We start from the raw sequence: 57671 nt of genomic DNA on the forward strand, positions 1-57671 counted from the left end.
GAATTTATCCGCACAGTCAGGCTCAAGCGGGCTATCCAGATTATGACCCATGAAGATGTATCGATGAATGAGGTGGCCGATAGGATAGGCCTGCAAAGCAACTCAAATTTTTCGAGGGCATTTAAAAAAGAGTATGGTAAATCGCCCCTGCAGTTTAAGCAATCGTTAAAGAAGGTCTGAATATAACAGCATCCTAATATTAAAAAAATGAACAGAACGTCAACAAAAATGTATAATTTGCTATGTTCCTAAATCAATTTAGCATTAATTTGTGACGCTAATTAAAACCTATCAATGAACAATCCAATTAAAACCCTGATCAGTTTAACATTATTGATTTTTTTTACGGTGAACGCTGCAAACGCGCAAACCAAATCGGTGTACACCAAATACGTGAACACATTTATAGGCACCGCGCCGCTCAACGACCCTAAAATTCTTGGTTATAAGTTGCCCGATGGATGGCGCTCATGGGCCGGGCTTACCTTTCCAGGCAGCTCATTGCCAAATGCCATGGTACAATTAAGCCCGATTACAGCTTTTGGATCCGGCGCGGGTTATCAATATGAAGACTCGGTTATTTACGGCTTTACACACACTAATAAAGGCCACTGGAACCTGTGTAATATCCCTATCCTGCCGGTATCAAACCCACAGGGCAATAAATTCGGTTCCAGGTTTTCGCATAAAAGAGAAAGCTCGGCCCCTGGCTTTTACCAGGTATACCTTGACGATTATAACGTAAACGTGAACCTTACTTCAACCTTAAGGTGCGGCTATCATCAATATCAGTTTAAAAATAACAGCAACAGGCAAATCCTTTTTGATTTGGGTAAGGCAAACAGCAGGGTATCAACCTGGCGTATAGAGCAGGCGGGGCCTAATGCCGTACAAGGATTTCAGGGCGGCGAAAATGTTTATTTCTACGCTACGATAAACACCAAAATCAATAAACTGGAAAAAACAGAAGAAGGTCAGCGCAGTGGGTACGCCATGTTGTATTTGGCTGATGACGGCACAGGTCCCGTTGAATTGAAGATAGGGCTATCATTTGTAAGCGAAAAAAATGCAAAGGAAAACCTGGAGAAAGAGATCGGTAATAAAAGCTTCGATGCTATACGCGGGGAGGCATCTCAAACCTGGGAAAAACTGTTATCAACCATACAGGTAAAAGGCGGTACCGAAAAACAAAAACGCATGTTTTATTCATGCCTGTACCGCTCGTTCCTGTGGCCTGCCCTGCGCAGCGATGTAAACGGTGAATTTACCGATGCCAAAAGAAATGTGGTGAAAACCGGTAACAGGTATTATACAGAACCATCGCTATGGGATACCTACCGCAATAAAGATGTGTTGCTGGGTTTGATCACACCCGATGTTACCCTTGATGTTATCAAATCATTGAAAGATGTTGGCGATAAAACTGGTTTTATCCCTACTTTTTTTCATGGTGATCACGGGGCTTCATCTATTGCCGGGGCTTACCTGCGGGGAATTGATCAATTTGATGTTGAGGGCACCTACAAACTGTTGTTAAGGAATGCCAATGTTGAAGGCGGTCCGCGCCCTTTTATTACCGAGTACATTAAAAAAGGTTATATTTCTGATCCTGATATAGCCAAACCAGAAGTTGAGACCAAAGCCAAGGCCGGTGTTTCAAAAACGCTGGAATATTCGTACGATGATTATTCGGTAGCCCAGATAGCCAAAAAATTAGGCGACACAGCTAATTACCGGATCCTGATGGCGCGTTCAAAAAACTATAAAAACATGTTCGATCCGTCAACCCGGTTTATGCGCGGCAGATTGGAAAACGGTGAGTGGATCAAAAACTTCAACCCGCAACACCCGTACTATGAATACATGTACCGCGAGGCCAACGCCTGGCAGGTATCCTTTTTTGCGCCGCATGACATGCCGGGCCTGATAAAGCTTTATGGCGGACCAAAAGGCTTTGAATCAAAGCTCGACTCGCTATTTACCCTGCCCTGGAACCCTAATTATATTGCCCGTAACGTGGAAACCATGATAGGCCAGTATTGCCAGGGCAACCAACCGGATCATGAAGCACCCTTCGCTTATATTTTCATCAATAAACCAGAAAAATCTCAAAAAATAATCGACTATATTTTAAATAACCTGTATGGCATTGGCGATGAAGGCCTGGAGCTTAGTGGGATGGATGATGCGGGCGAAATGTCGTCATGGTATGTTTTCAGTGCGCTGGGCTTGTATCCGTTTTCGGCAACCGATCCAAAATACATTGTAACCGCGCCGCTTTTCGATGAAGTGAAATGGACAACAAGTAACGGCAAAACGTTAACAATCAGCAAGCCAGGCAAGGGTAGGGCCGTAACATCGATAAAAGTGAACGGAAAAGCTAACGATGGTTATTTTGTATCGCATGATCTGTTTAAAACCGGGGGGAGGATTAATATCGTTACTAAGTAATATGTGTTTTTAACCTGTAGTGAAGGGGGCTGTATCATAATAAGGTACAGCCCCTTGTGTTTTATGGATCAAATGATTAAAAAAAAACAAATAGCTATACGGCATGTTCTGATAACAGATCTCCGTCATATTCTGATCATTGGGTTTTAATTTAATTTTACTGCAGTATAAAACTCACATGATCATTTATCAATACTTTTCGTTTGACGCAGCACAATTTTACCGCATGTACTTATTTGCTAAACAGCTTGTTTTGGGTTAAGGGTCATATTTAAAGGTGACCCTCGTCACTATTTTCACTGGCAAAAACAGGCAGCTTTATGATATCAAATATTAACCACTTAAAACATGAAAACGCTGCTTGTTGCTACCGATTTTTCAGCCAATGCAAAGCATGCTGCTGAATATGGCTATAATCTGGCCAAACAGATAAAAGCTAATATCGTACTGTGTAACGCTGTTATTGTGCCCGCAGAAATGCCTCAATCGGGTGTTTTAGTATGGCCAATGGATGATATTGAACTGTTGTTAACAGGCAGTACCCTTGGGCTTGAAAAGCTGAGATCCCAACTGGAAAAAGCTGCCCGGTCCGATGAATTTAAGCCGGAAATTACGTTCATAAATGAATCGGGTACCGTAACCGATGTGGTGGAAAGTTATGCGGAAAGTAACCCCGTAGACTTTGTAGTGATGGGAAGCCATGGCGAAGGGATGAGCAGTTTTTTATTAAGCAACCAGTGCAAAAACATGATCGAAGCCACTACCAAACCTTTGATGCTCATTTCACCCGAAACTAAGTTTGTCCCCCTTAAAAAGATCGCATTCGCGACAGATTTTGCCCATCCCGAAAATGACCTGGAGAGTTTATTTCATTTAATACCCTTAGCCCAAATATTAGGTGCAGAGATTTTGCTTACCCATATTCATGACGTGGAAGTACCGGACGAATTGAAAAAGACTATTTCAAACTTCATGACCGAGGTCTCTAACAAAGCAAATTACCCGCTTATCTATTATCGCAGTGTAAGAAACGCCCGTGTGGAAACCGGTTTGACCTGGTTATGTGAGCACGGAAGGGTTGATATGCTGGTGATGATACACAGGCCCCACGATTTCATTTACCGGTTACTGAAAAGCAGCCACAGTGAAAAAATGGCCGGCCGGCTGGATATTCCTTTACTTATATTTCCATTTGCCAAATAAACCATTCCTGATCATTTATAAAAACATATATGCTGCCTAAAAAAATGAAGGCCGCGGTGATCCATGCATTTGGACAGCCGCTGCAAATTGAAGAAATGCCGGTGAAAGAACCGGGTGAAAACCAAATATTGGTAAAAGTGATGGCCTGCGGTGTATGCCATACCGATTTGCATGCCTGCCAGGGCGATTGGCCAGCCAAGCCTAAAATGCCGTTGATACCCGGGCATGAGGCTATTGGCTATGTGGCAGCGCTTGGTAAGGACGTTAAAAATGTTAGGGAAGGCGATATTGTAGGCGTGCCCTGGCTGTACAGTGCCTGCGGGGGCTGCGAATTTTGCATAACCGGCTGGGAAACGCTTTGTGATTCGCAGCAAAACGGAGGCTATAGCGTAGATGGCGGTTTTGCAGAATATGTGATTGCCGACCCACGGTATGTAGCCCATTTCCCGGCTACCATAAATTTTACCCAAATGGCAACTATTATCTGTGCAGGTGTCACGGTTTACAAAGGAATAAAAGAAACCGAAGTAAAACCGGGTGAGTGGATCGCTATATCGGGCATAGGCGGCTTAGGGCATCTTGCTGTTCAGTATGCTAAGGCCATGGGGCTGCATGTAGCCGCTATTGATATAGCCGATGATAAGCTACAGCTTGCCCGGAGTTTGGGTGCCGATTTAACGGTGAATGCGCTGAAACAGGACCCGGGAGAGTTTTTGAAAAAAGCAACTGGCGGTATGCATGGCGTATTGGTAACGGCGGTGTCACCTATAGCTTTTAAACAAGGTATATCCGCCTTAAGGAAGAAAGGAACCATTGCTTTAAACGGTTTGCCAAAAGGTAATTTCGATCTGCCCATTTTTGAATCGGTCATTAACCGGTACACTGTTCGCGGTTCTATCGTCGGTACCAGGAAAGATATGCAGGAAGCCATTGAATTTGCACTTGAGGGTAAAGTGAAAGCAACTGTTCATACGGCTGGTCTGGAGGATATCAACGGGATATTTGACAGGATGAAAGCAGGGGATATTGAAGGCAGAATGGTATTGGAAATCGTCAAACCCGGTTAAAGCGTACGAATTGATTGTCCATAATTTAATAAGTTCATAGCCTGGTATTTGGCACAAATTTTTTTGTATGAAAAATCTCTCAAAATTAAGCTGTTGCCTGTGTTTGATGTTTAGCTCATTCGCATTGGCGGCACGGTCTGTTCCATCTCATTTTATTGGTGTGGATACAGGTATGACTACCGTTATTCGGCAACAGCTTAGCAAGCAGCAAAAGAAACAACACTACCCGCTTTCGGTAGCGCGTTTTTACCGCCTGCTGGGATATAAACTGGCCTGGATTGCGCCTGATACAGTTAAAATGCATGCCGGTGACGCTATGATACTATTAGATTGTGTAAATCAATACGGCTTAAACCATACCGCTTATCATCCCGAAAAACTAACTTATACTCAATTAGAATTATTGACCAATTATCATACCCAGGTAAGTAACCTGCAAAAAGTACAATTTGATATGTGGTTAAGTGATGCCCTTATTACCTTTATCAATGACCTGCATTTCGGAAGACTCAATCCGGATTATTCGAGGCAGAAAATTGATGCCGGAGCGGGTGATTTTGATGCGGCTTCCGTACTTAAAGCTGCATTGCTAAGCCAGGATTTTACTAAGGCGATCACTGACGTGCAGCCGCAATCAAAGGCATACCGCGACTTTCGTCATCAGCTTTATTTACAAACCGGCTTATTTGTGGGCGATTGTTATGAGTTTCCGGAAGCAGGTATCCGCCTTATGGCTATAAATATGGAGCGCCTGCGCTGGTACAACATCCGCAGAAAAAACCAGGTTGAACTTAATATCCCATCACTCACTTTAACAATACACGGGCCGGATAGCAATTATTATCTAAGGATAAAAGCGGATCAGGCTTCTTTAGCAGCTCTTGTCAAGGGGGCTCATAATCGTTCTGTTCTGAATGTAAGTGTAAGGGGAGATAAAATCGTCTTTCTTCTATCTTCGGCTCCCAATAAAAATAAACAAGAATTACCGGTTAAGTTTTTAGGTAGCAATGATAACCGGACTTCACGCGCCGGTAATATAATTATATGGGGGAGCAGTAAATTAATAGCAAAATTATTTGCCGGGCAAACGAACAAACAAAAATTAATTCGGCAGAGGTTGAATATAACTTACCTTACCTGCTCGCTTAAGGATGACGAACTTATCAGGTATAACGATTTGTTTAAAATAGATAAAGGTTTGGAGAGTGCGTTATACTGAAGAACGCCAACAGGAGCCACAGGCTGCACTATTGCTTAAAAGATGATGACGCCATAAATGCTGAAGAGTTATATTTGCGGCAATGGAAATTTCAAAACTTGAGCAACTAACTAACCTGAGTAAAGGATATAAAGCTTTTCTGTACGATTGCGATGGCACCCTGGCAGATAATATGGGTGCACATAAAGAAACCTATATAAAAGTAGCTGCAAATAAAGGTCACGTAATTGAAGGTGATATTATAGACGAGCTGGCCGGATGGCCGGTGATCAATGTAATTGAAGAGATCAATAAAAAATACGGGACAGATTTTGACCCGCTGGAGTTTAAGGAACAGAAGTATAAATTATTCCTTGACGAATATATTGTGCATACATTGCCGATAGCCCATGTGGTTGATCATCTGCGGGCGCATGTTGGAAAAGTGAAGATCGGCGTGGTATCCGGCAGTGGCAGGGTTGCTGTAGAAAGAACCCTCCAGGTGCTGGGGATTGCGGATCTTGTTGAAGTAATGGTTTGCGCAGGCGAAACCGAGCGGGGCAAACCTTTTCCCGATCCTTTTTTAAAAGCCGCGGAATTATTGGGGGTTGCGCCCGGTGACTGCCTTGTATTTGAAGACGGAGAAGCAGGGACAATAGCTGCCACAGCCGCCGGCATGGCCTGGGTGCGCATCGATCAGTTATAATTTATCGGATTATTCCGGCTTTTCTTTGTTTTTGAAATGAGCACGGGCTTGTTTTAAGCCGGTAGCAATGGCTTCACCTTCGTTACCGGTCGTTTTTAACACCTCATTAGCTATCTCGGTTGCTTTGTCCCTTATTTTCTTGGGTTGATTTTTATATGATGGCGGGTAAGTGCCGTTATACCAAGGCATAATTCCTCCTTTTTTATCCTAACAATTGGCAGTCTCTTTTGTTAAGCAGTTATGAAAAATCCATTTAAAAAAGAAGATAACACAGGGTTAATTGTTGCTGTAGCGGCAGGCGCGGCATTGGCCGGCGTATTGGCTTACCTGTTTTTAACCGAAAGCGGCGGTGAAGTAATAAAGTCAGTGAAGCACAAGCTAAAAGATGAAGCTAAGGATCTGGCCTCCGGCATTGTTAGCGACAAAACCGGCGTAAAGAAAAAGACTGTAAAGAAAGTAGCCGACCATATAGTTTAGAATGCCGTCGAAATCGTAATCAAAAGTTTCTTATTTGGTCACACGACGAGTTCGGTGGATGAAGTAAAAAATATATTTTAGCGATGGTGAGCGGGGGCTGTGTTAGATTACAGTGAAAAGCCCGGAGCGTGCGCCGGGTTTGTACGCGGGCAAAGCGAGGACTTGTAACGGAAAGCCCGGGCCGCAGGCAACGCCCATATTTATAAATTGATCTAAGAATTTACTTGATAATCAATTCCTTACAGTTGTATTTATTAAGGACGAAGACAACCGACTTAAAGGAGCTCATCAATAGCCACAAAATCAATTTAAAGATATTAATAATAGCAAACTACACAGGGTGGCTCTGTGAGTAATGGATTGCTTCGTCGTTCCTTACAGCAATGACGACGTTCTTATTCGCTTCAACCAGCTTCTTTAGCAAGAAAAATTTACAGATTTATTTGCTTTAATCGTTTAAAGCGTTAGATTTGTTTACATATTCCAATTTAACCACGGTCTGTAACCTTTCATCGCTTGAAAAAAGTTGTCCTAAAAGATATTGCGCAACACGTTGGTGTATCCACCGCGCTGGTTTCGTATGTGCTTAACGGACAGGCCGAGGAAAAGCAGGTAAGCAAGGAAAACGCAGAAAAGATCAAGCTGGCGGCTATTGAGTTAAATTACCAGCCAAACCAGGTAGCCAAAAGTCTTAGGATGCGAAAGACCCACACTATTGGCCTGGTGGTGGCTGATATCAATTATCGTTTCAGTACCGGGATTACCCGGGCTATCGAGGCAGAGGCCAAGCGACTTAACTTCACCGTGATTTTCGGCAGTACCAATGAAAGCCCGGATAAATTTACCGAACTGACCAATGTATTGGTAAACCGGCAGGTAGATGGCCTGATCCTGGTCCCAGGCGAAAACTCGCAGGAGCAGATCCTACAATTGCAAAATTCAGGCGTTCCGTTTGTACTAATTGACCGTTATTTTCCGGAAATAGATACTAACTACGTTGCTTTAGATAATTATAAGGCTGCGTATGACGCGATAACTTACCTGGTTAAATCTGGTCATAAACAGATCAGCTTTATCAACCTTAAAACAAGCATGTTCCATTTGCAGGAGCGTGACCGGGGATATTTGGATGCTTTGAAAGATCATCACATCGAGAGCAGGCCCGAATGGCTGATCCATGTAAAGGGCAATGATTTGCCGAAAGAAATAGAGTCGGCTCTTAAACCTTTGCTTAGTTCAAATAATAAACCTGATGCCATTTTTTTGGCTACAGATCGCTTAACAATTGAAGCTTTAAAGCGATTAAACGCACTTGGGATCAAGGTGCCGGGTGATATATCGGTACTAAGTTTTGACGAGTCGGATGCTTTCGACCTGTTTTATTGCCCGGTTACGCACGGGCGCCAACCTTTGGAAGAAATGGGGGAGGCTGCAGTGAAGACACTGGTAAACCTGATCAATAACCAAAAGATAAAAAAGAAGCTGACGTTCCAGGCCGGGTTTGTCCCGGGAAAATCATGCCGGGAAAACTGAAGATTTTTTTTGACCGTTCACTTTAATCGATTAAAGCGAATTTGAACCAAAAATAAAACTGAGAAACTAAAAAGTGAAGCATATGAACAATTTTTGGCTCGTTACTTTAATCGATTAAAGTAAACCTTAAACCTGATAAATTTTATTTAAAAACTAACCAATTAACACATGAGCAATTTTACAATCTATCACTTTAATCGATTAAAGTGCATTCCACCTTAATCTAATCCCTATTGAATTGATTATCAAACCAACATTAAAACCAAATGAATTATGAAAAAAATTTTAACGATCATACTCATACTCATGCTCTGTTACGCGGCGCTGTATGGCCAGCAAAAAGTCGTAACAGGAACAGTAACCGAAAAAGAGCGGGGGGCACCCCTTGCCGGTGTTACTGTAAAATCAACTATCGCAAGTACAGTAACTGATGTTAATGGGAAATTCAGTCTTACTGCCAATGTAAACAGTAATATCATCTTCTCTTATGTAGGGATGCAGGCATTTAATTATACAGTTAAAGCTGGTAATGAACCTGTACTCATAGCTTTAGAATACCAATCCGGTAATCTTGATGAAGTGGTGGTAACCGGCTATCAAAGCCAGAAAAAGGCCGATTTAACGGGGGCCGTATCTGTTGTGAAAATGACCGATATTAAAGATATCCCGCAGGGTAATGCTACCAAAGCTTTACAAGGCCGGGTGCCGGGCGTTTATATAACAACAAATGGTTCACCTGAGGGAGGTGCCACTGTCCGGATCCGTGGTATCGGTACGTTGAACAATAACGATCCGCTATATGTAATCGACGGCGTACCAACCACCCGGGGATTAGAGGAGATCAACCAGGCAGATATTGAATCGTTGCAGGTATTGAAAGATGCATCATCGGCAACCATTTATGGTTCAAGGGCGGCAAACGGCGTTATAATCGTCACCACCAAACGCGGTAAAAAAGGTATCAGTCGTATTGATGTAAACGCGTCCTCTTCGCTCCAGTATTATAATTCAAAGCTTAAAGTGCTGAACACGCAACAGCATGGTGAAGCTTACTTTAAAGCATCGGTTAATGATGGTACGGATCCTAATAACAACCAGATCTACCAGTTTGACTGGAACAAGGATTTTAATAATCCTGTACTGAATAAAATTATCCTGCCCGAGTTTATTGATGGTGCCAAAACTATGAAACCTGCCGATACCAGGTGGTTTGATGAGATCGGTCAAACTTCATTACTACAGAACTATAATGTTTCGGTAAGTAATGGCGGTGAAAAAGGTAACAGCTTTCTTTCTGTTGGTTATTACGATAACAAAGGCATTGTTAAAGAAACCCATACCCGCAAAGCGACAATCAGGTTAAACACTGACTATAACTTTTTCAACGGCCGCTTAAAAATCGGCGAAAACCTCAACGTTTCCTTTATTAATGACAGGCTTATCGATGTAAACAGCGTTCTATTTACAGCCTTGGTTCAAAATCCTATTGTTCCTGTTTATACAGTTACCGGTGGATGGGGCGGCCCGGCTGCGGGTATGACCGACCGTCAAAACCCTGTGCGTTTGATCATGGATAACAAGCAAAATCAAAGTTATTTTGGTCGTATTACCGGTAATGTGTTTGCCGATCTGGCGATCATTCCAGGTTTGCACTTAAAAACTACCTACGGGGTTGACTATGATGGTCTTTATGAACGCACATTGCGCAAGTCATATGTATCGGGCTTTTTGGTCGATCCATCCAATCTGGCGGCTAATTCGCAAAATTTTGACGGCAACCTCATCTGGCAAAATACATTAACGTATGATCTTACCTTAAAAAAACACCAGATCAATGTGCTGGCCGGCCAGGAATCGATCCACTACATGAACCAGAATTTTTTTGGAAGCAGGCAAGGCTACGCTTTGGAGGATATCAATTACGCCTATCTTGATGCCGGTTCGTCAAATATCCTGAACGGCGGCAATGGCGGTGCTTATTCCCTGTTGTCTTTCTTCGGAAAAGTGAACTATACTTTTGATAACAAATACCTGGCATCCTTTACCATCAGGCGTGACGGCTCTTCACGCTTTGGCGCCAATAACCGTTATGGTACTTTCCCTTCAGCAACCGTTGCCTGGAGGCTGAGCCAGGAGGATTTCGTTAAGCAAATCCCGGCCATCTCCGATCTGAAACTGCGTTATGGCTACGGGCGTACCGGTAACCAAACTATAGGCAATTATGCTACCAACTCGTTATATGCAGCCATTTATGGTACCGATCCTACGTTTAATGCCGACAGGGGCACTGCTTATGATATAACCGGCGCTGGTACAGGCACCTTGCCGTCGGGCTTTGTGAAGATCCAGGAAGGTAATAACTCGCTGAAATGGGAGGGGACCAGGGAGTCGAACTTTGGTATTGATTTTGGATTATTTAACCAGAAGCTTTCCGGCTCAGTTGATTATTTCATCAAGAAAACTTCTGACATCCTCATCACTCCGGGTTATTTGGCTGTTATAGGCGAAGGCGGTACAACAACCTTTAACGGTGCATCAATGCAAAACAAGGGCATCGAGGCCTTGCTTACCTACGATGGGCAAATCAATAAAGAGCTGAATTTTACGGTGAGCGGTAACATCGCCACCTTCAGGAATAAGGTTACTTATATCCCTTCCGAAGTGATCACTGCTTATCCGGGCAATGGTACCACGCAAACCATTATCGGCCATTCTATCAATTCAATATATGGTTACGTTGCCGATGGTTTGTTTACCTCGCAGGACCAGGTAACTAATTCGGCGGCTCAACCCGGCAAGGGCATTGGCAGGATCAGGTATAAAGACCTGAACGGTGATGGTGTAATAAATAACAAGGATATGGATTATATCTCCAACGGTAACCCCAATTTTACCTATGGCCTGAATGTAAACCTATCCTACAAAAACTTTGATCTGGCATTGTTCTTCCAGGGGGTGCAGGGTATAAAGGTTTACAACTCTTATAAAAACTACACAGACTTTACTTCAATTTGGCCGGGTACCAACTGGGGGACAAGGACACTGAATGCATGGTCGCCAACTAACACCGGCTCAACGATACCTGCATTGACTTTGGTCGACAGGAATAATGAAGCCCGGACATCAACTTATTACCTGGAGAATGGCTCTTATATGAAGCTTCGGAATGCGCAAATAGGTTATAACCTGAAAGATGCCTTGCGGAAAATAAAAGTTCAGCGGGCAAGGATCTATGTGCAGGCTAATAACCTGTTCACGGTAAAAAGTAAATCATTTACTGCTACCGATCCGGAAAATCCGTCGGGCGCTTATCCAATCCCAACGATAACATCCATTGGCCTCGACCTGTCATTTTAACCCTAAAATTTTAATGAGATGAAAAAATATTTATTACTGATAATTTGCCTGATAGGAACGCTGGGTTCCTGTAAAAAGGCACTTGATGAGCAGCCGCAGGGCGTTATAGCCAGCAGTCAGCTCAATACACCCGAGAATATTGAAAAAATGGTGATCGCAGCTTATGCCGCCCTGGGCAATGAAAACCTGCATACCTCCAACAGCCTGTGGCCCTGGGGCAGTATGCGAAGCGGCGACGCCTACAAAGGAGGTGATGGTGTTGGAGATAACAGCGAATGGAACGATTATGAAACATTTGTAACCAATCAAAATACCAATGGCCTTACCGACCAAATGTGGGCGCAGATCTATAATAATATCGCCCGTGCTAATAATGCACTGCTGCGTCTGGACAATATCGCAGCATCTGATTTTCCGCTTAAAACAAGCAGGCAGGGCGAGATGCGGTTTTTGAGGGGCAATCATTATTTTATGGCGAAAATATTATGGAACCGGGTGCCGTATATTGACGAGAACGTACCCACTTCCGAATATATCAAGATCTCAAACACTGCCATGACCAGCGACCAGTTATGGGACAAGATAGCCGCAGATTTCAGATATGCCGCCAATGTTTTGCCCGCTAAACAGGCGGATGCAGGCAGACCTAATAAGTATACTGCATTAGCTTTTCTGGCCAAAACCCTGCTTTACCAGGCCTATAAACAGGATGATAATCATAACATGACAGGTATTGACCAGGCCAAACTAAACCAGGTTGTTGGCCTTTGCGACAGCGTGATCAACTTTAGTGGTTATGCCTTAGCCCCCGATTTTGGAGATAACTTTTTGGAAGCTACCGAGAACGGCCCCGAATCGGTATTTGCCATTCAGTATTCTAAAAATGATGGTACGCAGTTTGGCCGCATTGATATGGGCCATTCGCTTACCTACCCTATGAACCCTGAATATGGTTGTTGCTGGCAGCATATCCCCAGCCAGGACCTGGTAAACAACTTTAAAACCGATGCCAATGGCCTGCCCATGTTTACAGGCTATAACAATACAGATGCCACCAAAGTAGCCGATTTTTTAAACCAAACCTTCGACCCAAGGCTTGACCATACTGTCGGTATCCCTGGTCACCCGTTTAAATATGTACCCACTTTTGTTTATCAAACTTCATGGGCACGCGCACCTGCTATTTATGGTTATTTTACCAGTATGAAAGATGACGCCGCCGCCAACGATCCATCATTTCAAAAGATCCCGCCTTTTATGTCGAGCTCAAAAAACTGGGAGCTGATCCGTTTTGCTGATGTACTGCTTTGGAAAGCTGAAGCCCTTATTGAACTGAACAGGCCGAATGAAGCTTTGCCGCTCATCAATATGATAAGGCAGCGTGCCGGCAACAGTACGGCAAGGTTAAAACAGGCCGACGGCAGTTTTACATCCAATTACAAGGTAAGCTTATACCAGCCTGGTGTAAACTGTGTTTGGACGCAGGATTATGCACGCCAGGCTTTACGCCGCGAGCGCAGGCTGGAGTTTGCCATGGAGGGTAACCGTTTCTTTGACCTGGTTAGGTGGGGGATTGCCGATACTTACCTCAATAGTTATTTTACCAGTGAGTCAACTAAACGTACTTACCTGAAAACTGCTAAATTTACGAAAGGACGAGACGAGTATCTGCCGATCCCGCTCAACCAGATCAATTATAGCAAGGGCTTGTACAAACAAAACCCGGGATTCTAAAAACAAACAAAATGAAGTTAAAACCTAATGTGCTGCTCATCGCAGTTATTGCAGCTACCGGTGGCCTTTTATTCGGCTTTGATACCGGCGTTATTTCCGGGGCTTTGCCTTTTCTTAAACAATACTGGCAGCTTAGCGATGCCAGTATTGAATGGATCACTACCACAGTGCTTATCGGTGCCGTTGCGGGTGCTTTAACCAGCGGGAAACTATCTGATATTATTGGCCGCAAAAAAATGATCATTATTAACGCGGTTATTTTCACCGTTGGGGCGCTGGGGTGTGCTTACGCAGGTAGCATAACAATGCTGATGATCATGCGCGTTATTATTGGTTTTGCCATTGGTATCACCTCATACGTGGTACCGATGTATATTTCAGAGATTTCGCCGGCGAGGGTAAGGGGAGCACTGGTAACCCTCAATCAGCTGATGATCACTTTGGGCATCCTGCTTTCATATATTACCGATTACTGGCTATCCAATGATACCAACAACGAAAGCTGGCGCTGGATGTTCCTGGTTGGTTTTGTACCGGCAGCTGTGCTGCTTTTGGGCATGTTCTTTTTGCCCGAAACACCACGTTGGCTCATCAGTAAAAACCGTTGGGAGGAAGGAAAGAAAATAATCCTGAAACTGGAAGATCCCGATATGGTTGAAAGCACCCTGGTAGGCCTTCAGGAAGAGATCGCTATATCTGCAAAACATAAGGTTTCATCTGCAGAGATTCTGAAACCATGGCTGCGTGCACCGCTGATCATTACTATAGGGATCTTCTTTTTTCAGCAATTTTCCGGGGTTAATACCATCATCTATTATTCGCCAATCATTTTCAAAATAGCGGGGATTGTCAGCAATACGGCCAGTATTATTCCGGCTATCATTATTGGTGGAGTTAATGTGTTGGCTTGCTTGCTCTCGGTATTCCTGCTGGATAAAGTAGGGCGGCGAAAACTGTACTTCATAGGTATTTGGGGCATGATCCCTTCGCTGGCTTTGCTGGGAGCTTGTTTTCACTTCAAAGAAGCACTCGGTTCCAGCCTGCCGGTTTTTGCAGTGTTAAGCATTGTATGCTATATCATTTTTATAGCTATTAGTTTAGCCCCGTTGGGCTGGCTGCTTATTTCGGAAGTGTTCCCGCTCAGTGTTCGTGGTGTTGGTATGAGCATTGGCTCGCTGGCACACTGGGGGTTTAACGCTGTTATTGCCTTTACATTTCTTAAACTGGTTAATAACCTTGGTATCGACTATACTTTCTGGAGCTACGCCATTATTTGCATTATCGGTGCTATATGGGGGTATTATTACATCCCGGAAACCAAGGGGAAATCGCTGGAAGCTATTGAAACACACTGGCGCAACGGCGATGCGCCGAAAGACATTTGATCCATTTACATATTACTTATTTAACACTATATGAAAAAAATAACACTTGCCTGCTTACTATCTGTCATGGCATTTATGGCTAAAGCTCAATTGGGCGTTAAGTACGACCCAACTGTCCAGTCGACAAAGAGCATGCAATACTTCAAGCCCAAAGGAAACCTTTTTGTGGGCGATTGTATTCCGTTTTCGAAAGATGGAACCTATTATTATTACTGGCTGCTGGATTCGGCACATCATAAAAGCCTGAACGGATTGGGTGGGCACCAATGGGCGCTAAGTAAATCTACCGATCTGAAACATTGGGAGCAGTTTCCTTTGGTACTTAAAATTGATGAACCCTGGGAGAAATCCATCTGTACCGGATCTGTTGTATACCATAAAGGGAAATACTACGCGTTTTATGCTACCCGCTTACTTAATGATGGTAAAGTGAATGAGCAATTGAGCTATGCTATCAGCAACGATGGGGTGAACTTTGAAAAGCAAAAACCAAACCCTTTCTATACTTCGGCTCCGGGTTATAGCAAACGTGATTTCAGGGACCCTAAAGTTTTTGTAGATGAAAAAACAGGAGAGTTCCATTTGTTTGTATCCAGCTGGCAGGAAAATCCGGTGATGAAAAACAATGGAGGTGCACTGGTGCACCTGTCGTCAAAGGACCTGAAAACCTGGACAGTGCATGACCCGATTTTGACCGGGCAGCCATCTACACCCGAGTGCCCTGATTATTTCTTTTGGAAGGGATGGTATTATCTTGTTTACAGCGATAACAGTAACACATCTTACGTAAAATCCCGAAACGCTTACGGCCCATGGGAGGCCCCGCGTTACCAGGCCCTGAATGAAGATTGGTCGAACGTGGTTAAAACGGCCGAGTTTAAAAACGGAAGGAGGATTGCGGCAGCCTGGGTGCCAAACCGGTTTGAAAGTAAAGATGACAACCATGAAATTTTTGGCGGTAACTCATTATTCAGGGAAGTTTTTCAGGAAGCAGATGGTACCTTGGATACAGCTTTCCCGCAGGAGATGATCCCGGAAACTGGTGATGCGTTAAATACAAAGATCTCTACCGATCTGCAGTCTTCTCCAATTGGCAATAATGGTGTTGCCATTAATTCACCGGGAGGTGTGGGTTCGGCACATATCGAAAATATACCGCTTAATTGCCGCATTACTTTAGAGATTGAGCCGACTGCTGCCAATGAAGAATTTGGCATTTATCTGCGTTCGGGTGAGGGAGCTGCTGGCGGCTATAGGCTAAATTTTTCTGCAAGTAGTAAAACAGTGAGGTTAGGCAACACCACAATAGAGGGTGTTGATGGTTTGGATAAACCTTTTAAAGTAGATATCGTAATGAAAGACGGGATCATTGATGTAGATGTTAACCACAAACGCACCATTGTTAACCGTACTTATGAGCAAAACGGAAGTTTTGCCTGGTTTTATGCTAAACATGGCAAAGTGAATTTTAAATCGATCACGGTAAGCCCACTTAAAGAAAATTAATAAATATATGCTGTTAGGATTTGACATTGGAGGCACAAAATGCGCGGTAATATTAGGTAAGGTTGCTGCCGATGGAGATATCGCTATTGTGGACAAACAAGCTATGCCCACAAACAAGCCGGTTTACGAAATGATTGAACTGCTGTTTACCTCGGCAGAAGAGCTGCTATCGCAGCATAATGTACAGAAGCAACAACTGGATGGAATTGGAATCAGCTGCGGAGGGCCATTGAGCAGTAAAAAGGGACTCATCCTGTCCCCGCCTAATTTAATAGGCTGGGATGAGGTGCCTATTGTAAAAATGGCCGAAGAAAGGTTTAAAATAAAAACCTTACTGCAAAATGATGCTAATGCCTGTGCGGTAGCCGAGTGGAAATATGGCGCCGGTAAAGGCGTTGATAACCTCATCTTTTTAACCTTCGGGACCGGTATGGGAGCAGGGCTCATTCTTGACGGTCGCCTGTATTCGGGGCCGGGTGATCTGGCCGGTGAGGTTGGGCATATGCGGCTTGCAGATATGGGACCGGTTGGTTTCGGCAAAGCCGGTTCATTTGAAGGATATTGCAGCGGCGGCGGCATTGCCCAGTTAGGACAGATCAAAGCCCTGGAAAAATTACAGGTAGGCGAGCAGGTGGGTTTTTGTAGAAGCATAGACGAGCTACCGGCCATTACAGCCAAATCCATTGCGGATGCCGCCTTCAGTGGCGATCCCGTTGCTATTGAAGTATACAAAACCTGCGCCGAATACCTTGGCCGGGGGCTTGCCCTGCTAATAGATATCCTTAACCCGGAAATGATCATTCTTGGCAGCATATATGGACGGGCCCGCCAGCTCCTTGAGCCGGCGATGCTTGAGGTGATCAAAAGGGAAGCTTATAAAGAATCGGTGAGCACTTGCAGGATTGTACCTGCAGGCCTCTCCGAAAATATTGGAGATATTGCCGCGCTGTCATTAGCGCTGATCAGTAAAGCTTAATAACCTGTCACAATTCGCCTCGTTCTTTATATTATATATTAATTGGTTAATGTATTAATGAATTCAGCGAAACCCGCCGGGCGACGGCAGCTGAGTTCATATAAATGTTAAGCCACCTGGGGGATTTTAAGGAATCAATAAATGATCTAAAGCCTCTTCAAACGTGCTTAATTCTTTAATCCAATCCATATTAAAGTTTAACACAGCTACAGGCTTATGAAATAGCTGTTTGTAGTAACTGATGCCTTCCTGTAGCTGGGCTTTAAACTTATCTAATTGTTTCTTTTTCTTATCTGTAAGGTTTACTAAATGCGATTTGATGTCGGTTTGCAAATATTCGATGTAAAGATCAAGCTCTTTAATGAACATATGCGGCCGCTTTACTTTCTCCAGCAGGTTCAGCTTACCATAAATATGCTTTACCATTTCGTCAAGCGTATACAACCTGTTGAAATAGGCCAGGTTGGGGCCGGGACATACGGCTACGGCAGGTGTTTCCTTAGATTTCAGGATCTCGTATTTGATATAGGCCGATGTACATAAACCCTCGCAAAGGCAAATTTTCTCGGTTACTGTATCAATCTGCTGTTGCAACTCATCCTGTGGCAGGTTAAGCGATTGGAGTTGTTTGATCTTTAAGTTTTGATATTCCCTTGATGCAGTGCAGATGGGCTGGTCGGTAAATTCAGTATTGGTAACTAAATATTTTTTGGTGCAGGGACTACCGGGCCGGTTCATTTGCAGTCGTTTTAATCGCAGCTGTTCCATACTGTTGGGCCTGAAATTATTGAACAAAATCCCTAATGGCGAAGCCGCGCTTACATAAAAATCTTCGGTAGAAGAACCTGCAAGCTGCGTTAGAGTTTGCTCATCAACGTTGGTAGTTTCCGGAACTAACAAGAACGGGCTTCCCCAGCCGGTGGCATCAAGCTGGTAGTGTTCCATCAAAAAGTTATTTTCTTCGGCTGTGCCGATGCCGCCTTGTACAGTTAAACGTTGTTGGGGCACAACTGTATAGGCAATGTTTTTAGTTGTTAAGGCAGTTGTATATAATTGAAAAAGCTCGGCGGTCATTTCAGCCCGTTTCTCCTTAAACTCTTCCAGTATTGGCCCGAGCAAAAAGCCTTCGGTGGCAAAAGCATGTCCTCCGCAGTTTAATCCCGATTCAACCCTGAATTCTGACACCCACAATCCTTTTTTTGCCAGAAACTTGGCTTGTATAAATGCCGAACGAAAATCGCTTACCTTAAGAATGATCTGCTTGCTGAAATGACCTTCATCATCAGGTAAAAATTCATTGAAAGTTTCCAGGTAGCTATATAGCCTCGGGTTCATCCCGGCTGATAGTATAATTGATGAATGCAACGAACTGTTAACAAAGCCACGCAGTGCTGTGAGCGCGTCGGTATTTTCATCACCAAGATAGTTCCCATCGGCATCAAAATTCATCTTGTCTACCTTCGACATAATGTTTACGTCGATAGCGCCGATGCACATCTTTTTACGCAGAATATTTTGAAAGATCTGCTTGCGGTCGCCATCAGGATACTCCAGCATCAACTCATAACCTTGTTTAAGCTGTGATGAATCGGGCAAAAGTTCAAAGTACCGGGTAATGTCGGTACCTGGTTCAAATGCTTCATTTTTTAGTTGATCGAATTGCCGGCTTACCAACTCATTAACCAGGTTAAGGTATGCAGTGATCCGTTTGGCACGGGCATCGGGAGTTGATTTAGGTATCGGCGTGAATGGTTCATTGTTGCTTAATGTATGATACTCCCGCATCCTTTCAATCAGTTCATCATCTACTATCGAAATAACCGACGAGATGCCGTAACGTGCAACTTTTAATGGGGTATCAACAGAATATCCTAATCCTAATACCGGGATATGAAATGTATGGCTCATGCAGATTTTTTGTTTTGTTGGAACCTGTGTTCCGGTTCCCAAAACTATGTGGGGTGCAAGCTTCAAAAACTGACGGATATCACATTTTCGGCAATTGCTCGTCATTATTTATTCGGCATTTATAGGGCAGTTTTGAGCCTGAAAGCATACACAGCATGACCGGAAGCCCAACTATTGAAAAAATAAGCTGTTACCATTGCGGTGACGATTGTTTAACCAAAACCTATATACTGGACGATAAGCATTTTTGCTGCCACGGCTGTAAAAGTGTTTACCAGCTGCTGTCAGAAAGCCAGCTTTGCAACTATTACACTTATAATGATCATCCCGGCGCTACCCGTGCCCGGATCGACAGGCGTTTCGACTATCTGTCCGAACCATCTATAGTAAGCCAGCTTATCGACTATACCGATCAGCAGGTTACCATGGTTACTTTTTATATACCGCATATCCATTGCAGCTCATGCCTGTGGCTGCTGGAAAAGCTCAATAAAATCAATCCTGCCGTACATTATTGCCGGGTTGATTTTTTAAAAAAGCAGCTTAATATCCGCTTTGATCATCACCGGCAAAACCTGCAGCAACTGGTCGAGCTATTGTACGATATAGGCTATGAACCATTGATCAGCTTACAGGATGTTATTAAAGAACAAAATGCTGCCACTAAAGATCACCTGGTTCAAAAAATAGCGGTGGCCGGATTTTGCTTTGGCAATGTGATGCTGCTGAGCTTTCCAGAGTATTTTGGAATATCGGCGCATGAACAATCATTCAGGCATTTTTTTGGCTGGTTAAATGTGTTGTTTAGTTTGCCGGTGGTTTTTTACAGTGGCCGGGAATACTTTGTTTCGGCATGGCAAAACCTTCGCCGTAAATCGTTGAACATTGATTTTCCGCTGGCTTTGGGAATCGCGGTACTTTTTGTACGTACTGTTTTTGAAGTGATCACGCATACCGGGGCAGGCTTTGCCGATACACTCTGCGGGCTGGTGTTCTTCTTGCTGATAGGCAAATTTGTTCAAAAGAAAACCTATCATCATATCTCATTCGAGCGTGATTACCGTTCGTTTTTTCCGGTAGCGGTTAATACTATTGCCGATGAAAAGGAAAAACCTGTTCCGCTTTCAGATCTGCATACCGGGCATCGCATCCTGATCCGAAATAACGAGATCATCCCAGCCGACGCCATATTGTTGAAAGGACACGCACTTGTAGACTTCAGTTTTGTAACCGGTGAAGCCGTACCAATAAACAAAACCTGGGGCGAAATTATTTATGCAGGTGGCCGCCAAACCGGCGAAGCTATTGAGCTGGAAGTGGTAAAGCCTGTATCGCAAAGTTACCTCACCCAACTCTGGAACAACGAGGCCTTTAACCACAAGCAGGACAACCGGATGCAAACCTTTAACCAAAAGGTGAGCAAGTATTTTACCATTGTTTTATTGATGATAGCCACAGCCTCGCTACTGTTTTGGCTGCCAACCAATGTAAACAGGGGCATAGCCGCCTTTACAGCGGTGCTTATAGTTGCCTGCCCTTGTGCGCTGGCTTTGAGTACGCCATTCACCATGTCGGCAGCGCTAAACATTTTTGATCGGAACCTTTTCTACCTGAAAAATACCGCTGTTGTTGAACAAATGGCTGCTATCGATACAATTGTGATGGATAAAACGGGTACCATTACTACAAGCGATAATGATCATGTTCAGTTGAATGCCCAGTTAAGCGAAACAGACCGGGAACTGGTTTACAATGTTTGTATGCATTCCAATCACCCGCTAAGCAGAATGATATGCAGGTACCTTGGCAGCCACAAGCGTTTACCGATAACGGGCCTTACTGAAGCAGCAGGCCGGGGAATTACTGCTTCGGTGAACGGTCACCAGGTACGGATCGGGAGCGAACAGCATGTTTCAGGGTATAGCAGGGATACTTCGGCGGGTACTAAAGTTCATGTTTCGGTAGATGGTAATTATCGGGGATATTTTGCCTTTGCCCATCAATACCGCGAAGGGCTGAAAAATATCAACAACCTTGAGCAGGACTATAAATTATACCTTTTATCGGGCGACCAGGATCATGAACGCTTTGAGCTGATTCGTTTTTTTAAAACAACTGATAATCTGTTTTTTAACCAGTCGCCCCAGGATAAGCTTGATTTTATTGGCAAGCTTCAACAACAGGGCGCTAAGGTGATGATGATAGGCGATGGATTGAACGATGCGGGTGCGCTTAAACAAAGTGACCTGGGCATAGCCGTAACCGATAACGTAAACAACTTTTCCCCGGGCAGCGATGCCATTATGGATGGCCGGTCGTTTGGCAGGTTACCGGCATTTTTACAGTTTTCGAAAGATACGGTACGAATCATTCATGCATCTTTCCTGATCTCCCTAACCTATAATTTTATTGGTTTAAGCTATGCTGTCACCGGTAAGCTTTCGCCCTTGTTTGCGGCAATACTGATGCCGGTAAGTACGGTAACTATTATTTCGTTCACCAGTCTGGCCACACATTTCGCGGCTAAAAAAAGGCATTTATCATGAGCATCATTTATTTCCTGATAGGGTGCAGTGTAGTGCTTGCACTCATTTTCCTTATTGCATTTTTCTGGGCCCAACGGACCGGGCAAAACGAAGATCTGTATACGCCGTCGGTACGCATCTTGTTGGACGATTCGGAGGATAGCGATAGCTAACCAGCAATAAGAAAGACGCGCAGGCCCGACAATCACAATTAAAACAATTAAGGATTACGTAATCACATTAATGCTCATCAAAAAGAAAGTTTTAGGAAATCAATATTTAACCAATCTGATCCGCTCGTTACCTCCTGGTTTATGACCCGGCCGGTAAATCATAAACAAAATTAGAATATCATCTGACTCATCAGAACTTGCGATCTTAGCTGACAAATTGGCGAACGGTACCTATCAAAGTTTTTTTTGTTGCAAGTCATAGAAATTTGAGTTTCTATTCGGATCCTGTAGTCGCATCAACCTAAAAAGTGCTGGTCAGTTTCTCATTTTTGAAAGCCTGGTAATATCAAGCACAGTGATCATACTGCCTTTTTTATCTATAAGGCCCTCATCTTTAAAATCGGATAGGGTACGGCTTACCGTTTCTGTCGCCATGCCTGCCATAGCAGCCAGGTCTTCCCTTGATATTTTGAAGCTTTCGGTAGCGTCTGTGTATTGTTTATGAAGGCGCAGCATAGCCTCAGCCATCCTTTTTCTTACGGAGTGATAGGCCAGTTGCAGCAATTGTTCTTCCTTATCCCGGATATTATTGGCGAGCAACCTGATAAATTCGCGGCCAACTTCGGGGTATAAATTCAATAGCTCATCCAACTGGTCTTTAGGGATAAGGCATAGTAGACTGTCCTCCAATGCAGTGGCCGTTTCGCTATAGGTTTCGTTAGATAACAGCGAATGGATCCCCAGGTATTCATCAGCGGTATAAATTCCGGTCATCAGTTCGCGGCCGTCCTCGGCCATTTTTAAGGTTTTTATCCGGCCCTTGATCACTAAATAGAGTCCGTTCCCTTTATCTCCTTCATAATAAATGACCTGGTTTTTCTTAAACTGACGTGTCCTGCGTTCGTCAATGATGCGCTTTAGTTCAGCAAGGCCTTTGTTCTTAGAAAGCAGGAGGTTTAAATTATCCAGTGACTTGCTGTAAAATACCTGCTGGATCTCCTTTTTCTTGAGCCGGCTTTCAATGGCACTCAGCAGTTCCATGTCGTCAAATGGCTTGGTAAGGTAATCGTCAGCACCCATTTCCATGCCTTTGCGTAAGTCAACCCGCTCAGCTTTCGCAGTTAAAAATATAAAGGGAATAGCCGCGGTAACAGGGTTTTTATTCAGCATATACAGTACGCCATAACCATCAAGTTCGGGCATCATGATATCACACAAAATAACATCGGGAATATTTTTTACAGCCAGGTCAACCCCGGTGCGGCCATTATTTGCTTCAAATACGTTGTAGCCGGCAAGCTCCAGAATCTCCACTACGTTTTCGCGGATATCGTTGTTGTCTTCGATGATAAGTATCTTTTTGCTCATTGTTCGGGGAATGAAATGGTGAATATGGTGCCCTTATTAACGCTGCTTTTAAAAGCAACGCTGCCGTTCATGAGGCGGGCATAACGGGCAACAATGTTTAAACCTAAACCGGTACCGGGGATATTGCCGGTATTATGTGCTCTGAAGAAAGCTTCAAATAAATGTTTCTGATCAGTTTCAGGGATCCCTATGCCGTTATCTTTTATGGTAATGATACAGCCGTTTTTGCCTATCTCGGTATTAAATTCAATAAAAGTATTTTCGCCGGAGTATTTGATGGCGTTGGCAATGAGGTTGATAATGCAGTTTTTAAGCAGGTTCAAATCCAGATTAACCCTGCTGTTGCTGCCGGTATGCTGGTAAATAATATTCTGGTCTTTCTTGGCTATCAGCTGCATTTCCTCGGTAATTTCTTCGGCCAACTTTACCAGGTCAAACATAGTTAGCGAAGGTTCAACGCGCCCGGCTTCCAATTTTTCGTGCGAAAGGAAATCATTTAATATCGCGGTAAGGTTACCAACCGCGTTTTTGATCTTGTTTACATGTTTGCTGACATTGTTGTTTTGTAAATGCCCGGCATATTTTTCGATAAGTGAAGCGGAAAGCTGCACTGCACTTAAGGGCGTACGAAATTCATGCGAGGCCATCGATACAAAACGGCTTTTTAACTGCCCAAGTTCTTTTTCTTTTTCGAGCGAAATGCTGACTTCTTCTTTAGCCTGCTCAAGCTCTTTAACGGATAGTTGGAGCGATTGCGTGCGTTCCTGAACTTCTTCTTCCAGGTGGGATGCGTATTCTTTGAGCTGATCTTCAGCTTCTTTTTCGCGGCTTATATCATGTATAAAGCCGGTATATATTTTCCGGCCCGAGTATCTTACCTCGCTTACAGCAAGGCGGAAAGGAAAACGTGAACCGTCTTTCCGCAGACCGGTAACCTCGCGGCCTATACCTATAATATGCGCCCGCCCGGTGTTTTGATACCTGTTGATATATTCGTCGTGCTGCTGCTTATCGGGCGGGGGCATCAGTATGGATACATTTTTGCCCGTTACTTCGGCAGGAGAGTACTGAAATAATTTACATGCAGAAGGGTTGATCGATTCGATCAGCCCCCGTTCATCAATTGTTATGATACCATCAATAGCATTTTCGATGATCGCATTGAGCAATGCTGCACTTTCCATATTAAACCCATAGCCATCTTAACCGGCCAATCAAAGGTCATTACTTCGGAGAAAGCGGGGTATAATCACATTCAGTTTAAAAAGTGATATTGGTCATTTTTTGGATGAGGTTTTTATTTATGAACGAAGGGCTTTACACCCGTTCGGCAACGAAGTGATCAAATTTCTTTCTTAATTCATTTACTGCTTGTTGCTGTGCTATACATTCCTCATTTAAAAGGTCGAAGATCTTTAGGTTTTTTTCGATAGTGTGCTCATTTGCTATATCAAATGCCAGACTATTTTGGTTTTCGCGGACACGGTTTCTTAAGCTTTCGATATAGCTTTTGAGAGTATTTAACAGTCCGGTGAAATGCTCAGCTTTGCCTAAAATATAGCTATCCGTGTTTTCTTCTGCTATTTCATCCAGTTGTTCTTTTAACATGAATAGCTCAAAATGATAAAAATCAAGCTTCCGCAGCCATTCCTTGTGAAGAGGACTGGTTTGTTTTATATTGATTTGTTCCATGGCATAAGAGTAGCGATCGGCCTGTTTAAAAAAAATGACCATCGTCATTTTTTTTATTGACTGATATCATAAAGTGTATTTTGCTGTTAGCAGAAAAGCCAGGCTACAATTGCCCGGCTCCTTCAAAAATGCTGTTTTAAGGTTTGAACAGGATGTTACTTTATACGGTATCCAACCCCTATGCCTACTACCCACGGCCTGATCTTAACGTCGGCGTTAATGTTTTTTAGCACCGGCGCCAGCGACTGATTACCGGTAGGGGTGAGGTTTGCAGCGTTGACCGTGGCATTGGTATTTAGGAAAAGTTTTTTTAGATCGATATTCAGGAATACCGTTTTAGTGATGTCATAATCAATACCGGCCTGCGCCGCAAAAGAGAATTTATTTTGATAATCTATTGCCTGTACAACCGGGCCTTTATCGGCATTATAAAATATGGTATAATTTGCACCTGCGCCTATGTAGGGTTTAAACGCTGCACCTGTCGGCAAATGGTATTGCAAAGTTAAGGTTGGCGGTAATAACCAAACCTTGCCAAGATTGACATCGGCAGAGGAGCCGCCACCTATGGCCGTAAGATTTGAACCCTGTGTTTTTACTTTATGCTTTGAGGTACCAAGGATCAGTTCGGCAGAGAAGTTTTTGGCAAAGAAGTAGGTAATATCCAGCTCGGGTATATATGCGTTACTGATATTGATATCGCCGCCTATAACACCAATTTTGGCACTTTCCTGTGGTAATATACCTACCGCCCGCAGGCGGATATCCCACTCGTTTTTTTGCTGGGCAAAACTGTTTAATGTGCTAAACAGGCACATAGCCAATACACATAGTTTTAAAGTTTTCATAATATATGGATTTGAATTATGGCTCAAAACTATAGGCGGTGCATGACCGCTGCCATGATGGTAAACAGGCTGTTTGCTGATGCTTGTCATTGCCATAAAGGATAATAAAGCGATTAGGTGCAATGCCTTATCAAACAATGATCAAGGTTATTATCGTAAACGATTCCTGTCACGCATCCATCAATAAGTTTGGCCTAATCTTACAGCCTTACTATTTATCGAAACTTATTTATGATCATTTACCAACACTTTACATTTGATGCTGCCCATTTTTTACCACATGTACCTGATGGGCATAAATGCCGCAATCTGCATGGGCACACCTACCACCTAACCCTTTACATAGCCGGCGAAATATTAGAGAAAGAGGGCTGGATCCTGGATTTCTCTGATTTGTAAGCAATTGCCGCTCCGGTGATCGGCACGCTTGACCATACCTTATTAAATAATGTGGAAGGACTTGAAAACCCGACAGCCGAACTTCTGGCCGCTTGGATCTGGCAACAAATAAAACCTTTACTCCCAGGCCTGAAAAAGATAGAATTGAAAGAAACACCGGCATCGGGCGTAATATATGAGGGTGAATAAATAAAATCCCGGGCACTTAAATGTATATCTGGCTATTTGGTTGTCATACAGTTTGTTTTGGGTTTAGGGTCACTCAGAATGGTGACCGCAGTCATTATTTTCGAATGTAAAAACAGGCAGTTTTGTGGTATAAAACATTCAATACTCAAAACATGAAAACATTACTTGTTGCTACCGATTTTTCAGCTAATGCAAGGCATGCTGCTGAATATGGCTATAACCTGGCCAAACAGATCAAAGCTAACATCGTACTCTGTAATGCGGTTATTGTTCCTGCCGAAATGCCGCAATCGGGCACTATAGTATGGCCAATGGATGATCTTGAGCTGTTGCTGCTGGACAGTACTACCGGACTCGAAAGCTTAAAATCAGATTTAGAAACGGCTGCCGGTCAGGACGGATTCAAGCCCGAAATTACGCTCAAAAATGAATCGGGCATTGTGACTGATGTTGTAGAAAGCTATGTGGAAAGTCACCCGGTTGATTTGGTGGTAATGGGTACACATGGTGAAGGAATGAGCAGTTTTTTATTAGGCAACCACAGCAAAAATATGATTGAAGCCACTACCAAACCCTTGATGCTCATCTCGCCCGAAACGCGGTTCGCGCAGCTTAAAAAAATAGCATTTGCAACAGATTTTACCGATCCGAAAAATGATGTGGAGAGTTTGTTTCATTTGATACCCTTTGCCAAAACATTAGGCGCACAGATTTTACTGACCCATATTTATGATGGCGAAACAATACCGGAAGCGTTGAAAGAGACCATCGGCAATTTCATGACCGAAGTATCCAATAAAGCCAACTACCCGCATATCTATTATCGCAGCGTACGGAACAGCCAAATTGAGGCTGGTTTAAGCTGGCTATGTGAACATGGACAAGTTGATATGCTGGTGATGGTCCACCGGCCACATAGTTTCATCCACCGGTTATTGAAAAGCAGTCACAGTGAAAAAATGGCCGGACGTCTGGATATTCCTTTGTTGGTATTTCCTTCTGTAAAATAACAGGTTCCGATCATTTAAAAAAACAAAATATGCTGCCTAAGACAATGAAAGCCGCGGTGATCCACCAATTTGGACAGCCGCTGCAAATAGAAGAAATGCCGGTTAAAGAACCGGGCGAAAACCAAATATTAGTAAAAGTTGTGGCCTGCGGTGTATGCCATACCGACTTGCATGCCTGCGAAGGAGATTGGCCCGTAAAACCCAAAATGCCACTGATACCAGGCCACGAGGCTATCGGCTATGTAGCCGCGCTCGGCAGCAATGTAAAAAATGTTAAAGAAGGCGACGTTGTTGGAGTGCCATGGTTATACAGCGCCTGCGGTTGCTGCGAGTTTTGCATAACCGGCTGGGAAACGCTTTGCGATTCGCAACAGAACGGAGGGTATAGTGTGGATGGCGGTTTTGCAGAATATTTAATTGCCGACTCGCGTTACGTGGCCCATTTCCCGGCTAATGCCAATTTTATAGAGATGGCTCCTATCATTTGTGCAGGCGTTACGGTTTATAAAGGCATAAAAGAAACCGAAGCTAAGCCCGGCGAATAGATAGCTATTTCGGGTATTGGCGGTTTAGGGCACCTTGCTGTGCAGTATGCTAAAGCTATGGGCCTGCATGTGGCCGCTATTGATATCGCCGACGATAAGCTGCAATTGGCCAGGAATTTAGGGGGCGACTTAACGGTAAACGCCCGAAACAGGATCCCGGAGATTTTCTGAAAAAAGCTACCGGTGGTATGCATGGTGTATTGGTAACGGCGGTTTCACCTGTTGCCATTAGGCAAGGGATCTCGGTGTTAAGGAAGAAGGGCACCATATCCTTAAACGGTTTACCGAAGGGCGATTTCGAATTGCCGATTTTTGAATCGGTGCTTAACCGCTACACTGTTCGGGGGTCTATTGTAGGCACCAGGAAAGATATGCAGGAAGCCATTGAATTTGCGCTTGAGGGTAAAGTAAAAGCCACTGTTCATACTGCCAATCTGGATGATATTAACCAGGTGTTTGACAGGATGAAAGCAGGGGGAATTGAAGGCAGAACGGTATTGGATATAGCTAAACTTGGTTAGTAAATGCGAATGTCGAACGTGTTAAATTTTTCCGAAGTAGGTTAATTTGGTTTTTCTTTCATTAAATTGTTTGATACATTTATCCTTTCACGAAAAAGTATGAAACAAATAGCTTCATTTCTGGTACTTTCTGCCATTGCCGTAAAGGCATTTTCGCAGGAACCTACTATCAAGGTCAATCTTGACGTTACAAAACCGCAGTTTACTGTTGTTAAAAACAACCAGGCAACGCCGGTTAAAAACCAGGGTAACTCCGGGACCTGCTGGTGTTTTGCAACCACATCACTTGTTGAGAGCGAAATGCTTTCCAAAAAAGAAAAAGATCCAGACCTTTCTGAAGTTTACACGGTTTACAATTTATACATTGACAAGGCCGAGAAATACATTCGCAGGCGCGGTAATACACGTTTTACCGAAGGAGGCATTCAGCAGGACGTGTTGTTTTCTACCGATAATTTTGGTTCTGTGCCGCAGGAGGTTTATCCGGGCATCGGTCGCGATACGGTATTAAACCACGATGGCGAGATGGAGACCAAATTAAAAGCCTACCTGGATAATCTGCTGAAAAGCAATCCTGATACCATCCCGGCAAATTGGAAAGTGAATTTTAAATCAATTTTAAACGGCTACCTTGGGGAGCCGCCTGCAAGTTTCAGCTACAACGGAAAAACGTATACTCCCAAAAGCTACGCAGAGCAGTTTGTACCATCTAAACTTTCGGGCTATATTGGGCTTACATCTTTCAAACACCATCCTTATAACACAAGCTTTGCTATTGAGGTGCCTGATAATTACAATAGCAACATGTTTTATAATTTACCGCTAAATGAGTTTATAAAGAGCGTTAAAACGGCTGTAATGCAAGGCTATACCGTTGCCTGGGATGCCGATGTGAGTAACAAGGGCTTTCAGATGAAAAAGGGGCTTGCAAAATGGGTTGACAATGATGATGAGTTAAAAGATTTTGCAACTTTTGCAGAGAAGGTCCCAACGGCGGAGATCCGCCAGGACCTGTTTGACAGGCAAGTTACCCAGGATGATCACCTGATGCAAATAACCGGTATTGCTAAAGACAGCAAAGGCAACGAATACTTCGTGGTTAAAAACTCCTGGGGTACGGGGATAGGCCCGTTGGCAGGATACATTTATGTGAGCATGCCTTATTTTGCAATAAATACCATATCAGTAGTGGTAAATAAAAAAGCTATCTCCCCAACTTTGATAGCAAAAGCTGGCGAATAAGAATCTACAGTTTATTGCGGCAAGAGTATTTTGCCGCAATAAATTGTCTAATGACACTATCCGGCTTTCAGATTTTGATGTATATTTTTTGTTTGTACATCCAGTACAGGATCAGCCATAACAACAGCAGAGTTAAAGCGCCGCTGATGAGCGTGGCGTACGCTATTCCGAATATCTGGTTATAATGTGCCCCGAGATGTATGTACAGGTTATCGGTAATGTATTGCCGTAAACCGCCGTCAGACATCAGGTAGGCAGCGATAGAGTTCATCCCGATAACACTGAGAAAAAAAAATGGCTTTTTGTATTGTTTCAGATCAATGAGCCAATAAAACAGCGCGAGGAAGCCAAAGCAGATCCCGCCGCTGAAGATCACCCAGGCAGGTGTCCAGATCCTTTTTACAATAGGGTTGATATTGGTCAGTTGTAATAATATTCCAACTGCGGTGAGGCTGATGGCAGCGATCATAAAATACTTCAGCTTTTCTGTCGGCTTTTGATCATCCTTGAAAATTCCGCCTGCCAGTAGCCCGAGGATCATGGTACCCAAAGTGGGAATAAAGCTCAGTGTGGAGTAGCCGCCCTCATTATATTGGAATGGTTTACTACGCGGAAATAAATTGAGGAACCATCGGTCGGCCGCCCAGGCCAGGTTGGTGTTTTTATTCCAGTGGGCAGCAAAGCCCTGCAGGTTATGTTCCCAATTTGGGCTTACACCTGCGGATGTGTAGTCAAAGCCAGCCCCGGGTAATGGGTACAGGGCAAAGGCAAGCCAATAACCAACTAAAATGATAATAAGGGCTCCGATCTGTACTTTTCGTGAACAAAAGCCGAGCATGACGAGAAAAGTGTAACCGAGGCCTATCTGGGTAAGGGTATCTTCAAAAGTGTAATAGGTTTGATTTTTGCCTAATGATCGTAAAAAGAAACCAAGGAAAATCAGGATCAGCGAGCGGAGCAATGCATGACCAAGAAGCGCAGTGGCAGTTGCGCCTTTATTTTTCCTGGATGCCAGTGAAAACGGCAGTACAACACCCACTAAGAAACTGAATGAGGGCTGGATCATGTCATGAAGGCTGAGCCAGGTCCAGGGTACATGTGATTGGTTGAAGGCCAGCAACTGCCAGAATTTGCTATCGGGCAAAGCTGTCGCTACGCTTTGAAAGGAGAGTACTTCGCCCATCATCAGCAACATCACGAAGCCGCGGTAAACATCCACTGAAGCTATCCTGCCGCCAGGCGGGACCGGGTTTATAACCGTACTTTTTTCCATGATTGCGGCGTGAAATATTTGTTTTAAGGTATCATTCTTTAAGCTGATCTCCAAACGTTACAGCCTGGTACATATGTATGTGGCCTAATATGTATAGAATATGTCCTTTCAGACAAGTTGTGTAATGTTTAACTTTGGTTTATGACTAAGGATATGGAAGATAGTCGTTGTCAAAAAAAGAAGCAAATTGCAATTGTAACCATGGGGAGCACCATGCTGGTTGTTTTTGCAGGCCCTGCAGATGTGTTTTTTAACGCCAATAAGATATTGCGGGAATATGGTATTGATGCCGGATATGATGTAATGATTGTTGCAGCTACAGCAGAAAAACAACTGGATACCGGTATCGGTATGAGCCTGGTTTGCCAGCAAACTGCTATGGATATTAAAACCCCCATCGATACTTTGATCGTTGCCGGTAATGACAGCCGGGAATCAAGTCAGCCTGCCCTTCAAGATTTTTATACCTGGCTATCCGCAAGGAATGAAGGTAATACCAGGCGTATCGCTTCGGTTTGCGGAGGTGCTTTTGTACTGGCAAAAGCAGGGTTATTGAACGGACGCAAAGCTACCACGCATTGGGAACGCGCCGAAAAACTAAAGCGGGAATACCCGGAAGTAGAGGTAAACTGTGAACCAATGTTTACCCGGGATGGCAATATCTACACCGCAGCCGGCGGCTCTTCCGGGATAGATCTTGCCTTGGCCATGGTAGAACAGGATTATGGTAAGGAGATAGCGGGCCGTGTAGCTAAGTTGATAGTTTTTTATCTTAACAGGCCCGGTTACCAGGCACAGTTTGGTAATTTGCTTCCCGTTTATGATCCTATGCACATTGCTCAGAAAACGCAGACCTGGCTAAGCGAACACTTGCACGAAAAGCTGGATGTGAACCAGGTGGCAGAAAAAATGAACATGAGCACCAGGAACTTTACCCGCGTTTTTAGTAAACAAACCGGCATGCCGCCTGCAAGATTCATAGAAAAATTACGGGTGGAAACCGCCAGAAAATACCTGGAGGATACTGATATATCCATAGAAAGGATAGCCGAGCAATGCGGACTTGGCGGTTTGGTAAATATGCGCAGGACTTTTTTAAGGCACCTGATGACAACCCCGTCCGATTACAGACGCTCCTTCCGTACCTCATTGAATGGTTTCAAAACAGATACCCTGCAAATGAGAAACTAACTTAAGGCAATTCAACAACATTAGTGAAAAAGACCAGGCGATGCTAAATGACTTATTAGCGTTGAAGCACCCCTCGTGTCTTTATTTTTTAACAGATCGAAAAAAACAAATACAAACATCATAAATAATTAATCATGAAAATTGCAATCAATGGATTTGGCCGCATTGGGAGAATGACCCTGCGGGCTCTACAGGATAAATCTAATATAGAGGTTGTTGCCATCAACGATTTGACCGATATCACAACACTTGCTCACTTACTGAAGTACGATTCTGTTCACGGCAGGTTTCCCGGCGATATTGCTGTTGACGGCGACCATATAGTCGTTAACGGTAAACCAATTAAACTGATCAGCGAAAAAGATCCTGAAAAGCTGCCCTGGAAAGAATTAGAGGTAGAAGCGGTGATCGAATCAACAGGTCGTTTTACGAGCAAAGTTGCAGCAGAGGCGCATCTACGCGCGGGAGCTAAAAAAGTATTGATTACCGCGCCTGCCGGATCCGACGTTAAAACAATTGTACACGGTATCAATAATGAACTGATAGGGGGCGACCAGATCTATTCAACCGCCTCTTGCACTACCGGGGGCATTGCGCCCATACTGTATGTTCTGGATAAAGAATATGGTATCGAGTCGGGGTATATGGCTACTGTTCATGCTTTTACCTCTGACCAAAACCTGCAGGACCTTCCTCATCGCGATCTTCGCAGGGCCCGGGCAGCTTCTTTAAACATTATCCCCTCAACCACCGGCGCTGCAAAAGCCATCGGCGATGTATTGCCAAGTCTTAAAGGAAAACTTGACGGACATTCATACCGCGTGCCGGTGCCCGACGGGTCGATCGTTGATCTGTCTCTTAACCTGAAAAAGGAAGTGCCGGTTGCAGAGCTTAATGCTATCCTAAAGCATTATGCGGAAAACTCATTGAAAGGAATTTTAGAATATACAGAAGAACCATTGGTGTCATCTGATATTATCGGCAACCGGCATTCATCTATTATTGATGCTGCCATGAGCAGAAGTATCGGAAAAATGGCAAAAGTTGTTGCCTGGTATGATAACGAGGCAGGCATCTCTAACCGGATCTCAGAACTGGTATCGCTGATATAATTACCCGGAATCCCGAAAAACCGGGTACAATTTATGTAAGCTGCCGGTTATGAAAATGACCGGCAGCTTGTTGTATTAACCTGGCGGTAACATTTATGCAAAACCTTTCGTAATACTTTGCAGATAAACCTGGTTATTTGATTTTTTAAATTCAATATCCCGGCATTGGTTAAATTGCACAAATGCTTTCACTTCTGTTATAATTTTATCTATAGCGGTTTCATCCAACGCTACATCTTCGAAGTGCAGGTTATGAACAATCAGCAATTTTTGTTTCCTGTCGGCTTTGGCATCCATACGGGCAACAAATGTATCGCCTAACAATACCGGCAAGGAAAAATAGCCATACTTTCGTTTAGCGGCCGGTACAAAACATTCTATCTGGTAGTCAAAATCAAAAAAGTCCTTTAAGCGGTGCCGAAACACGTTCAGGATATCAAAGGGCGAAAGGATAAACGCATCCCCTGATAACTCGATGGTTGCAGGCTGATCGGGCAACATATAAAGCGGAGCACTCTTTAAACCATCTATCTGAGCAGTTACCAATTCACCTTCCACAACCATCCGGGCAAGCTCCTTTTTTACCAGGTTCCCTTTTACGTAACGGGCCCGCCAGGCTATCTCTTTAGCATAAGCAATACCTAATGCCCCCAGTGTGCGCCTGATCACAAAACGCGCATATTCTTCCGCTGATGGTATTGTAAGATCGGTGTCTACTGGTAGGAGGTTCATTGGCAGGTCATATACTTTATGAAAGCTTTTGTTTCGGGTGATCATCAGCTTACCATCCAGATATAGTCTTTCAAGGGCCACTTTAGCCGGCCGCCAGTCCCACCAGCCGGAGCTGGCTTCCAGCCGGTCGTTTTCAAAATCACCTACCATCAAGGGGCCTTCACGTTCTATGCGGTCCATCACCTGTGTCATCAAATTTATTTCCTGTTTGGCGGATGGTTTGTGGCGGTCGGTAAAAGCCTGTTTAACGGGCAGCGAAAACCGGAAATCATGTATCGGGATATAACCGGCATCGGAGGTGAAATATTCAAAAATACGACCTTCTGTAGTTAGCTCTGTCAGCCAGGCAGGTTCATAATCGGGCACACGAGCAGCGATCACGTGGTGATGCGCCCGCTCTACTACATAATTCGTATCAAGCTGGATAAAACCGAGGTGATCGATCAGCCGGTAAACGGCTTCAATGCCGGTCCCGAACTGCGCCTTCTGTGCGAGCCCTGCTGCGTGCAGGATGATCTTGCGGGCCTGTGATCTGGAAAGTGAAATAGGTTCCATACTGGCAAAATAATAAATATCCGGTTAATCAGGCTAAAGCAATTTTAGAAGTACTTAGATATTTAATAAGCTACTTAACCTTCAAACAGGTAACCGCTGTAAGCTAATCCTTTGGCCACACTTTGGAAATTATCTGCAGAAATAAGCCTGGTATGGGGGAACCTGTTTTTGAACAGTTTTTGAATACTGCCAACCATGGAAGTCCCGCCGGTTAAAAAAAGGCTGTCGATGTTTTTCGGTTGGATGTGATTTTGGGATAGAAAATCGTCGAGGTAATTAGAGATGCGGTTTACATCTTTCGCAATGATCTGTTCATAGTGGGTCAAGGGTATTTCTTCATCAATGCTGATATCCATTTTGCGATAACTGAACGTAGATGTATCCTCAGTAGTAAGCGTGATCTTTGTTTTTTCGATAGATTGAAATACAGAATACCCTAAATTGTTTTCGATCAGGGTGATCAGGTTCTTAAATTGCGGGTCGCGGCCCGAGAAATAATAGTAATCCTCAATATCTTTCTGAATACGCAGGCTGTTAAAGAAATTCATTTGTTCCCAGGAGCAAATATTGGCAAAAAGTGACTTGGGGACGGTGAGCACTTTGCCGGGCGTGGCCTCGTATTGGGTGTTTTTGCCAAAATACGGCGTGCCTTTCTCCCACATAAAGGCAGAGTCAAAACTGTCGCCTCCTATATAGATCCCTCCGTTGGCGAGGATATCGCTCGTGCGGTCTTTGTTGCCTGCTTTTTCAGGATCAAGTACCAGGTAAGTAAAATCAGTAGTACCCCCGCCGAGATCCGCCACCAGTACATGTTCTTTTTTTGCGAGGCTTTTTTCATAGGCGAAAGCCGCTCCAACAGGCTCAAACTGAAAACGGATTTCTTCAAAGCCGGCCAGCTCTGCTGCTTTACCAAGCCGGGTTTGTGCCAGGGTGTCTTTTTTAACGTTTTCATCGTCAAAAAAAACAGGCCTGCCAATAACGGCTTTCTGGCAATCCTGCCCGGTTAGCTCATCCGCGCGGCTTTTCAGCTCCTTTAAAATGATCGCTACCAGTTCTGAGGCATTGTACTTCTTGTTCTGGATACGGGTTTCGGTGAAACTACTCCTGGATAAGATCTGTTTAACTGATTTGATAAAGCGCCCTTTCATGTCATCCTCCAGGTAGGCCGAGATCGCCTGTTCGCCAACTACATAATTGGGGCTATTCCCGGGCCCTGTGTGCTGATAGAAATAAATGAGCGAAGGAATGATAATAGTACTGTATATTTCGTTCGTTTCTTCGTCGTAAATGGCGAGGGCTGAGTTGGTTGTTCCAAAATCAATGCCGTATAAAAATTTCTTCATAGCAGGGCTGGTAATGCGATAAAAATCTGCGGGCGGCGAAAGTATAAAAAAAGAGCGGCGGTGGCAAATTCTATTTAAACAGGACCAGAAAATGACCCGGTCTGCGGTGGTTTGAAGAGGATATAATAATGCCAGGACCTTATATCAAGGTGAAACGCATGCTATTGCAGGGATTATACTTCTTGCATTTTAAAAGCCGGGTATTGAAGTGAAACCTGAATTGATCTTACCTGTTCACGAGCCCGATTTCCAGATCTTGAAACAGTTTTCGTAAACGCCTTCTGCATCACGGATTATCAGTGACAGGTGCTCCTTACGTACCGGGAAATGCTGGTCGACCGAGCGGTAGATTTGCTGCAGCAGGTTGCCCAGGCGATGTTCTACTTCAAAACGGGAGATTGATACTACAATCTGATTGGCGGCAGCATGGACGGTACCGTCTGCTACCAGCTGGCTTTTGATCAGGCGTGCTACAGCCGAACCAAGATCGGCTATTTGGGAGAGTTCTAATGGGCTCATGTTCGGGGATTACAACAATAAAAATACACCCTTGTTTTAACCGGATGGCTACCGGCTTAAACAAATTTAATTTTTTTTCCGGCATATATGCAAGTGTTAAATAATTGATTATTTACAGTGCTGTTTGCGGGGAGTTGGCCCTTTTTGGCGGGGGGGCTGCCGGGCGAAAACTTAACGGAATTGTAGAGAAGATAAGGCGTAAGATGTTATATATTATCTTTCCAGCAAGGTAGCTATAGCTCTCATGTGTTGTACCAGTTCATCCAACTGGCTTACCGGCATAGCAGATATCAAAGCGGCTATTTGCTGGTTGGATGCATCATTCAGCTCATTAAAAACCTTTAAACCCTTGCCCGTTAATGAAAGCAGGGAAACGCGGGCATCCCCATCTGAGGGTTTCCTGGCTACCAGATCCTGCTTCTCGAACTTCTTCAGGATACGGCTCAGATAGCCTTTATCTATGCTCAGGTTGTGAATGATATCTGATGCGCTCAGCTGCTTAGCCGTAAAGATCTCATAAAGGATCCGGGCTTCGGCAAGCGAATAGTCGCTGTTAAGCAAGTGGTTATCAAGCAGGCCGATGAGATCGGTGTAGAACCGGTTGAAATTTCTTATCTCCTGAATATGTTTTTGAGTGTCCATATTTTTACAGATCTAACAACAAATCATAGCGTTGTTCTATCAGTTCCTTCCCGAAGGAGTTGGAAGGTTTTTCATCGCTAAGCTTAAATCCATACCTGGTGTACAGCGCGATTGCGGAATGCTGTTCTTCGGTTGTCCAGAGATAGGCCTTGCGGCAGGAACCTGATTTCATGAAGTCCAGGAACTCATTCATCAGCTTCTTACCTAAGCCGATGCCCCGGTATTCTGGCAAAAAGATAAAATAGCGCAATTGTACAGCGTCGCCTCTGTGCTGTGCTACCAAAAAACCAATGATCCTGTTTTCGTGCTCGCAGATCCATACGCTATCCTTAGCTTCGTCATATTCGTGGGCAAAATCCCTTAAGCCCTGTAATACATAGGCTTCAAATTCCAATCCGTACCCGCATTCCCTTGCGTAAAGATCGCCGTGAACATGTGCGATGTAGCCCAGGTCGCCGGGGTGAAGTTTGTTCCTGATCTTTATGGCCGACAGCTCCGGTTTTAATAAAGTGTTCATATATCTAATCGAATATTAGTTATTGCTATAGCTCCGGTTTGAAGCTATCACAAAACAAAGGATTTTGGTTGACTTTGTCAACTAAATATTATAAATAGACCGCTGTGCCTTTTGGGTAAGCGATAAGGATATATTATACTAATTTCATTAAGCGTGACCGTGCTGTGCGATATCTGTTAGTTCTTCGATATCGGTCCTGTGTTTTTTCTTTTTGAATTGCCGGTGTTTCAAATAGTCCTGCGGATACTCCGGCCGATGGGCTTCCTGTTCTGCTGCCTGGTTCCTGCGTAAATAAAGCCATATGCCGAAGCCGGCCAGTGCGCCGGTTATTGCCGCTGCTATCCACAGGCCGGTATGATCTTCTTTATTGAATGGGTTTTTCATAGAATATCGTTTATTGCTAAACACCGTCTGCCGCAATTTGGTTGTGAATTGTTAAAAAAGAAATTAATTATATTATCTGGAGAGGGCAGGGGCGTTTATTGGTTTGTTTTTGCAACAAACCCGTTTTGGCTCAGGGTATATTGGGTTACATCCATGCCGGTAAATTTGAGTGCAGCAGCCTTTGCGTTTTGCCGTAATTGTGAAAGGGCTTGCGGATTATTTTTTGTGGCCAGATCCTGATTGGCCAGGGTAATAAGTACAGCAATGTATGACATGGTTTCTCCTAATTCCTGGCGCTGGGCATCGTTAAAATCCCTGATCCCGGTGTTATTGCCCAACGAGGCCTGCATGTTTTTTTTGAAGATCCCGATACCCGCAGGGTAACGGGCCGCATCGCCACCCGTGGCAGCCTGCCAGGACAGAATGGTGAAAGCACAAACCACATCGCCTAAATTCCGGCTGTTAAAGCCATACTGTTTCAAAAGCTGATCGAATTTGTACAGGAAGTTGCCATTCGCCAGGACGTTTATATTAGGCTGTACCTTCGCTTGGTCGCCGCCTGCCATCATGGAGGCCAGGCCTTGCAGTACTTTGGTATGCACTGGTTCCGAAGAGGCAAAATTCAGTTCAGCCGGTTTACCGCTAACGGAGACATTCCAGCTGTTTTTGGTGTCGGCAGATCTGCTGCGGATGCCCCGTCCGATCGCGTTTTTGGTGGTCAGGAACATGGCGTTGTTGTATGCTCCCTGATAAATCAAGCCGTAATTACCTACCTGAGCGGCAACCGGGCTATACGATGTAAATAAGCCCGTTAACACAAACACCACGGGCAAAATAAAAGTCGTTTTAATTTCCTTCATGTGTGTAATTCGGTTTAAGTGTTAACGTGCAAAGAGTAAAACGGTTTTGAATCAATACTATATGCAGCTAACAGGACGGGCTTGCAGAATAAGCTTTATAAAACTGCCGTCAATTTGGAGACAAACAAACTCATTTTGGAAACATTAAGGCGAGCAGGCAAGTGCACCTTTGTGATATAAATTTTAACACATCATGAAAACCATATTTATTACAGGCGCTTCAACAGGTTTAGGTAAAGCCACCGCTAAATTATTTCATACACAAGGCTGGAACGTGATCGCTACCATGCGTAACCCGGAAAATGATACCGATTTGAAACAACTGGAAAACGTTACACTACTACCGCTGGACGTAACCGACACGGAACAGATTAAGGCAATAGTTGAAAAGGCGCTACAAATTAGCGATATCGATGTAGTGTTCAATAATGCAGGCTATGGGCTGATCGGTCCGATGGAGGCGTATACGGATGAACAGATCACTAAGCAGTTGAACACCAATTTGCTTGGCGTAATGCGTGTGACACAAGCTTTTATTCCATATTTCCGGGAACGAAAAAGTGGGTTATTTATCACTACAACTTCTATTGGTGGACTTTTGTCCTTTCCGCTATCTTCTATCTACCATGCAACAAAATGGGCGCTCGAAGGCTGGACTGAGAGCATGTCGTTCGAACTTGGTCTGTTCAATGTAGGCATCAAAACAGTAGCGCCGGGTGGTATCCTGACTGATTTTGGCGGCCGTTCTCTGGAGCCGGTTTCTCATCCTGCTTATGAAGCAGCATTGCAGAAACTGTTCGCGCTGTTCAATGGAGATAATTTTTCGACTGCTGAACAGATCGCTGCTGTTGTTTACGAAGCAGCTACGGATGGTAAAGACCAGGTGCGCTATGTAGCAGGTGAAGATGCCAACCGCCTTTATGACCGCCGCCTGGAGGTCGGTACGGAAGCCTTCCGCAAGGAACTGGGACAAATGATCTTTGAACACGGAAAACTGTAAATTAGCCTAATGAAAAAGATGAGCCTCGCCCCGGTACAGATCCATAGCATCAGTGAACTCCACAGGCTTATTGGCTTGCCGGGACCTATGCACCCGCTCATCAGCCTGATAGATAATACTAAGGTTGATGTTAGCCAGAAAAGCATACCAGATAGCTTTTTGTTGGATTTCTATAAGATATCTTACAAGAAAACAACGAAGGGCCGGATAGGCTACGGGCAAGGCTATTATGATTTTGACGAGGGCGGTTTGATCTTTACCGCCCCTCGTCAAATCATCCATTTTGATGACGACACCGAATATCACGGTTTTTCTATCCTCTTTCATCCTGATTTTCTGCGGAACTATCCGCTGGGCAAACAGATCGGTAAATACGGCTTTTTCTCCTACGATACCCATGAGGCCCTTCATCTTTCTGAAAAGGAAAAAACCATCATCCTCAATGTGATGATGCAGATAGGCGCGGAGTTGGAGAGCAATATCGACGACTTTAGCCACGACCTGATCATCTCCTATATGGAAGTGCTGCTGAATTACAGTAACCGTTTCTATAAACGCCAGTTCATCACCCGTAAAGCGGTGAACCATGATCTGCTTACAAAAATTGAAACGTTATTGAATACTTATTTTGATAACAGGCAGACATTAGAAAACGGTTTGCCGACTGTAGAATACCTGGCCGATCAACTGGCCCTTTCGCCCCGCTACCTGAGCGATATGCTGCGTTCGCTGACAGGACAGAGCGCCCAGCAGCACATTCATCAGAAACTGATAGATAAAGCCAAGGAATATTTAACAGCCACTGCTTTGTCTGTAGCGGAGATCGCTTATGAACTGGGGTTTGAACGTCCGCAATCTTTCAATAAACTATTCAAATCAAAAGCCAGTCTTTCACCATTGGAGTTTAGGCGGTCATTTAATTGATCCACCTCAAGGGGCTGTCATGCTTTTTTTATCACTGGCCTATAGCAAACCCTTCTTCTTCATTAAATAAACTTCTTTTGGGTATGGGAGCCGATCCGGGTTCTTTAGCACCAAAATCGCCGTTCGGGCAATATGTTGTAAGGACGGCTGTCTGAGTACACGGCGAAATATTGACGACGCTAAACACAAAGAGATGTACCATGAATCGCATACACCAACTTGGTGATCCGATTCCGGCATATTTAATACTGTGCAGGTAATCTATCCCTTCTCTGCTTGAAAGCAACTTGATGCAACCCCGTCATTGAAAAATGGCGCAAACGATTGTTTAGCCCAATAGCATAACATAAACACCTAATCTTCGTACTTAAAAGGTAAATGGCTTTCGATCGGCTTTTTAACTGTAGGCTATATTCTATATTTGTGTGCGCACACACTGATATCTGCTCACTGTTTTCTTATAATTTATAACCATGCTAAAAAAACTATTGTTTTTAATTTGCCTCAGCCTGGCAAGTGTTTCCAAGGCTCAAAATGTTTTTCTTGCAGATGTAAAACCGGGTAAAGCGGTTGCTTTGGCAAACAAGGGAACTGTGATTTTAAAAAACAATTACTTGTCTATGAAATGGCTTGCCGGCAAAAAAACAATTGCCATGAATGAATTTGTTGCACAGCGTAAGCAGATTGCTTTAAGAGATGCTCCCATTTTCGAGCTCGAGTTAAAGGATGGTACTGTAATTAACTCTGCTGACTTTGAATTGAGCACCCCATTAAAAATTGTTAATATAAAAGGCAATAGTGGGGCCGTGAAACTTTCAGAAAAGGAAGATGGGAAAGAAATTTTAGCCGGTTTTTCGAATGTGAAATATGGTATTCGTTTAAGGTGGGAGGCCATTTTAAAAGATAACTCCAATTACATCAGACAGGTTTTTACCTTTAATAGTGTCACGGATTCTTTAAAAGTTCGTAAATTAAAACTTATAAAACTCCCTGTAGAGGCGGGATTAAAGCCGTCAGGAATTGTTGATGGATCGCCAATAGTATCAAAGGATTTCTTTGTTGCATGTGAAAGCCCAATTAGTAAATATGAGACTAATGATGGGTGGGTAAACGGCTATATTGATCGGCAGGAGCCGACGCAGGATCTGACGGCGTCTACTGTTTGGGGAGTGGCATTACAGGGACAGTTACGCAGGGCGTTCCTTTATTACCTGGAACGGGAAAGGGCTGTGCCATACCGGCAAATGCTGCACTATAATTCGTGGTATGATTTATCATGGGCCGACCGCAAACTGACTGAAGCAGGCTGCCTGGACCGCATTCAGGCATTCGGTGACAGTCTTACCGCGAAACGTCATATTTCCTTAAATGCATTTTTGTTTGATGATGGCTGGGATGATAATCAAACGTTATGGCAAATAAGCAAAACCAATTTTCCTGCAGGCTTCGATAATATCAAAACACTGGCTGATAAATACGGTGCTTCATTGGGTGTGTGGATGTCACCCTGGGGGGGATATGAGCAGGCCAAGGAGCAAAGGCTGCAATATGGGCGGAAACAAAATCCGCCATTTGAAACAAACTCACACGGGTTTTCTCTATCAGGCGCCGTTTATTCAAACAGGTTTAAAGATGCCGCGGCAAGCTTTGTAACCAAATATGGTGTCTCGATGTTTAAATTTGATGGTGTTGGGGCAGGGGATAAATCAACCGGTGCAACTCCCGAATATCAAACGGATATGGAATCGCTGTTAAGCCTCGTGTCAACTTTGCGTGGGGTAAAACCAGATCTTTATTTTAGCCTGACCATAGGCACCTGGCCATCGCCCTTCTGGCTCAAATATGGCGATGTGATCTGGAGAAATGGCTGGGATACAAATACAGAGGGGCAAGGAGATAACAGGCAACAATGGCTTAATTATCGCGATGGCGAAGTATATAAAAACATTGTTCAACGCGCCTCCCTTTATCCGCTAAGTTCACTAATGTATCATGGGATTTGTATTGCAGACAATGGCGCACCTGCCAAATTTGACATGAGTGATAAAGATATTTCTGATGAGATCTGGTCGTTTTTTGGATCCGGAACAAGCTTGCAGGAATTGTATATTAATCCCCATAAATTAAACACCGCTAACTGGAATTGCCTGGCGGCGGCTATAAAATGGGCGCGGGAAAATGCTGATATCATGCCCGATACACATTGGGTAGGTGGCGACCCCTCAAAAGGAGATATTTATGGGTTTGCTTCATGGTCACCTAAAAAAGCTGTCCTAACTTTAAGAAACCCATCAAATAAAGCAAAAACCTTCCTTGTTGATACGCGTAAAGTTTTTGAATTGCCTTTGAATAGTAAGCCTGCTTATCTTTTTTATAATGCTAAACTTAGCAGCCGGGAAACTAAAAAACCTTTATTTAAAGGAGCTACTTATACAGTTACACTTGAGCCGTTTGAAGTGATGGTGCTGAATGCAATGCAGGCTCATTAATGGCTTTATAGACTGCTTTTTTTCAGCCAATTTACGTTATTAAGCAATCTGAAAATTAAATAGGCGTGTACGCAAATACAGTATTTCGCCTAATTATGGAGATACCTTGTTATCGGCTAAATATGTTCGTCGGCTCTGGGTATTATGACAATATAAATCACAAATGAAACGGATATCAATACTCATTTTATTATTCTTTTGCTTTTTTTGTACCTTATCCTTTTCTCAAACTACTATAACATATAAATGGCTTGACCCGGCCAAAGCGGGTTTTCCGGTTGTAGAGGGACAGGGATGGCCAACGGAAACTGCGGCCACTTATGATAGGTTTCCGGAACGTGCCCAAAGGGAATTAAATCCCAATGTATGGAACCTTTCGCACAGTAGTGCCGGCTTATATATCAAGTTTAAAACAGATGCCTCCAACCTGGTTATTCGTTATAAAGTTAAGGGTGATCTCGCAATGTCTCACATGCCGGCTACAGGCGTAAGTGGTCTGGATCTTTACGCCTTGGATCCTAATGGAAAATGGTGCCTGGCCCCCGGTAGTTTTTCATTTAAAGACACCATTACTTATCGTTTTTCAAATATAAAAGTTAGCGCTGCTTTTCCGGGAAGAAGCTATGAATACAGATTGTTTTTGCCACTATATAATTCAGTAGCCTGGCTTGAAATAGGAGTACCCGCTGGTAATGCGTTTAATTTTATGGCTTTATCTAAAGAAAAACCGGTGCTTGTTTATGGAACATCTATTGCACAGGGGGGCTGCGCGTCGAGGCCTGGTTTGGCATGGACCTCGATTTTACAGCGTGCACTTGACCGCCCGCTGGTAAACCTTGGGTTTTCAGGTTCAGGGCTGCTTGAAAAATCTGTCATTGACCTGATGGCAGAGGTTGATGCAAAAATATATGTACTTGATTGCATGCCCAATTTAATAAGCTTTTCTGACAAGGAAATTGAAAAGCGTTTATTAGCATCAGTACAAAGTTTAAATGAAAAACATCCACAAGTCCCCATCCTGTTGGTAGAACATAGTGGGGGTAATGTTGATGGCCTGTTAGATACGGGTAGGAATGCTGATTATAACCGTGTAAATAAAGTTCTTGATAGTACTTATTCAAAGCTAATTACTGCAGGGATAAAAAACGTTTATCTATTAACCAATAAAAATATTGGCCTTGATATTAATTCAACGGTTGATGGTTTGCACCCCAATGATATCGGCATGGAAAAATATGCCAATGCCTATGAGAAAGCTATACGCACAATTATCAATGAACCTATCGGTAAATATTCAACTACTCAACCTGTTGTACAAAGCAGAGATGGCTATTATGACTGGCGAAACAGGCATAATGAAATACTAACGCTTATTAAAACTGATTCGCCAAAAATTGTATTCCTTGGCAACTCTATATTGAATTACTGGGGCGGTTTGCCAAAGGCTCCGTTAGCAAGAGGAGGAGACTCATGGGATAAATACCTGGAGCCATTAGCTGTAAAAAACTTTGGTTTTGGCTGGGACCAGGTAGAAAATGTATTATGGCGTGTATATCATGAAGAGACTGATGGCTTTAAGGCGAACAAGGTGATGATCATGATAGGCACCAATAACTTAGCTGTTAATAATGACCAGGAAATAATAGAAGGGTTGAAATTGTTGGTACAGGTGGTAAAGGTACGCCAACCCGCAACTGAAATTCTATTGTCAGGCTTGCTGCCCAGAAGAGCCATGGAAAAACGGATAAAACTGCTTAACAAAGCAATTTCTGAATTAGCTTCTCAAACACGGGTTCGCTTTATTAATCCCGGAAAGTTACTGCTTGATAATACTGGCTATATTGACGAGTCGCTTTTTGGCGATGGCTTACATCCAAACGGGGCGGGCTACCGAAAACTGGCTATTGCTCTTGTTCCTTATCTCAAAAAATAATAGCCCTGCCCTCAGTTAAGTTCACTAAATTGTGGCAATAGTAATGCGATAAACTATATTAAATTTGCTATCTTTTTTACATGTAGATTTAATATGAAGAATAAAATTGTACGCATTAAAGATATTGCCGAAAAAGCAAAAGTTTCAACAGGTACAGTTGACAGGGTATTGCATAAGCGGGGGCGGGTGTCAAAAAAAGTAGAAGAGAAAATATTGAAGATTATTGAAGAGATGGATTATGAACCAAACCTTATGGCAAGGGCTTTGGGGTCAAATAAAATATATCAAATTGCCGCGTTAATACCTAATCATAAAAGCGATTCATATTGGTACGCTCCTAAAGCCGGAATTGAAAAAGCCGAGAAAGATTTGAAGCAATATGGCATAGTTGTTCAGCAGTATGTGTTTGACCCTTATGATGTCGAATCATTTATAAGCAATGCCAATCAATTAACCAGTGATAATCCGGATGGTATAATTTTATCCCCGATATTTTACCGGGAAACTTTGCCTTTTTTTGAGAAATGGAAAGCGGCCGGGATTCCGTTTGTGTTGTTTAATACCCAAATTGCCGAGTGCGAGCCGTTGAGCTACATAGGTCAGGATTCGTATCAGAGTGGTTTTTTAGCGGGGAAACTTATTCATTATGGACAGCCCGAACCTTGTTCTATTTTAATTGCCCACATTGATGAAGAGATAAGTAATGCCGCCCACCTTTTAAAAAAAGAGCAGGGATTTCGTAATTATTTTTCGCAAAATAACCTGGAGCACCAGTACAAAATTTTACGGATTGAATTAAACAGGGCTAATGCTGCTTTGTTTATCACCCAGCTGGATGCCATTATCGATAGCACACCAGATATGACCAGTGTTTTTGTAACAACATCTAAAGCTCATGAAATTGCAAAGCATTTGGAGCAGCGCCATATAAAGCATATCAAGATAATAGGATATGATTTACTTCCTGCCAATCTCTATTTCCTGAATAAGGGCGCAATTAGTTTTTTGATTAACCAAAACCCCAAAGGCCAGGGTTACTGGGGCATTTATCAGCTAACGGATTACCTCGCATTCAAAAAAGAAGTGCCTATCATTAAATACCTTCCGCTTGATATAGTTACCAAAGAAAATATGAATTATTACGTAGATGATGAAGACACTGTTTATTTAGATATTTAATTGATCGACCATTTTCTGGCGGTTTACTCCGTATATTTTTATCCATAATGAATTGTTACTGCCAGGCAATTTCTTATGGATTTGTTTTACTATCTCTTTTTTCCACAAACCGCTTCAAAATAGCTGTTGCTTTAGAGAATGAATGCCTCCCGGCTCATTATAAATTCACAGCAGCATAATCAATAGTTATTTTTTCGAACAAAAAATTAAAAATGTGTGCGGGCACACAAATATTTTTATATTTGTATTGAAGCATTTATAGAACTTTAATGTTTACGTATACACCTTACATGAAATGCAACATAGTCCTCCTAAAGGAGTAAGCATTATCCGGGGAGCTTACAATATGCTAAGCCGGTAAAGCACTTAAGTGATACAGATTTTAAAAAGTAATTGAAACGAACTAAAACAGAAAATGTCATATAACATACCCGAAATAGTAGCTAATTTTTGCACTGAAGGAAACATTGAAACTATTGTGCCATTTGGTTCCGGGCATATCAATGATACATTTCACGTGAAGACTACCAATCCGGAATTACCCGGTTACCTGCTTCAGCGTGTCAATCACCATGTATTTAAAGATGTACCGGCACTAATGAATAATGTACAACTGGTAACCAGTCATCTTAAAAAAAAACTGACCGAAATTCCTGACGCTAACCCAGCTAAAGAAGTGCTTACCATGGTTTGGGCAAAGGACAAGCAGTGTTTTTTTTGTGATACAGCCGGCAATTACTGGCGGATGTATTTGTTTTTAAAGGATACTAAAAGTTATGACCTCGTGCTTACCGATCAGCAGGCCTATGAGGGCGGTAAAGCATTTGGTAAATTTCAATTATTGCTATCAGACCTGGATACTGACTTACTTTTCGAAACCATACCGGATTTTCATAACATCGCTATGCGGCTCGATAGGTTAAATAAAGCTGTACTGGCTGATGTTGAAGGCCGGGTTAAAGAAGTTTTGCCTGAGTTAACCTTTGTTATTGAAAGGGCCGACACGATGGTTACTATTCTGAATTTAGGCAAAGAAGGGAAATTACCTCTGCGCATTATACACAACGATACTAAATTCAACAACATACTGCTTGATATGAACGATTACGGGCAGTGTGTGATTGATCTTGATACCGTTATGCCTGGCTATGTTGCTTATGATTTTGGCGATGCTATCCGCACTATTATAAATACCGCGTCCGAAGATGAGAGCGATATTACAAAAGTTAATCTGAATATTCCATTGTTTAAAGCCTACACAGAAGGGTATTTTAAAAGCGCGGGTGGCTTTTTATCAGATATGGAAATTAAAACCCTTGTATTGGGGGTTTTATTAATTCCTTATATGCAAGGAGTACGTTTCCTTACAGATTATATAGAAGGTGACATTTACTATAAAACGTATTTTGCCGAGCATAATTTACAGCGTACCAGGGTACAGTTTCAGCTCCTTAAAAAGCTGGAGGAGCAATATGCTGTTTTAGATCAGATAATTCAGAGCGTCGCAAAAACATATACGCAATTAGCATCCAAAGTAGAATGAAAGAATTAACGGTACCATTTTTAGGGCTTGTAAATAAAGTAAGTCCTATAGCGCATGTTTCTTATTTGTTAGATAATTATGAAAAAAATCACATCGGGATGGCGCCCTGGCCTGCCAATGGCTATAAGCCGGATGCGCATTTTGCCATAGCCTTTGGTGAGGATAGTATTTTTATAAAATACTATGTAAATGAAAAATCTGTAAGGGCAATTTATAAGCAGCCTAACGAGCCGGTTTATAAAGATAGTTGCGTGGAGTTTTTTGTATCCTTTGGAGACGAAAAGGGTTATTATAGTTTTGGGTTTAATTGCGCAGGTACATGCATGTTGGGTTTTGGAACAAGCAGGACAAACCGCAAATTATTACCGGAGGCCGCCATAAAAACAATCAGGCATCAAACTAATTTAAAACTGGTTGATAGTGGCGGACAAGGCAGTATAGGATGGGAACTGACGCTAATGATACCTTTAGCAGTGTTTTGCAATCATTCCATTACATCATTAAATGGCAGGCAATGCCGGGTTAATTTTCATAAATGCGGTGATGAAATGCCGGATCCGCATTTTTTAACCTGGAATAATATCAAATCAGCAGATACCAACTTTCATTTACCCGAGTTTTTTGGAAAAATGCAATTTGAAAATTAAACCTGGATACTCATCCAATTCACTGCAACATAACGAAATATGAAAATGAAACTTACTGTAATCCTGTTATTATTTAGTGCTGTTGTTTCGGCACAGGTTAAGATGAGTGGGGCTTACCAGGAGCTTCCGGATCCCAAACCTGTTCAGCAGAAAAGCTGGAATGAATTAAAGCCGGGTGTTTATGTAAGTTTTGCATCAACAGATATTCGTTATGAGAAACGCAATGCCCCATCAATATTTCCATTGCAAACCCAATGGCAAACCAAAGCATGGAAAGGAGAAAAAGTACATACGCAATTCCTGGTATGGACCACCCGCAACCTGGAACAATTAAGTTTTGAATGGAGCAAACTTGAAGATGATAAAGGCCATACAATTCCTGAAAAAAACATCAGCGCAAATTTTGTGCGTTATGTGATGGCCGATGGGCTGAATAATGAAGGTGGTGGCTGCGGTATTCAGGCCGGTCATGATTCCTCTCTTGTAGCGGATGTTATTGATCCCGTCAGATCTCTTTTTGTAGCTAAAAATACTACCCGGCCTGTTTGGTTAAGTGTTAAGGTTCCTGTTAGTGCTGTTAAAGGCATTTATAAAGGTTATGTGAAAATCAGGGAAGGAGGAAGGGCGAATACTTATATTTTGCATTATACCGTGGAAGTACTTAATCATACCCTGCCTGCACCCGAACATTGGAAATTCCACCTCGATCTGTGGCAAAATCCTTATTCGGTTTCCCGGGTGTACGGTGTAAAACCCTGGTCAAAACAACATTTTGACCTCATGCGCCCGTATATGAAAATGCTGGCAAATGCCGGTCAAAAATCAATTACTACTACACTTATTTATGACCCATGGAATAGTCAAACATATGATATTTATGGATCAATGATAAAATGGACTAAAAACAAAAATGGTTCATGGACTTATGACTATAGCGTTTTTGATAAATGGGTAACTTTTATGATGTCGCTGGGTATTGATAAGTTTATTAACTGTTATAGTATGATCCCCTGGAATTTAAAGTTTTATTATTATGATGAAACGCTGAAAAAAGATACCGCCATCATAGCTAAACCCGGCACAGCAGAATATAATGAGCATTGGCGTCCCATGCTATCCGATTTTGCTAACCATCTAAAAGAGAAAGGATGGTTTAAAAAAACAACCATCGCTATGGATGAAAGGCCTTTGGAGGATATGCGAAAAGCGATAGCTTTAATAAAAAGTGCAAATAAGGATTTTAAAATTTCATTGGCAGGTAATTATCATCCTGAAATTGAAAAAGATTTAGTGGATTACAGTGTAGCGTCAAACCAGGTTATAGATAGCAGTGCTATCATATCACGTAAAAGGGCGGGGTTTAACACCACCTATTATACCTGCTGCACAGAGGGGAATCCTAATACGTTTACCTTTTCTGCACCGGCAGAGTCTGTTTGGCTGGGCTGGCATGCAGCTTACAAAGGGTATGATGGCTATTTAAGATGGGCTTACAACTGCTGGACAAAAGATCCTTTACGAGATACACGTTTCGGGTCGTGGTCATCAGGGGATGCCTACTTAGTTTATCCGGGGCTGCGGTCATCTATCCGCTTTGAACGATTGATTGAAGGTATTCAGGATTGTGAAAAAATCAATGTACTGAGAGCCGATTTTATAGAAAGAAACCAGCAAGGTAAATTGCGTGAGCTTGAAAATATTTTAAGCGGTTTTGATATCGGAGGGCTAAGGAATAAAAATGCCGCCGAAATTGTACGCATTTCCCTAAACAGATTAAATGGCTTATAGGCGATTTAAAAACCTCTTGCTTTGCCGCATTTTATTTGCCGGTGACTTTCATTTGACAGTTTTTTTAACTTTATTTACTATTATAAAATTAACCGAAATAACAAATTGGAGGCCTTAACCAAAATACCGGCTGAATTGCAGATGCGATATAAGTGGTAGTAATTGATGGGCAGGCTAAAAAGATCTCCGTTCCAGGGTTGATCAGCAACTTGGATGGGAGCGGATTTTAAATTAAAAAACAATTAAAAAACACTTTCTTTGAATTGCCAATTAGTTATAATGCCGAATGAATAGCCCCGAAGTTCAGTTATTGTCTGATGACAGACTTATAGCGTTGATTCAAGAGAATGATATTGTGGCATTTGAGCGCATCTATAATAAATATTGGTCAAAACTTTATCTTTCGGCATACAATATACTCAGAGACCGCCAGGTATCTGAAGATATTACCCAGGAAGTATTGGTAAACCTGTGGATGAAACGGGCTAACCTGCAGCTCACTTCTTTAAATGCCTATTTATATACCGCTGTCCGTTACCAGGTGTTTAACGTTATACGTTCCGGCAAAGTGAGGGCCGATCTTTTTAACAGGCTGGAAGAACTTTTTAGCAAAAACGGAGGCGAAGAAATCTTATCTGAAAAAGAAATTAACCGTTTGCTGGAGCAGGGGATTGCTGAATTACCCGAAAAATGCCGGCAGATATTCATTATGAGCCGCAGAGATCATTTATCAACCAAAGAAATTGCTGAACGACTTGAGATTTCGCCAAAAACGGTTGAAAATCAGTTGACTATAGCGTTGAATCGTCTGCGTAAAACGTTGGGCGATTTTGTTTGCGTGGCCGTTATTATGTTTTGCGGACGATGGTTTTAAAAATTTTGGCCAATGCCCGGCTCCGTTTGCACGCTTCTTTTTAACACACTCCTTTATCTGACTACCAAAAATTTCACGATTTGTTAATGGTTAAGAAATATTTACAATTTCTTTGGGGGGTACCCCCGGTGTTGCGTTACTTACATGCAACAACTAACCAATGGACAAAGAACTACTGCTAAACTTAATCAATAAATATCTTTCCAATCAGGCCACTGCCGATGAGGAAAAGCTTTTATTTGACTATTACAATACGCTTCAAAAAAACGAATTGAAATGGGATGAGCTTTTACTGGGAGATGAAAACGTAGCTAAAACGGAGCTTTATAGCAAAATATTACAGGAAATAAAAACGCGGGAATCTGCCCCTAAAAGGATTGTTTTTTTGAGGAGCAGGTGGTTTGTAGCTGCATCTGTAGCTTTGTTTCTGGTTGTCTCATCTTTATTGGCTCTTTACTTAAGACACGACAATTCCTCTTTACTAACTAAAAATAACGCGCAGCCATTTAAGCATACAGTTGCTCCCGGCGGTAACAAGGCGTTATTAACTTTAGCTAACGGCTCAAAAATTACCCTTGATGATGCCGCTACAGGTCAGCTGGCCAAACAATCAGGTGTAACTATTACCAAAGCTGCCAATGGTAAATTGATTTATACTATTGAAAACGCGCCATCAAATTCAACAGGTTTAGCTCAACAGGCTTATAATACCATTGAAACCCCCAGAGGCGGCCAGTACCAGGTTAACCTGCCCGATGGTTCAAAAGTTTGGCTAAATGCAGGTTCTTCGCTCCGTTTTCCAACAAACTTTACAGGGAACATACGCAGTGTTGAATTAGCCGGAGAGGCCTACTTCGAGGTAGCAAAAAACGCCCAAAAACCATTCAGGGTTATAAGTAACAGCCAGGTGGTAGAAGTTTTAGGCACGCATTTTAACATCAGTTCCTACGTTGACGATAGTTCGGTAAAAACTACTTTATTAGAAGGTTCTGTTAAGGTATTATCCACCAAATCAAATCAATCAAAACTGCTGAAACCGGGGCAACAATCAAATATCAATTATTCTGATAATTCAATTGATGTTCAGACAGTTGATACCGAGGAGGTGGTAGCCTGGAAAAATGGCTATTTCCTGTTTGTTGATGAAGACCTGAAAAGCATTATGAGCAAGCTGGCCCGCTGGTATAATGTTGATGTAGAATACACCGGTAATGTAGATAATTTAAGGTTTGGAGGCATGGTGTCTCGCTCAAGAGACTTAGCCCAGGCGTTGAAGATCATAGAACAAACAGGAAACGTTAAAACTAAAATTGAAGGAAGGAGAGTTACCATTATGCCGTGATTTTACCCGCATTGAGGTAACCTTGAAAATAAGCCGGAAGTGGTGGAACACTCCCGACTAAAGCGTTAGGGCTTACCATGAAACTAAATTCGTAGTCCAGTTACACCTTAAACCCAAACAAGTTCAAATGTATGAAATGTTATGAAATAACATTATATAGGGTCCCCTGTATAAAAAATAAAGCTTTGTTGATTATGAAACTATCCATCATCTTGTTGGTAGCAACCATACTTCAGGCGAGTGCTTCAGGTTACGCACAAAAAATTACATTATCAGAAAAAAATGCTCCGCTCGAAAAGGTTCTCAAATCAATAGGAGAACAATCCGGATATGATTTCTTTTATAATTCAAAGGTGATTAAGCAGGCAAACCCGGTAAGTATCAATGTTCTGAATACCGAATTAGAAGAAGTACTAAAGCAAACATTTAAAGGGCAACCGTTTATATATAGTATAAACGAGAAAATTATTATTATTAAACCTAAACCTGTTGAAACACAACCTCAACCAATACCCATTATAAAAGTTTCAGGTGTTGTCACTGATTCAAAGGGTGTTACTTTACCCGGAGCAAGCGTGCGTATCAAGGGGACTGATAAAGGTATAATAACTGATAGCGAAGGGCGGTTTACCATTGACGCTAATGATAACAGCACCTTAGTTATTTCATTTGCCGGTTTTATTGCCAAAGAAATTACGGTTACCGGAGCAACATCTTTCCTGACCGTTCAGTTACTTGACGATACCAAGGGGATAAATGAAGTAGTGGTAGTTGGCTATGGTAAACAAAAGAAGCTGACCATAACCGGGGCTGTTACAACGGTGAATGTTGCTGATATAACAACTCCAAACCGCTCTCTGTCTAATGCACTGGCAGGTAAGGTAGCCGGGGTTATATCAATGCAAAGAAGCGGGGAGCCTGGTTATGATAACGCGTCATTTACCATCAGGGGCATTGGCACTTTTACAGGTAATTCAAACCCGCTTATTATTATAGACGGGGTGCAGCGGGATGATGTAAACAGTACCTATGGAGGAGCTTATAATAACATCGACCCGGAGGATATTCAAAGCATTTCCCTGTTAAAGGATGCATCATCAACTGCTGTATACGGGGCTAAGGGCGCAAACGGCGTTTTGATCATAAACACTAAAAAAGGTGTTGCGGGGAAGCCGAAGATCTCCTTTAAAACGGAAACATCTATGTCGGGCCTTACCCGAACGCCTAAAATGCTGGATGCCGTATCATGGATGAGGCTACATAACGAGGCGACTACAAATGATGGCAACCCGGCTGCATATTCTGAAGAAACTATCCAGAAAACAGCGAGCGGACTGGACCCATACCTTTATCCAAATGTTGACTGGATAAAGTCTGTATATAAGAATTGGGCCCCTGGCTACAATACCAACTTAAATGTAACCGGCGGCGCTTCAACGGTAAGGTATTATGTTTCTGCTTCTTTTTATGACCAGGAAGGAAGTTATAAAGTAACCAAACAAAATGGCTACAACCCCAACCTCAACTTTAAGCGTTACGATTTCAGGTCAAATCTTGACATTGATATCACCAAAACTACCTTATTAACCATGAACCTGGATGCGATGCTGGTGAGCAGCCGTTATCCCGGCATTTCGGCAGGAAATATCTGGTATGAATCGTACTTAACCCCGCCTAATGCATTCCCGATAAGATACCCCGATGGTAAATGGGCAGGCCCTTACAACAATGGCGGCTCCAACCCGGTAAACGATATCCAAAACTCAGGTTACAACAGTGAGTTTCGCCCTACTATCCAGTCTGTGTTTTCTATTAACCAGAAACTGGATGCTATTACCAACGGACTAAGCGCCATGGCCAGGTTTTCGTTCGACTCGTACAGCGAGAACGACAATGGCAGAACAGGCACCAATGATCTTTATTTAGCAACTTCAAGAGACCCGCAGGGTAACCTGGTATTAGGCCAGTCGAGGTATGGGAACCAGTTTTTGGGTTATACCCAGTATTCATCTGCCGAAAAAACCATGTACCTGGAAAGCAATATTAATTATGATCAGTCTTTCGGCAAACACCATATTGGCGCGCTTCTTTTGTACAATATGAGGTCAAGGGTCCAGAGCACAGCAGGGAGTGTTATAAACTCTATTCCTTATAACAATCAAAGTTTGGCCGGCAGGACAACCTATACATATGCCGATAGGTATTTGCTTGAATTTGATGCCGGTTATACCGGTTCGGAAAACTTTGAGCCGGGCAAAAAATTTGGCTTTTTTCCAGCTGTTTCTGCGGGTTGGGTAATTTCAAGGGAGCCTTTTTTCAGTGGTTTTTCAAAAACGTTTAACCTGCTTAAAATAAGAGGTTCTCATGGCCTTGTAGGTAATGATCAGATTGGATCTCACTATCAAATCACCAGGTTCCCTTATATCAACCAATATGGCAGCGGCGGCTCCGTGGGTTTAGGCCTTAACGGAACTGTATATGGAGGCACTAAAGAAACTGTTATAGGTGTTGAGAACCTGACATGGGAAAAAGCCAGGAAAGATAATATTGGCCTGGAAATAGGGCTGTTCAATAAACTGAATATCACTATTGATGCCTATAAAGAGAGACGAACAAATATTTTAGTTCAGCGAAGCTCATTATCAGGGATACTGGGTGTGAGCGGGGTTGTATTTGCCAATTTGGGCGAAATGAATAACCACGGTATTGAGGGTAACATTGAATATAATGACAATATAGGCAAGGTGGGCTTGCGTCTTTATGGCAATTTCACTTATAACAATAATAAAATTGTACAGCAGGACGAACCGAAACAGCTGTATGCCTATCAACAATCAACCGGCCGCAAATATGGCGATAATCTGATGTACGTTGCAGAAGGGTTATTTACCTCGCAGGAAGATGTTGATAAAAGCCCTACCCAGTTTGGCGCTGTGTTAAGGCCCGGAGATATCAAGTACAAAGATGTAAACGGCGATGGCGTGATCAACAGCTATGATAAAGTTTATACCGGTAAATCCGACATTCCTACTATATTGTATGGCGCAGGGTTTACGGTTAGTTATAAAAAGTTCGATCTTTCTCTTTTCTTCCAGGGAACCGGTAATGTAATTATCATGGCAAACGGTTCTTCTATAACCGGTGCAGGTGCAGAGGGCGCGGGTATTGTGCCGTTTACAGGCATGGGCACTTATCCATCGGGTATGCTCGCGATCCTTGAAAACAGGTGGACGGTTGATAACCCGAGTCAGAATGTATACTATCCGCGTTTAGGTATTGCTAATCAAAACAGTAACAATTATCAGCCGAGCACATGGTGGTCAAAAGACGCGAGTTTTGTCCGTTTAAAACAGGCTACATTGGGTTACACCTATAAGCCCTTGTTTCTTACCAAGGCGGGTATTAACTCAGTTTATCTGTATTTAACAGGGCAAAACCTGTTAACCTTCTCCAAATTCAAACTTTGGGACCCTGAACTTGGCTCTAACGGCGCAGGCTATCCACCGGTACGAATACTTGCCCTTGGATTAAGGGTTGCGTTGTAGAAATCGTGAATTTAAATCAGTTTCAAAAGAATTTAAAGTGTGCCAAATGAAAAAAAACATACTAATAATGGTAGTTGGGATATGCTTCCTGAGTGCCTGTTTATCGTCCTGTAATTACCTTAATAAAAAACCGGATAACCTGTTAACATCAGATCTGATCTGGAGCACAAGGGCTAATGCCGAATCGTACCTGTATAACATTTACGGTAATATTGTAGAAACCGATGGGGGCGATTATAGCGCAATGGGGGCAAGTGACGAGTCGTCGGTATCTATCCCCGGTACAAATGTAAGGCAAATGGTTGTTGGCAACTGGAGCCCTGTAAACGCTTATTTTGATTATTGGGGTACTTATTACACCGGCATCCGGTCGTCCTTCATTTTTGAAGCTAATATTGATAAGGTTCCGGCCAGCCAGTTAAGTGTAACGTTAAAAAATCAATATAAAGCAGAAGCCCGCTTTTTGCGCGGATGGTTTTACTGGCAGTTAATGAAACAGTTTGGCCCGGTTGTGAAAATAACCGAAGTGTTAAGCTTAAATGACGACTTTAATAAGTACCCGAGAGCGTCTTTTGACGAATGCAAGGATTACATTAACCAACTGATGGATCAGGCTGCTTCAGGCTTACCTGCCCAATGGCCTTCAACCAGCAATTATGGCAGGCCAACAAAGGGTGCGTGCCTGGCGGTAAAAGCTCAGTTGGCTTTACTGGCAGCAAGCCCGTTGTGGAACGGTAATCCGTCATTTGCCTCTTTTAAAAATCCGGATGGTACCCCACTGGCGCCTACAGTATTTGATGCCGGCAAATGGAAAATAGCTGCGGACGCGGCCAAGGCCGTAATAGATCTTAGTGCATACAAGCTATTTACAAATCTTGATAACGGCGGAACCCAGTTTGATCCTTATTTATCTGTCAGGGACCTTTTCTTAACAAACTGGAATAACGAGATCATCTTTTCAAGAAACTCATGGAGCTATTGGGGCTATACCAAATGTGTATCGCCGGGGCCGGGAGGATATAGCATGTACAACGCCACCCAAAATGTGGTGGATGCGTTTTATATGAATAACGGCCGCACCATTGATGACCCGCGTTCGGGATATACAGCTACAAGTTTTGCCCAAAGTAATGGTGCCAAATATTGGGAGCACAGTAAAGGGCAATGGAACATGTATGCCAACCGCGAACCGCGTTTTTACGCCTATATCCAGTATAATGGCCGGCCGGTATTGCCTGCGCCAACTGTTGATGATAAAAACTATTA

The 57671-nt window shown here is 43.1% G+C and carries 48 protein-coding genes and 1 pseudogene (2 of these 49 running past the window's edge); 35 read left to right on the top strand and 14 right to left on the bottom strand.

Annotated features, from left to right (window positions below):
* The 6 genes from AC1DUD_RS17160 to AC1DUD_RS17185 form a co-directional block, all read left to right on the top strand.
* On the top strand, positions 1 to 180 hold the 3' end of the coding sequence (locus AC1DUD_RS17160; RefSeq protein ID WP_477376497.1) for a hybrid sensor histidine kinase/response regulator transcription factor. The gene continues 3975 nt to the left of window position 1, outside the view; 180 of the gene's 4155 nt are visible here — the last part of the coding sequence; the start codon falls outside the window, past its left edge; it ends in the stop codon at positions 178 to 180.
* A 114-nt stretch (positions 181 to 294) separates the two neighbouring features.
* Entirely contained in the window at positions 295 to 2451 is a 2157-nt protein-coding gene (locus tag AC1DUD_RS17165; RefSeq protein WP_477376499.1) for a GH92 family glycosyl hydrolase, read from the top strand.
* 348 nt (positions 2452 to 2799) lie between these two features.
* A complete protein-coding gene (locus tag AC1DUD_RS17170; RefSeq protein WP_477376501.1) occupies positions 2800 to 3654 on the top strand; it encodes a universal stress protein in 855 nt (284 codons plus the stop codon).
* A 29-nt stretch (positions 3655 to 3683) separates the two neighbouring features.
* Positions 3684 to 4721, top strand: coding sequence for an alcohol dehydrogenase AdhP (gene adhP, locus AC1DUD_RS17175; protein ID WP_477376503.1), 1038 nt, complete (start codon positions 3684 to 3686; stop codon positions 4719 to 4721).
* 67 nt (positions 4722 to 4788) lie between these two features.
* Entirely contained in the window at positions 4789 to 5940 is a 1152-nt protein-coding gene (locus AC1DUD_RS17180; protein WP_477376505.1) for a L,D-transpeptidase scaffold domain-containing protein, read from the top strand.
* 82 nt (positions 5941 to 6022) lie between these two features.
* On the top strand, positions 6023 to 6625 hold the full coding sequence (locus AC1DUD_RS17185; protein WP_477376507.1) for an HAD family hydrolase: 603 nt from the start codon (positions 6023 to 6025) through the stop codon (positions 6623 to 6625).
* A gap of 9 nt (positions 6626 to 6634) precedes the next feature.
* On the opposite strand, the gene AC1DUD_RS17190 is transcribed toward AC1DUD_RS17185, so the two are convergent.
* Positions 6635 to 6814, bottom strand: a complete 180-nt coding sequence (locus tag AC1DUD_RS17190; RefSeq protein WP_477376509.1) for a DUF2188 domain-containing protein — start codon at positions 6812 to 6814, stop codon at positions 6635 to 6637.
* A gap of 51 nt (positions 6815 to 6865) precedes the next feature.
* Between AC1DUD_RS17190 and AC1DUD_RS17195 the strand changes: the two genes are divergently transcribed.
* From AC1DUD_RS17195 to AC1DUD_RS17225, 7 genes are all read left to right on the top strand, one after another.
* Entirely contained in the window at positions 6866 to 7102 is a 237-nt protein-coding gene (locus AC1DUD_RS17195; protein WP_477376511.1) for a hypothetical protein, read from the top strand.
* 516 nt (positions 7103 to 7618) lie between these two features.
* Entirely contained in the window at positions 7619 to 8635 is a 1017-nt protein-coding gene (locus AC1DUD_RS17200; RefSeq protein WP_477376513.1) for a LacI family DNA-binding transcriptional regulator, read from the top strand.
* A gap of 273 nt (positions 8636 to 8908) precedes the next feature.
* Positions 8909 to 11992 carry a SusC/RagA family TonB-linked outer membrane protein gene (locus AC1DUD_RS17205; protein WP_477376515.1) on the top strand — a complete coding sequence of 1028 codons (3084 nt, stop codon included), beginning with the start codon at positions 8909 to 8911 and terminating at the stop codon, positions 11990 to 11992.
* Positions 11993 to 12010: 18 nt separating this feature from the next.
* Positions 12011 to 13726, top strand: coding sequence for a RagB/SusD family nutrient uptake outer membrane protein (locus AC1DUD_RS17210; protein WP_477376517.1), 1716 nt, complete (start codon positions 12011 to 12013; stop codon positions 13724 to 13726).
* Positions 13727 to 13737: 11 nt separating this feature from the next.
* Positions 13738 to 15111, top strand: a complete 1374-nt coding sequence (locus AC1DUD_RS17215; RefSeq protein WP_477376519.1) for a sugar porter family MFS transporter — start codon at positions 13738 to 13740, stop codon at positions 15109 to 15111.
* 30 nt (positions 15112 to 15141) lie between these two features.
* Positions 15142 to 16617 (top strand): hypothetical protein, encoded by a 1476-nt coding sequence (locus AC1DUD_RS17220; RefSeq protein ID WP_477376521.1) that lies wholly within the window; start codon positions 15142 to 15144, stop codon positions 16615 to 16617.
* Between the two features lie 7 nt (positions 16618 to 16624).
* Positions 16625 to 17593, top strand: coding sequence for an ROK family protein (locus AC1DUD_RS17225; RefSeq protein ID WP_477376523.1), 969 nt, complete (start codon positions 16625 to 16627; stop codon positions 17591 to 17593).
* A gap of 126 nt (positions 17594 to 17719) precedes the next feature.
* On the opposite strand, the gene AC1DUD_RS17230 is transcribed toward AC1DUD_RS17225, so the two are convergent.
* Positions 17720 to 19501, bottom strand: a complete 1782-nt coding sequence (locus AC1DUD_RS17230; RefSeq protein ID WP_477376525.1) for a hypothetical protein — start codon at positions 19499 to 19501, stop codon at positions 17720 to 17722.
* Between the two features lie 155 nt (positions 19502 to 19656).
* Between AC1DUD_RS17230 and AC1DUD_RS17235 the strand changes: the two genes are divergently transcribed.
* Positions 19657 to 22047 (top strand): heavy metal translocating P-type ATPase, encoded by a 2391-nt coding sequence (locus AC1DUD_RS17235; protein ID WP_477376527.1) that lies wholly within the window; start codon positions 19657 to 19659, stop codon positions 22045 to 22047.
* A complete protein-coding gene (gene ccoS, locus AC1DUD_RS17240) occupies positions 22044 to 22199 on the top strand; it encodes a cbb3-type cytochrome oxidase assembly protein CcoS (protein ID WP_477376529.1) in 156 nt (51 codons plus the stop codon). The genes AC1DUD_RS17235 and ccoS overlap by 4 nt, the downstream gene beginning before the upstream one ends.
* Before the next feature lie 315 nt (positions 22200 to 22514).
* On the opposite strand, the gene AC1DUD_RS17245 is transcribed toward ccoS, so the two are convergent.
* The 4 genes from AC1DUD_RS17245 to AC1DUD_RS17260 all read right to left on the bottom strand — a co-directional run bounded on the left by AC1DUD_RS17245 (position 22515) and on the right by AC1DUD_RS17260 (position 26107).
* Positions 22515 to 23567, bottom strand: coding sequence for a response regulator (locus AC1DUD_RS17245; RefSeq protein WP_477376531.1), 1053 nt, complete (start codon positions 23565 to 23567; stop codon positions 22515 to 22517).
* Positions 23564 to 24751 carry a PAS domain-containing sensor histidine kinase gene (locus AC1DUD_RS17250; RefSeq protein ID WP_477376533.1) on the bottom strand — a complete coding sequence of 396 codons (1188 nt, stop codon included), beginning with the start codon at positions 24749 to 24751 and terminating at the stop codon, positions 23564 to 23566. Before AC1DUD_RS17250 ends, AC1DUD_RS17245 begins: the two co-directional genes overlap by 4 nt.
* A gap of 133 nt (positions 24752 to 24884) precedes the next feature.
* On the bottom strand, positions 24885 to 25301 hold the full coding sequence (locus AC1DUD_RS17255; protein ID WP_477376535.1) for a hypothetical protein: 417 nt from the start codon (positions 25299 to 25301) through the stop codon (positions 24885 to 24887).
* A 113-nt stretch (positions 25302 to 25414) separates the two neighbouring features.
* Positions 25415 to 26107 carry an OmpW/AlkL family protein gene (locus tag AC1DUD_RS17260; RefSeq protein ID WP_477376537.1) on the bottom strand — a complete coding sequence of 231 codons (693 nt, stop codon included), beginning with the start codon at positions 26105 to 26107 and terminating at the stop codon, positions 25415 to 25417.
* Between the two features lie 231 nt (positions 26108 to 26338).
* Between AC1DUD_RS17260 and queD the strand changes: the two are divergent.
* The 6 genes and pseudogenes from queD to AC1DUD_RS17290 all read left to right on the top strand — a co-directional run bounded on the left by queD (position 26339) and on the right by AC1DUD_RS17290 (position 30013).
* A pseudogene (gene queD, locus AC1DUD_RS17265) lies at positions 26339 to 26695 on the top strand (6-carboxytetrahydropterin synthase QueD).
* Between the two features lie 152 nt (positions 26696 to 26847).
* The gene (locus tag AC1DUD_RS17270) at positions 26848 to 27705 is read left to right on the top strand and encodes a universal stress protein (protein ID WP_477376539.1); all 858 of its coding nucleotides are present in this window, start codon (positions 26848 to 26850) and stop codon (positions 27703 to 27705) included.
* A gap of 29 nt (positions 27706 to 27734) precedes the next feature.
* On the top strand, positions 27735 to 28250 hold the full coding sequence (locus tag AC1DUD_RS17275) for an alcohol dehydrogenase catalytic domain-containing protein (protein ID WP_477376540.1): 516 nt from the start codon (positions 27735 to 27737) through the stop codon (positions 28248 to 28250).
* Between the two features lie 39 nt (positions 28251 to 28289).
* Positions 28290 to 28421: a zinc-binding dehydrogenase gene (locus AC1DUD_RS17280; RefSeq protein ID WP_477376542.1), complete on the top strand. Its 132-nt coding sequence runs from the start codon at positions 28290 to 28292 to the stop codon at positions 28419 to 28421.
* A gap of 17 nt (positions 28422 to 28438) precedes the next feature.
* The gene (locus tag AC1DUD_RS17285) at positions 28439 to 28771 is read left to right on the top strand and encodes a zinc-binding dehydrogenase (RefSeq protein ID WP_477376544.1); all 333 of its coding nucleotides are present in this window, start codon (positions 28439 to 28441) and stop codon (positions 28769 to 28771) included.
* A gap of 99 nt (positions 28772 to 28870) precedes the next feature.
* On the top strand, positions 28871 to 30013 hold the full coding sequence (locus tag AC1DUD_RS17290) for a C1 family peptidase (RefSeq protein WP_477376546.1): 1143 nt from the start codon (positions 28871 to 28873) through the stop codon (positions 30011 to 30013).
* Positions 30014 to 30080: 67 nt separating this feature from the next.
* Here the strand turns inward: AC1DUD_RS17290 and AC1DUD_RS17295 are convergent, their stop codons facing one another.
* Positions 30081 to 31286, bottom strand: a complete 1206-nt coding sequence (locus AC1DUD_RS17295) for an acyltransferase family protein (protein ID WP_477376548.1) — start codon at positions 31284 to 31286, stop codon at positions 30081 to 30083.
* 141 nt (positions 31287 to 31427) lie between these two features.
* Here AC1DUD_RS17295 and AC1DUD_RS17300 point away from each other — a divergent pair, with 141 nt between their 5' ends.
* Together AC1DUD_RS17300 and gap are read left to right on the top strand one after the other, a co-directional pair.
* Complete coding sequence (locus tag AC1DUD_RS17300) at positions 31428 to 32477, top strand: GlxA family transcriptional regulator (protein ID WP_477376550.1); 1050 nt, start codon at positions 31428 to 31430, stop codon at positions 32475 to 32477.
* A gap of 134 nt (positions 32478 to 32611) precedes the next feature.
* Positions 32612 to 33589, top strand: coding sequence for a type I glyceraldehyde-3-phosphate dehydrogenase (gene gap / locus AC1DUD_RS17305; protein WP_477376552.1), 978 nt, complete (start codon positions 32612 to 32614; stop codon positions 33587 to 33589).
* A 93-nt stretch (positions 33590 to 33682) separates the two neighbouring features.
* Here the strand turns inward: gap and AC1DUD_RS17310 are convergent, their stop codons facing one another.
* The 7 genes from AC1DUD_RS17310 to AC1DUD_RS17340 all read right to left on the bottom strand — a co-directional run bounded on the left by AC1DUD_RS17310 (position 33683) and on the right by AC1DUD_RS17340 (position 39141).
* Entirely contained in the window at positions 33683 to 34876 is a 1194-nt protein-coding gene (locus tag AC1DUD_RS17310) for a winged helix-turn-helix domain-containing protein (protein WP_477376554.1), read from the bottom strand.
* 74 nt (positions 34877 to 34950) lie between these two features.
* The gene (locus AC1DUD_RS17315; protein WP_477376556.1) at positions 34951 to 36219 is read right to left on the bottom strand and encodes an Hsp70 family protein; all 1269 of its coding nucleotides are present in this window, start codon (positions 36217 to 36219) and stop codon (positions 34951 to 34953) included.
* Positions 36220 to 36453: 234 nt separating this feature from the next.
* Complete coding sequence (locus tag AC1DUD_RS17320) at positions 36454 to 36738, bottom strand: hypothetical protein (protein ID WP_477376558.1); 285 nt, start codon at positions 36736 to 36738, stop codon at positions 36454 to 36456.
* A 213-nt stretch (positions 36739 to 36951) separates the two neighbouring features.
* Positions 36952 to 37380, bottom strand: a complete 429-nt coding sequence (locus AC1DUD_RS17325) for a MarR family winged helix-turn-helix transcriptional regulator (RefSeq protein WP_477376560.1) — start codon at positions 37378 to 37380, stop codon at positions 36952 to 36954.
* A gap of 4 nt (positions 37381 to 37384) precedes the next feature.
* Positions 37385 to 37897, bottom strand: coding sequence for a GNAT family N-acetyltransferase (locus AC1DUD_RS17330; protein ID WP_477376562.1), 513 nt, complete (start codon positions 37895 to 37897; stop codon positions 37385 to 37387).
* 147 nt (positions 37898 to 38044) lie between these two features.
* Positions 38045 to 38281, bottom strand: coding sequence for a hypothetical protein (locus AC1DUD_RS17335; protein ID WP_477376564.1), 237 nt, complete (start codon positions 38279 to 38281; stop codon positions 38045 to 38047).
* A gap of 95 nt (positions 38282 to 38376) precedes the next feature.
* Positions 38377 to 39141 (bottom strand): DUF6683 family protein, encoded by a 765-nt coding sequence (locus tag AC1DUD_RS17340; protein ID WP_477376566.1) that lies wholly within the window; start codon positions 39139 to 39141, stop codon positions 38377 to 38379.
* Positions 39142 to 39331: 190 nt separating this feature from the next.
* On the opposite strand from AC1DUD_RS17340, the gene AC1DUD_RS17345 reads away from it, so the two are divergent.
* From AC1DUD_RS17345 to AC1DUD_RS17400, 12 genes are all read left to right on the top strand, one after another.
* On the top strand, positions 39332 to 40141 hold the full coding sequence (locus AC1DUD_RS17345; RefSeq protein WP_477376769.1) for an SDR family oxidoreductase: 810 nt from the start codon (positions 39332 to 39334) through the stop codon (positions 40139 to 40141).
* A 9-nt stretch (positions 40142 to 40150) separates the two neighbouring features.
* Positions 40151 to 41065, top strand: coding sequence for a helix-turn-helix domain-containing protein (locus AC1DUD_RS17350; RefSeq protein WP_477376568.1), 915 nt, complete (start codon positions 40151 to 40153; stop codon positions 41063 to 41065).
* Between the two features lie 473 nt (positions 41066 to 41538).
* Positions 41539 to 43554 (top strand): alpha-amylase family protein, encoded by a 2016-nt coding sequence (locus tag AC1DUD_RS17355; RefSeq protein WP_477376570.1) that lies wholly within the window; start codon positions 41539 to 41541, stop codon positions 43552 to 43554.
* A 163-nt stretch (positions 43555 to 43717) separates the two neighbouring features.
* Positions 43718 to 45487, top strand: coding sequence for an SGNH/GDSL hydrolase family protein (locus tag AC1DUD_RS17360; protein WP_477376572.1), 1770 nt, complete (start codon positions 43718 to 43720; stop codon positions 45485 to 45487).
* 93 nt (positions 45488 to 45580) lie between these two features.
* Positions 45581 to 46666, top strand: a complete 1086-nt coding sequence (locus AC1DUD_RS17365) for a substrate-binding domain-containing protein (protein ID WP_477376574.1) — start codon at positions 45581 to 45583, stop codon at positions 46664 to 46666.
* Positions 46667 to 47081: 415 nt separating this feature from the next.
* Entirely contained in the window at positions 47082 to 48209 is a 1128-nt protein-coding gene (locus tag AC1DUD_RS17370) for a phosphotransferase enzyme family protein (protein WP_477376576.1), read from the top strand.
* Positions 48206 to 48856 carry a carbohydrate-binding family 9-like protein gene (locus tag AC1DUD_RS17375; RefSeq protein ID WP_477376578.1) on the top strand — a complete coding sequence of 217 codons (651 nt, stop codon included), beginning with the start codon at positions 48206 to 48208 and terminating at the stop codon, positions 48854 to 48856. The genes AC1DUD_RS17370 and AC1DUD_RS17375 overlap by 4 nt, the downstream gene beginning before the upstream one ends.
* Positions 48857 to 48901: 45 nt before the next feature.
* Positions 48902 to 50644 (top strand): DUF4091 domain-containing protein, encoded by a 1743-nt coding sequence (locus AC1DUD_RS17380; protein ID WP_477376580.1) that lies wholly within the window; start codon positions 48902 to 48904, stop codon positions 50642 to 50644.
* Between the two features lie 286 nt (positions 50645 to 50930).
* Entirely contained in the window at positions 50931 to 51518 is a 588-nt protein-coding gene (locus AC1DUD_RS17385; protein WP_477376582.1) for an RNA polymerase sigma-70 factor, read from the top strand.
* A 160-nt stretch (positions 51519 to 51678) separates the two neighbouring features.
* Entirely contained in the window at positions 51679 to 52860 is a 1182-nt protein-coding gene (locus AC1DUD_RS17390) for a FecR family protein (protein WP_477376584.1), read from the top strand.
* 194 nt (positions 52861 to 53054) lie between these two features.
* Positions 53055 to 56405, top strand: coding sequence for a TonB-dependent receptor (locus tag AC1DUD_RS17395; protein ID WP_477376586.1), 3351 nt, complete (start codon positions 53055 to 53057; stop codon positions 56403 to 56405).
* Between the two features lie 46 nt (positions 56406 to 56451).
* Positions 56452 to 57671 carry the 5' portion of a RagB/SusD family nutrient uptake outer membrane protein gene (locus AC1DUD_RS17400; protein WP_477376588.1) on the top strand. 616 nt of this gene lie beyond the right edge of the window, so 1220 of the gene's 1836 nt are visible here — the first part of the coding sequence; it begins with the start codon at positions 56452 to 56454; its stop codon lies off the right edge, out of view.

Source organism: Mucilaginibacter sp. P4_A11 (genome assembly GCF_056402535.1).

Coding starts and splice junctions, on each gene's coding strand:
- AC1DUD_RS17165 (WP_477376499.1), top strand. CDS start 295: ATGAACAATCCAATTAAAACCCTGATCAGTTTAACATTATTGATTTTT.
- AC1DUD_RS17170 (WP_477376501.1), top strand. CDS start 2,800: ATGAAAACGCTGCTTGTTGCTACCGATTTTTCAGCCAATGCAAAGCAT.
- adhP (WP_477376503.1), top strand. CDS start 3,684: ATGCTGCCTAAAAAAATGAAGGCCGCGGTGATCCATGCATTTGGACAG.
- AC1DUD_RS17180 (WP_477376505.1), top strand. CDS start 4,789: ATGAAAAATCTCTCAAAATTAAGCTGTTGCCTGTGTTTGATGTTTAGC.
- AC1DUD_RS17185 (WP_477376507.1), top strand. CDS start 6,023: ATGGAAATTTCAAAACTTGAGCAACTAACTAACCTGAGTAAAGGATAT.
- AC1DUD_RS17190 (WP_477376509.1), bottom strand. CDS start 6,814: ATGCCTTGGTATAACGGCACTTACCCGCCATCATATAAAAATCAACCC.
- AC1DUD_RS17195 (WP_477376511.1), top strand. CDS start 6,866: ATGAAAAATCCATTTAAAAAAGAAGATAACACAGGGTTAATTGTTGCT.
- AC1DUD_RS17205 (WP_477376515.1), top strand. CDS start 8,909: ATGAAAAAAATTTTAACGATCATACTCATACTCATGCTCTGTTACGCG.
- AC1DUD_RS17210 (WP_477376517.1), top strand. CDS start 12,011: ATGAAAAAATATTTATTACTGATAATTTGCCTGATAGGAACGCTGGGT.
- AC1DUD_RS17215 (WP_477376519.1), top strand. CDS start 13,738: ATGAAGTTAAAACCTAATGTGCTGCTCATCGCAGTTATTGCAGCTACC.
- AC1DUD_RS17220 (WP_477376521.1), top strand. CDS start 15,142: ATGAAAAAAATAACACTTGCCTGCTTACTATCTGTCATGGCATTTATG.
- AC1DUD_RS17225 (WP_477376523.1), top strand. CDS start 16,625: ATGCTGTTAGGATTTGACATTGGAGGCACAAAATGCGCGGTAATATTA.
- AC1DUD_RS17230 (WP_477376525.1), bottom strand. CDS start 19,501: ATGAGCCATACATTTCATATCCCGGTATTAGGATTAGGATATTCTGTT.
- AC1DUD_RS17235 (WP_477376527.1), top strand. CDS start 19,657: ATGACCGGAAGCCCAACTATTGAAAAAATAAGCTGTTACCATTGCGGT.
- ccoS (WP_477376529.1), top strand. CDS start 22,044: ATGAGCATCATTTATTTCCTGATAGGGTGCAGTGTAGTGCTTGCACTC.
- AC1DUD_RS17245 (WP_477376531.1), bottom strand. CDS start 23,567: ATGAGCAAAAAGATACTTATCATCGAAGACAACAACGATATCCGCGAA.
- AC1DUD_RS17250 (WP_477376533.1), bottom strand. CDS start 24,751: ATGGAAAGTGCAGCATTGCTCAATGCGATCATCGAAAATGCTATTGAT.
- AC1DUD_RS17255 (WP_477376535.1), bottom strand. CDS start 25,301: ATGGTCATTTTTTTTAAACAGGCCGATCGCTACTCTTATGCCATGGAA.
- AC1DUD_RS17260 (WP_477376537.1), bottom strand. CDS start 26,107: ATGAAAACTTTAAAACTATGTGTATTGGCTATGTGCCTGTTTAGCACA.
- AC1DUD_RS17270 (WP_477376539.1), top strand. CDS start 26,848: ATGAAAACATTACTTGTTGCTACCGATTTTTCAGCTAATGCAAGGCAT.
- AC1DUD_RS17275 (WP_477376540.1), top strand. CDS start 27,735: ATGCTGCCTAAGACAATGAAAGCCGCGGTGATCCACCAATTTGGACAG.
- AC1DUD_RS17285 (WP_477376544.1), top strand. CDS start 28,439: ATGCATGGTGTATTGGTAACGGCGGTTTCACCTGTTGCCATTAGGCAA.
- AC1DUD_RS17290 (WP_477376546.1), top strand. CDS start 28,871: ATGAAACAAATAGCTTCATTTCTGGTACTTTCTGCCATTGCCGTAAAG.
- AC1DUD_RS17295 (WP_477376548.1), bottom strand. CDS start 31,286: ATGGAAAAAAGTACGGTTATAAACCCGGTCCCGCCTGGCGGCAGGATA.
- AC1DUD_RS17300 (WP_477376550.1), top strand. CDS start 31,428: ATGACTAAGGATATGGAAGATAGTCGTTGTCAAAAAAAGAAGCAAATT.
- gap (WP_477376552.1), top strand. CDS start 32,612: ATGAAAATTGCAATCAATGGATTTGGCCGCATTGGGAGAATGACCCTG.
- AC1DUD_RS17310 (WP_477376554.1), bottom strand. CDS start 34,876: ATGGAACCTATTTCACTTTCCAGATCACAGGCCCGCAAGATCATCCTG.
- AC1DUD_RS17315 (WP_477376556.1), bottom strand. CDS start 36,219: ATGAAGAAATTTTTATACGGCATTGATTTTGGAACAACCAACTCAGCC.
- AC1DUD_RS17320 (WP_477376558.1), bottom strand. CDS start 36,738: ATGAGCCCATTAGAACTCTCCCAAATAGCCGATCTTGGTTCGGCTGTA.
- AC1DUD_RS17325 (WP_477376560.1), bottom strand. CDS start 37,380: ATGGACACTCAAAAACATATTCAGGAGATAAGAAATTTCAACCGGTTC.
- AC1DUD_RS17330 (WP_477376562.1), bottom strand. CDS start 37,897: ATGAACACTTTATTAAAACCGGAGCTGTCGGCCATAAAGATCAGGAAC.
- AC1DUD_RS17335 (WP_477376564.1), bottom strand. CDS start 38,281: ATGAAAAACCCATTCAATAAAGAAGATCATACCGGCCTGTGGATAGCA.
- AC1DUD_RS17340 (WP_477376566.1), bottom strand. CDS start 39,141: ATGAAGGAAATTAAAACGACTTTTATTTTGCCCGTGGTGTTTGTGTTA.
- AC1DUD_RS17350 (WP_477376568.1), top strand. CDS start 40,151: ATGAAAAAGATGAGCCTCGCCCCGGTACAGATCCATAGCATCAGTGAA.
- AC1DUD_RS17355 (WP_477376570.1), top strand. CDS start 41,539: ATGCTAAAAAAACTATTGTTTTTAATTTGCCTCAGCCTGGCAAGTGTT.
- AC1DUD_RS17360 (WP_477376572.1), top strand. CDS start 43,718: ATGAAACGGATATCAATACTCATTTTATTATTCTTTTGCTTTTTTTGT.
- AC1DUD_RS17365 (WP_477376574.1), top strand. CDS start 45,581: ATGAAGAATAAAATTGTACGCATTAAAGATATTGCCGAAAAAGCAAAA.
- AC1DUD_RS17370 (WP_477376576.1), top strand. CDS start 47,082: ATGTCATATAACATACCCGAAATAGTAGCTAATTTTTGCACTGAAGGA.
- AC1DUD_RS17375 (WP_477376578.1), top strand. CDS start 48,206: ATGAAAGAATTAACGGTACCATTTTTAGGGCTTGTAAATAAAGTAAGT.
- AC1DUD_RS17380 (WP_477376580.1), top strand. CDS start 48,902: ATGAAACTTACTGTAATCCTGTTATTATTTAGTGCTGTTGTTTCGGCA.
- AC1DUD_RS17385 (WP_477376582.1), top strand. CDS start 50,931: ATGAATAGCCCCGAAGTTCAGTTATTGTCTGATGACAGACTTATAGCG.
- AC1DUD_RS17390 (WP_477376584.1), top strand. CDS start 51,679: ATGGACAAAGAACTACTGCTAAACTTAATCAATAAATATCTTTCCAAT.
- AC1DUD_RS17395 (WP_477376586.1), top strand. CDS start 53,055: ATGAAACTATCCATCATCTTGTTGGTAGCAACCATACTTCAGGCGAGT.